This window comes from Phenylobacterium sp. (assembly GCF_036821595.1).
GTDB lineage: Bacteria > Pseudomonadota > Alphaproteobacteria > Caulobacterales > Caulobacteraceae > Phenylobacterium.
In genome coordinates this window covers 217,049-270,404 of record NZ_DAISJG010000001.1, presented here as the reverse complement: position 1 = coordinate 270,404, position 53,356 = coordinate 217,049, and the positions used below count along the sequence as shown (strand labels likewise).

At 71.2% G+C, this 53,356-nt stretch carries 58 protein-coding genes and 1 pseudogene (1 of these 59 only partly in view); 31 read left to right on the top strand and 28 right to left on the bottom strand.

Annotated elements, in window-relative coordinates:
• The first annotated feature begins 17 nt into the window (after positions 1–17).
• Positions 18–572: a GNAT family N-acetyltransferase gene (locus V7Z97_RS01405; RefSeq protein WP_334160903.1), complete on the top strand. Its 555-nt coding sequence runs from the start codon at positions 18–20 to the stop codon at positions 570–572.
• Here V7Z97_RS01405 and V7Z97_RS01400 read toward each other — a convergent pair.
• On the bottom strand, positions 569–1,291 hold the full coding sequence (locus V7Z97_RS01400; protein WP_334160902.1) for a LytTR family DNA-binding domain-containing protein: 723 nt from the start codon (positions 1,289–1,291) through the stop codon (positions 569–571). The two genes, V7Z97_RS01405 and V7Z97_RS01400, sit on opposite strands and share 4 nt — an antisense overlap.
• Positions 1,292–1,465: 174 nt before the next feature.
• On the opposite strand from V7Z97_RS01400, the gene V7Z97_RS01395 reads away from it, so the two are divergent.
• The 9 genes from V7Z97_RS01395 to V7Z97_RS01355 all read left to right on the top strand — a co-directional run bounded on the left by V7Z97_RS01395 (position 1,466) and on the right by V7Z97_RS01355 (position 11,220).
• The gene (locus V7Z97_RS01395; protein ID WP_334160901.1) at positions 1,466–2,026 is read left to right on the top strand and encodes a DUF2306 domain-containing protein; all 561 of its coding nucleotides are present in this window, start codon (positions 1,466–1,468) and stop codon (positions 2,024–2,026) included.
• 173 nt (positions 2,027–2,199) lie between these two features.
• Positions 2,200–3,399: an ADP-forming succinate--CoA ligase subunit beta gene (gene sucC / locus V7Z97_RS01390; protein WP_334160900.1), complete on the top strand. Its 1,200-nt coding sequence runs from the start codon at positions 2,200–2,202 to the stop codon at positions 3,397–3,399.
• 5 nt (positions 3,400–3,404) lie between these two features.
• A complete protein-coding gene (gene sucD, locus V7Z97_RS01385) occupies positions 3,405–4,283 on the top strand; it encodes a succinate--CoA ligase subunit alpha (RefSeq protein ID WP_334160899.1) in 879 nt (292 codons plus the stop codon).
• A gap of 82 nt (positions 4,284–4,365) precedes the next feature.
• Positions 4,366–7,317 carry a 2-oxoglutarate dehydrogenase E1 component gene (locus V7Z97_RS01380; protein ID WP_334160898.1) on the top strand — a complete coding sequence of 984 codons (2,952 nt, stop codon included), beginning with the start codon at positions 4,366–4,368 and terminating at the stop codon, positions 7,315–7,317.
• Positions 7,318–7,376: 59 nt separating this feature from the next.
• On the top strand, positions 7,377–8,657 hold the full coding sequence (odhB, locus tag V7Z97_RS01375; RefSeq protein WP_334160897.1) for a 2-oxoglutarate dehydrogenase complex dihydrolipoyllysine-residue succinyltransferase: 1,281 nt from the start codon (positions 7,377–7,379) through the stop codon (positions 8,655–8,657).
• 99 nt (positions 8,658–8,756) lie between these two features.
• Positions 8,757–10,154, top strand: a complete 1,398-nt coding sequence (lpdA, locus tag V7Z97_RS01370) for a dihydrolipoyl dehydrogenase (RefSeq protein ID WP_334160896.1) — start codon at positions 8,757–8,759, stop codon at positions 10,152–10,154.
• A gap of 2 nt (positions 10,155–10,156) precedes the next feature.
• A complete protein-coding gene (locus tag V7Z97_RS01365) occupies positions 10,157–10,594 on the top strand; it encodes a GNAT family N-acetyltransferase (protein WP_334160895.1) in 438 nt (145 codons plus the stop codon).
• A gap of 57 nt (positions 10,595–10,651) precedes the next feature.
• Entirely contained in the window at positions 10,652–10,891 is a 240-nt protein-coding gene (locus V7Z97_RS01360; protein WP_334160894.1) for a hypothetical protein, read from the top strand.
• Positions 10,888–11,220, top strand: a complete 333-nt coding sequence (locus V7Z97_RS01355; protein WP_334160893.1) for a hypothetical protein — start codon at positions 10,888–10,890, stop codon at positions 11,218–11,220. The genes V7Z97_RS01360 and V7Z97_RS01355 overlap by 4 nt, the downstream gene beginning before the upstream one ends.
• Here V7Z97_RS01355 and V7Z97_RS01350 read toward each other — a convergent pair.
• From V7Z97_RS01350 to fsa, 3 genes are read right to left on the bottom strand one after another with little or no spacing between them, the layout of a single operon-like run.
• Positions 11,186–12,100, bottom strand: coding sequence for a tyrosine recombinase XerC (locus V7Z97_RS01350; protein ID WP_334160892.1), 915 nt, complete (start codon positions 12,098–12,100; stop codon positions 11,186–11,188). The genes V7Z97_RS01355 and V7Z97_RS01350 overlap by 35 nt on opposite strands.
• Positions 12,101–12,113: 13 nt before the next feature.
• Complete coding sequence (locus V7Z97_RS01345; RefSeq protein ID WP_334160891.1) at positions 12,114–12,791, bottom strand: DUF484 family protein; 678 nt, start codon at positions 12,789–12,791, stop codon at positions 12,114–12,116.
• 14 nt (positions 12,792–12,805) lie between these two features.
• A complete protein-coding gene (gene fsa / locus V7Z97_RS01340) occupies positions 12,806–13,459 on the bottom strand; it encodes a fructose-6-phosphate aldolase (protein WP_334160890.1) in 654 nt (217 codons plus the stop codon).
• Between the two features lie 66 nt (positions 13,460–13,525).
• Here fsa and V7Z97_RS01335 point away from each other — a divergent pair, with 66 nt between their 5' ends.
• Complete coding sequence (locus V7Z97_RS01335; protein ID WP_334160889.1) at positions 13,526–15,685, top strand: primosomal protein N'; 2,160 nt, start codon at positions 13,526–13,528, stop codon at positions 15,683–15,685.
• A 4-nt stretch (positions 15,686–15,689) separates the two neighbouring features.
• Here V7Z97_RS01335 and V7Z97_RS01330 read toward each other — a convergent pair whose 3' ends face one another.
• Positions 15,690–17,366 carry an ice nucleation protein gene (locus V7Z97_RS01330; RefSeq protein WP_334160888.1) on the bottom strand — a complete coding sequence of 559 codons (1,677 nt, stop codon included), beginning with the start codon at positions 17,364–17,366 and terminating at the stop codon, positions 15,690–15,692.
• Between the two features lie 130 nt (positions 17,367–17,496).
• Positions 17,497–18,303: a TerC family protein gene (locus V7Z97_RS01325; protein ID WP_334160887.1), complete on the bottom strand. Its 807-nt coding sequence runs from the start codon at positions 18,301–18,303 to the stop codon at positions 17,497–17,499.
• A 499-nt stretch (positions 18,304–18,802) separates the two neighbouring features.
• On the opposite strand from V7Z97_RS01325, the gene V7Z97_RS01320 reads away from it, so the two are divergent.
• Positions 18,803–19,474, top strand: coding sequence for a CHAP domain-containing protein (locus V7Z97_RS01320; RefSeq protein WP_334160886.1), 672 nt, complete (start codon positions 18,803–18,805; stop codon positions 19,472–19,474).
• A gap of 16 nt (positions 19,475–19,490) precedes the next feature.
• On the opposite strand, the gene V7Z97_RS01315 is transcribed toward V7Z97_RS01320, so the two are convergent.
• Positions 19,491–20,258 carry a molybdopterin-binding protein gene (locus tag V7Z97_RS01315; protein WP_334160885.1) on the bottom strand — a complete coding sequence of 256 codons (768 nt, stop codon included), beginning with the start codon at positions 20,256–20,258 and terminating at the stop codon, positions 19,491–19,493.
• On the bottom strand, positions 20,255–21,055 hold the full coding sequence (locus V7Z97_RS01310) for a cytochrome b/b6 domain-containing protein (protein ID WP_334160883.1): 801 nt from the start codon (positions 21,053–21,055) through the stop codon (positions 20,255–20,257). Before V7Z97_RS01310 ends, V7Z97_RS01315 begins: the two co-directional genes overlap by 4 nt.
• Positions 21,056–21,220: 165 nt before the next feature.
• Between V7Z97_RS01310 and V7Z97_RS01305 the strand changes: the two genes are divergently transcribed.
• The gene (locus V7Z97_RS01305; protein ID WP_334160881.1) at positions 21,221–21,493 is read left to right on the top strand and encodes a hypothetical protein; all 273 of its coding nucleotides are present in this window, start codon (positions 21,221–21,223) and stop codon (positions 21,491–21,493) included.
• A gap of 57 nt (positions 21,494–21,550) precedes the next feature.
• Complete coding sequence (locus V7Z97_RS01300) at positions 21,551–22,471, top strand: thioesterase family protein (protein ID WP_334160880.1); 921 nt, start codon at positions 21,551–21,553, stop codon at positions 22,469–22,471.
• On the opposite strand, the gene V7Z97_RS01295 is transcribed toward V7Z97_RS01300, so the two are convergent.
• Entirely contained in the window at positions 22,468–23,352 is an 885-nt protein-coding gene (locus V7Z97_RS01295) for an alpha/beta fold hydrolase (protein WP_334160878.1), read from the bottom strand. The genes V7Z97_RS01300 and V7Z97_RS01295 overlap by 4 nt on opposite strands.
• 51 nt (positions 23,353–23,403) lie before the next feature.
• On the opposite strand from V7Z97_RS01295, the gene V7Z97_RS01290 reads away from it, so the two are divergent.
• Both V7Z97_RS01290 and V7Z97_RS01285 read left to right on the top strand, forming a co-directional pair.
• On the top strand, positions 23,404–23,835 hold the full coding sequence (locus tag V7Z97_RS01290) for a DUF488 domain-containing protein (RefSeq protein ID WP_334160877.1): 432 nt from the start codon (positions 23,404–23,406) through the stop codon (positions 23,833–23,835).
• A 56-nt stretch (positions 23,836–23,891) separates the two neighbouring features.
• Positions 23,892–24,767 (top strand): crotonase/enoyl-CoA hydratase family protein, encoded by an 876-nt coding sequence (locus V7Z97_RS01285; RefSeq protein WP_334160876.1) that lies wholly within the window; start codon positions 23,892–23,894, stop codon positions 24,765–24,767.
• Positions 24,768–24,769: 2 nt separating this feature from the next.
• On the opposite strand, the gene V7Z97_RS01280 is transcribed toward V7Z97_RS01285, so the two are convergent.
• The 4 genes from V7Z97_RS01280 to V7Z97_RS01265 all read right to left on the bottom strand — a co-directional run bounded on the left by V7Z97_RS01280 (position 24,770) and on the right by V7Z97_RS01265 (position 29,113).
• Positions 24,770–26,035: a pentapeptide repeat-containing protein gene (locus V7Z97_RS01280; RefSeq protein WP_334160875.1), complete on the bottom strand. Its 1,266-nt coding sequence runs from the start codon at positions 26,033–26,035 to the stop codon at positions 24,770–24,772.
• A gap of 57 nt (positions 26,036–26,092) precedes the next feature.
• Positions 26,093–27,058, bottom strand: a complete 966-nt coding sequence (locus tag V7Z97_RS01275; RefSeq protein WP_334160874.1) for a DMT family transporter — start codon at positions 27,056–27,058, stop codon at positions 26,093–26,095.
• The gene (locus tag V7Z97_RS01270; RefSeq protein ID WP_334160872.1) at positions 27,055–27,912 is read right to left on the bottom strand and encodes an SDR family NAD(P)-dependent oxidoreductase; all 858 of its coding nucleotides are present in this window, start codon (positions 27,910–27,912) and stop codon (positions 27,055–27,057) included. Before V7Z97_RS01270 ends, V7Z97_RS01275 begins: the two co-directional genes overlap by 4 nt.
• 199 nt (positions 27,913–28,111) lie before the next feature.
• Positions 28,112–29,113, bottom strand: coding sequence for an NADPH:quinone oxidoreductase family protein (locus tag V7Z97_RS01265; RefSeq protein WP_334160871.1), 1,002 nt, complete (start codon positions 29,111–29,113; stop codon positions 28,112–28,114).
• A gap of 137 nt (positions 29,114–29,250) precedes the next feature.
• Between V7Z97_RS01265 and rlmN the strand changes: the two genes are divergently transcribed.
• The 3 genes from rlmN (at position 29,251) to V7Z97_RS01250 (ending at position 31,750) form a co-directional block, all read left to right on the top strand.
• Positions 29,251–30,417: a 23S rRNA (adenine(2503)-C(2))-methyltransferase RlmN gene (gene rlmN, locus V7Z97_RS01260; protein ID WP_334160870.1), complete on the top strand. Its 1,167-nt coding sequence runs from the start codon at positions 29,251–29,253 to the stop codon at positions 30,415–30,417.
• A gap of 72 nt (positions 30,418–30,489) precedes the next feature.
• Entirely contained in the window at positions 30,490–30,918 is a 429-nt protein-coding gene (locus V7Z97_RS01255; RefSeq protein WP_334160869.1) for a DUF350 domain-containing protein, read from the top strand.
• 1 nt (position 30,919) lies between these two features.
• The gene (locus V7Z97_RS01250; RefSeq protein WP_334160867.1) at positions 30,920–31,750 is read left to right on the top strand and encodes a S1 family peptidase; all 831 of its coding nucleotides are present in this window, start codon (positions 30,920–30,922) and stop codon (positions 31,748–31,750) included.
• Here V7Z97_RS01250 and V7Z97_RS01245 read toward each other — a convergent pair.
• Genes V7Z97_RS01245 through V7Z97_RS01230 form a run of 4 tightly spaced genes read right to left on the bottom strand, consistent with a single transcriptional unit; the run spans position 31,747 to position 35,644 of the window.
• Positions 31,747–33,447 (bottom strand): AmpG family muropeptide MFS transporter, encoded by a 1,701-nt coding sequence (locus V7Z97_RS01245; RefSeq protein ID WP_334160866.1) that lies wholly within the window; start codon positions 33,445–33,447, stop codon positions 31,747–31,749. The two genes, V7Z97_RS01250 and V7Z97_RS01245, sit on opposite strands and share 4 nt — an antisense overlap.
• 32 nt (positions 33,448–33,479) lie before the next feature.
• Entirely contained in the window at positions 33,480–35,021 is a 1,542-nt protein-coding gene (locus V7Z97_RS01240; RefSeq protein ID WP_334160864.1) for a response regulator, read from the bottom strand.
• Positions 35,022–35,077: 56 nt separating this feature from the next.
• The gene (locus V7Z97_RS01235) at positions 35,078–35,461 is read right to left on the bottom strand and encodes a helix-turn-helix domain-containing protein (protein ID WP_334160863.1); all 384 of its coding nucleotides are present in this window, start codon (positions 35,459–35,461) and stop codon (positions 35,078–35,080) included.
• Positions 35,462–35,491: 30 nt separating this feature from the next.
• Positions 35,492–35,644, bottom strand: coding sequence for a hypothetical protein (locus V7Z97_RS01230; RefSeq protein ID WP_334160862.1), 153 nt, complete (start codon positions 35,642–35,644; stop codon positions 35,492–35,494).
• Between V7Z97_RS01230 and V7Z97_RS20560 the strand changes: the two are divergent.
• From V7Z97_RS20560 to V7Z97_RS01215, 4 genes and pseudogenes are all read left to right on the top strand, one after another.
• Positions 35,597–35,701, top strand: a pseudogene (locus V7Z97_RS20560) (LuxR C-terminal-related transcriptional regulator); the annotation flags it as partial. The gene V7Z97_RS01230 and the pseudogene V7Z97_RS20560 overlap by 48 nt on opposite strands.
• 172 nt (positions 35,702–35,873) lie before the next feature.
• A complete protein-coding gene (locus V7Z97_RS01225; RefSeq protein ID WP_334160861.1) occupies positions 35,874–36,209 on the top strand; it encodes a hypothetical protein in 336 nt (111 codons plus the stop codon).
• A 193-nt stretch (positions 36,210–36,402) separates the two neighbouring features.
• Positions 36,403–36,771, top strand: coding sequence for a hypothetical protein (locus tag V7Z97_RS01220; RefSeq protein WP_334160859.1), 369 nt, complete (start codon positions 36,403–36,405; stop codon positions 36,769–36,771).
• A 92-nt stretch (positions 36,772–36,863) separates the two neighbouring features.
• Complete coding sequence (locus V7Z97_RS01215) at positions 36,864–37,316, top strand: hypothetical protein (protein WP_334160856.1); 453 nt, start codon at positions 36,864–36,866, stop codon at positions 37,314–37,316.
• On the opposite strand, the gene V7Z97_RS01210 is transcribed toward V7Z97_RS01215, so the two are convergent.
• The 5 genes from V7Z97_RS01210 to rsmI all read right to left on the bottom strand — a co-directional run bounded on the left by V7Z97_RS01210 (position 37,262) and on the right by rsmI (position 42,021).
• Entirely contained in the window at positions 37,262–38,800 is a 1,539-nt protein-coding gene (locus V7Z97_RS01210; RefSeq protein WP_334160855.1) for a YifB family Mg chelatase-like AAA ATPase, read from the bottom strand. The genes V7Z97_RS01215 and V7Z97_RS01210 overlap by 55 nt on opposite strands.
• A gap of 138 nt (positions 38,801–38,938) precedes the next feature.
• On the bottom strand, positions 38,939–39,886 hold the full coding sequence (gshB, locus tag V7Z97_RS01205; protein WP_334160853.1) for a glutathione synthase: 948 nt from the start codon (positions 39,884–39,886) through the stop codon (positions 38,939–38,941).
• A gap of 53 nt (positions 39,887–39,939) precedes the next feature.
• A complete protein-coding gene (locus tag V7Z97_RS01200) occupies positions 39,940–40,755 on the bottom strand; it encodes a transglutaminase family protein (RefSeq protein WP_334160852.1) in 816 nt (271 codons plus the stop codon).
• 25 nt (positions 40,756–40,780) lie between these two features.
• Positions 40,781–41,155, bottom strand: coding sequence for a YraN family protein (locus V7Z97_RS01195; protein WP_334160851.1), 375 nt, complete (start codon positions 41,153–41,155; stop codon positions 40,781–40,783).
• Positions 41,152–42,021, bottom strand: a complete 870-nt coding sequence (gene rsmI / locus V7Z97_RS01190) for a 16S rRNA (cytidine(1402)-2'-O)-methyltransferase (RefSeq protein ID WP_334160850.1) — start codon at positions 42,019–42,021, stop codon at positions 41,152–41,154. Before rsmI ends, V7Z97_RS01195 begins: the two co-directional genes overlap by 4 nt.
• A gap of 79 nt (positions 42,022–42,100) precedes the next feature.
• Between rsmI and V7Z97_RS01185 the strand changes: the two genes are divergently transcribed.
• The gene (locus tag V7Z97_RS01185) at positions 42,101–43,327 is read left to right on the top strand and encodes a pyridoxal-dependent decarboxylase (protein ID WP_334160848.1); all 1,227 of its coding nucleotides are present in this window, start codon (positions 42,101–42,103) and stop codon (positions 43,325–43,327) included.
• Here V7Z97_RS01185 and hemW read toward each other — a convergent pair.
• Both hemW and rdgB read right to left on the bottom strand, forming a co-directional pair.
• The gene (gene hemW, locus V7Z97_RS01180) at positions 43,324–44,469 is read right to left on the bottom strand and encodes a radical SAM family heme chaperone HemW (protein ID WP_334160846.1); all 1,146 of its coding nucleotides are present in this window, start codon (positions 44,467–44,469) and stop codon (positions 43,324–43,326) included. The two genes, V7Z97_RS01185 and hemW, sit on opposite strands and share 4 nt — an antisense overlap.
• A complete protein-coding gene (gene rdgB / locus V7Z97_RS01175) occupies positions 44,466–45,065 on the bottom strand; it encodes an RdgB/HAM1 family non-canonical purine NTP pyrophosphatase (protein ID WP_334160845.1) in 600 nt (199 codons plus the stop codon). The genes hemW and rdgB overlap by 4 nt, the downstream gene beginning before the upstream one ends.
• 373 nt (positions 45,066–45,438) lie before the next feature.
• Between rdgB and V7Z97_RS01170 the strand changes: the two genes are divergently transcribed.
• Positions 45,439–45,966, top strand: coding sequence for a DUF2975 domain-containing protein (locus V7Z97_RS01170; RefSeq protein WP_325459237.1), 528 nt, complete (start codon positions 45,439–45,441; stop codon positions 45,964–45,966).
• A complete protein-coding gene (locus tag V7Z97_RS01165; RefSeq protein ID WP_334160843.1) occupies positions 45,966–46,205 on the top strand; it encodes a helix-turn-helix domain-containing protein in 240 nt (79 codons plus the stop codon). The genes V7Z97_RS01170 and V7Z97_RS01165 overlap by 1 nt, the downstream gene beginning before the upstream one ends.
• A gap of 288 nt (positions 46,206–46,493) precedes the next feature.
• Here V7Z97_RS01165 and rph read toward each other — a convergent pair whose 3' ends face one another.
• The gene (gene rph, locus V7Z97_RS01160) at positions 46,494–47,210 is read right to left on the bottom strand and encodes a ribonuclease PH (RefSeq protein ID WP_325459239.1); all 717 of its coding nucleotides are present in this window, start codon (positions 47,208–47,210) and stop codon (positions 46,494–46,496) included.
• Between the two features lie 80 nt (positions 47,211–47,290).
• On the opposite strand from rph, the gene hrcA reads away from it, so the two are divergent.
• From hrcA to dnaN, 3 genes are all read left to right on the top strand, one after another.
• Complete coding sequence (gene hrcA / locus V7Z97_RS01155; protein ID WP_334160841.1) at positions 47,291–48,391, top strand: heat-inducible transcriptional repressor HrcA; 1,101 nt, start codon at positions 47,291–47,293, stop codon at positions 48,389–48,391.
• 20 nt (positions 48,392–48,411) lie between these two features.
• A complete protein-coding gene (grpE, locus tag V7Z97_RS01150; protein WP_334160840.1) occupies positions 48,412–49,032 on the top strand; it encodes a nucleotide exchange factor GrpE in 621 nt (206 codons plus the stop codon).
• A gap of 169 nt (positions 49,033–49,201) precedes the next feature.
• On the top strand, positions 49,202–50,320 hold the full coding sequence (gene dnaN, locus V7Z97_RS01145) for a DNA polymerase III subunit beta (protein WP_334160838.1): 1,119 nt from the start codon (positions 49,202–49,204) through the stop codon (positions 50,318–50,320).
• A 23-nt stretch (positions 50,321–50,343) separates the two neighbouring features.
• Here dnaN and V7Z97_RS01140 read toward each other — a convergent pair whose 3' ends face one another.
• Both V7Z97_RS01140 and V7Z97_RS01135 read right to left on the bottom strand, forming a co-directional pair.
• Positions 50,344–50,835 carry a hypothetical protein gene (locus V7Z97_RS01140; RefSeq protein ID WP_334160836.1) on the bottom strand — a complete coding sequence of 164 codons (492 nt, stop codon included), beginning with the start codon at positions 50,833–50,835 and terminating at the stop codon, positions 50,344–50,346.
• Positions 50,836–50,909: 74 nt separating this feature from the next.
• Complete coding sequence (locus V7Z97_RS01135) at positions 50,910–51,212, bottom strand: zinc-finger domain-containing protein (protein WP_334160835.1); 303 nt, start codon at positions 51,210–51,212, stop codon at positions 50,910–50,912.
• 81 nt (positions 51,213–51,293) lie between these two features.
• Between V7Z97_RS01135 and V7Z97_RS01130 the strand changes: the two genes are divergently transcribed.
• The gene (locus tag V7Z97_RS01130; protein WP_334160834.1) at positions 51,294–52,247 is read left to right on the top strand and encodes an ABC transporter ATP-binding protein; all 954 of its coding nucleotides are present in this window, start codon (positions 51,294–51,296) and stop codon (positions 52,245–52,247) included.
• 11 nt (positions 52,248–52,258) lie between these two features.
• Here the strand turns inward: V7Z97_RS01130 and V7Z97_RS01125 are convergent, their stop codons facing one another.
• Positions 52,259–52,804 carry a GNAT family N-acetyltransferase gene (locus V7Z97_RS01125; RefSeq protein WP_334160833.1) on the bottom strand — a complete coding sequence of 182 codons (546 nt, stop codon included), beginning with the start codon at positions 52,802–52,804 and terminating at the stop codon, positions 52,259–52,261.
• A gap of 106 nt (positions 52,805–52,910) precedes the next feature.
• On the opposite strand from V7Z97_RS01125, the gene mutS reads away from it, so the two are divergent.
• Positions 52,911–53,356: the 5' portion of a DNA mismatch repair protein MutS gene (gene mutS / locus V7Z97_RS01120; RefSeq protein WP_334160832.1), read on the top strand. It continues 2,233 nt past the right edge of the window; 446 of the gene's 2,679 nt are visible here — the first part of the coding sequence; it begins with the start codon at positions 52,911–52,913; its stop codon lies beyond the right edge, outside the window.

The window sequence follows — 53,356 nt, the reverse complement described above, 5'->3', positions numbered from 1 at the left end:
GCCGCCACAATGAGGCCATGACCGTGACTTCGCCAACACCCGTGCTTGAGACAGATCGCCTCATCCTGCGTGCGCCGCAGGCGGAGGATTTCGAGTCCTGGGCGGCCTTCGCCGCGGACGAGGAGGCCGCCCGCCATCTGGGCGGCGTGCAGGACCGGGCGATCGCCTGGCGCGGCATCTGCACCGTGACCGGCGCCTGGACGATCCGCGGGTTCTCGATGTTCTCGGTGATCGAGAAGGCCACCGGCCGCTGGGTCGGCCGGCTGGGGCCCTGGCAGCCGGAGGGCTGGCCGGGGACGGAGGTGGGCTGGGGCCTCGCCCGCGACTGCTGGGGCAAGGGTTACGCCACCGAGGGCGCGACCGCGGCCATCGACTGGGCCTTCGACACCCTCGGCTGGGCAGAGGTGATCCACACCATCGAGCCTGCCAACGCGGCCTCGCAGAAGGTGGCGCGGCGCCTGGGCTCGACCATCCTGCGCCAGGCCCGCATGCCCGCGCCCTTCCAGGACAAGGTGCTCGACGTCTGGGGCCAGAGTCGGGAGCAGTGGCTGGCCAGGCGCAAGCCGGCCTAGATCCACCCCTTCTCGCGCAGTTGGCCGGCGTAGGTGCGGCTCACCGGGACCTCGGAGCCGCCCTTCAGCGTGAGCGTCGCGCGGCCGTCGCCGCGGCGGGCGTTCGTGATGGCGTCGCGGGCCACCCACCAGGAGCGGTGCACCTGCATGCCCTCGATCCCCTCCAGCTCGGCCACGGCGTCGGCCAGGCGCAGGAGGATCAGGTCCTGTCCCTTGGAGGTGTGGAGCCGCAGGTAGTGGTCCTCGGCCTCGACCGCCCAGACCTCGGCGCCGCGCAGCTTCAGCGGCAGCCGCTCGAGGAACTTCGGCGGCGCGGCCGCCGCGGGCGGGGGTTTGCCGGCGTCCCGCCGGATCCAGGCCACCAGCAGGCAGAAGAATAGGGAGGTCACCAGGGACACGACCAGGAAGGCCGGGATGGCGTCCGGGCCCGGCGCGTGCTCCGGCGGCGCCACCAGGCGCACCGCGCTCCAGACCACCAAGCCCATGGGGGCGAACATCGCCAGGCCGGCCACCAGGCCGACGCGCCAGTAGGCCGCACGCGCCCAGGCGCCCATCGCCGCGAGCCGGAAGGCCGCCACGCCCATCAGGGTGGCGATCCAGGAGATGGCGACCATGAACGGGATCCGCTGGGACAGCGGCATGTCGTCGGTTCCGAAGGCCCCGATGAAGCCCAGGAAGGCGCCCACGAGCACTCCGGAGACGAGGGTCGCGCGAACCACGCCCCACGCCCGCTCCGCCGTCCGCGAAGCGCCAACGGCGCCGCCCGGCGTTTCGCGAACCCCCGACGTCATCCGGCGCATCCGCGCTCGACCATGGCTCCGCCCGCCCCGACTGCTGCGGCCTGAAGGAAGCGCGGCCGATGGAAGGACGCGCCCACTGACCGGAGATAAAGGATGTCGCTTCAATCGCAAACGCAGCCCAGGACCCGCGGCCCGCTGCGCTCGGGGTTCGGTCCGCGGTTCGCCCTCAGCATGGCCGCCGCGACCCTGGTGGTCGTCCTGGCGCTCGGTCCGCTATGGGGGCCGATCGTCCGCGCCATCGGCCAGGCGCGGCCGCACGCGCCGGACCTGGCGCTGTTTGAGGCCCTGTCCCCGGCGATCAAGATCCACCTGTTCGCGGCGCTCGCCGCCCTCGTGCTGGGCGCCGTGCTGATGGCGATCCGGAAGGGCCGCCGCTTCCATCGGGTGGCCGGCTGGACCTGGGTCGCCCTGGTCGCGGTGACCGCCGGTTCGACCCTCTTCATCACCAGCCTGACGCCCGGCCGCTGGTCGCTGCTGCACCTGCTGACCGGCTGGGTGCTGATCATCCTGCCGCTGGCGGTGATCGCCGCCCGCCGCCATTCTGTCGCCCAGCATCGGCGCATGATGATGGGCCTGTTCTACGGCGGCTTCGCCATCAACCTGTTCTTCGCCCTGATCCCCGGCCGCACCCTGTGGACGATGTTCCTCGGCTAGGCTGTGGATAGAGCTGCTCTATGGCCGCGCCCTGAGCGGCTCGATGGCTGGCCTCACCTAGCGGAAAAGAGGGTGGTTTTGACGCCCTCACGCGGTTGTCATCGCGGAGGGGGGCGCCTATAACCGCGCCCACTCGCCGCCCCGGGCGAGGCGATTTCCAGCGCCACGGCCTCATGAACATCCACGAACACCAAGCCAAAGCCGTCCTCGCAGAGTTCGGCGTCGCGGTTCCGCGCGGCTATCCGGCCTTCTCCGTCGACGAGGCGGTCAAGGCGGCCGAACAGCTCGGCGGCCCCGTCTTCGTCGTGAAGTCCCAGATCCACGCCGGCGGGCGGGGCAAGGGCCGCTTCGAGGGGCTGGGCCCCGACGCCAAGGGCGGCGTCCGGGTGGTGAAGTCGGTGGACGAGGTGCGCGCCAACGCCGAGGAGATGCTCGGCCGGGTGCTGGTGACCCACCAGACCGGGCCGTCGGGCAAGCAGGTGAACCGCCTCTACATCGAGGAAGGCGCCGCCATCGCCAAGGAATTCTACCTGTCGCTGCTGGTCGACCGCGAGACGAGCTGGGTCTCGGTCGTGGCCTCCACCGAAGGCGGCATGGACATCGAGGAAGTGGCCCACGCCACCCCCGAGAAGATCACCACCTTCTCGGTCGATCCGGTCACCGGCGTGTGGCCGCACCACGGCCTGATGCTGGCCTCGGCGCTGGGCCTGAAGGGCGATCTCGCCAAGCAGGCCGGCAAGCTCCTGTCGCAGCTCTACGCGGCCTTCATGGCCAAGGACATGAGCATGCTGGAGGTCAACCCGCTGATCGTCACGGCCGACGACCAGCTGCGCGTCCTCGACGCCAAGGTGAGCTTCGATTCCAACGCCCTGTTCCGTCAGAAGGACGTGGTGGCGCTGCGCGACGAGAGCGAGGAGGACCCGAAGGAGATCGAGGCCTCCAAGTATGACCTCTCCTACATCGCCCTCGACGGCGAGATCGGCTGCATGGTCAACGGCGCGGGCCTGGCCATGGCCACCATGGACATCATCAAGCTCTACGGCGCCGAGCCGGCCAACTTCCTCGACGTGGGCGGCGGCGCCTCCAAGGAGAAGGTCACGGCGGCCTTCAAGATCATCACCGCGGACCCCAACGTGAAGGGCATCCTGGTGAACATCTTCGGCGGCATCATGCGCTGCGACATCATCGCCGAGGGCGTGGTCGCCGCGGTGAAGGAAGTGGGCCTGCAGGTGCCGCTCGTCGTGCGCCTCGAGGGCACCAACGTCGAGCTCGGCAAGAAGATCATCAACGAGAGCGGACTGAACGTCATCGCGGCCAACGACCTGTCGGACGGCGCGGAGAAGATCGTCAAGGCCGTGCGAGGGGCCGCGTAAGAGACATGTCCATCCTCATCGGCAAAGACACCCGCGTCATCTGCCAGGGCATCACCGGCGCCCAGGGCACCTTCCACACCGAGCAGGCCATCGCCTACGGGACCAAGATGGTCGGCGGCGTGACCCCCGGGAAGGGCGGCCAGAAGCACCTCGACCTGCCCGTGTTCGACACCGTCGGCGAGGCGGTCCGCGAGACCGGCGCAGAGGCGTCCGTGATCTACGTGCCGCCGCCGTTCGCCGCGGACTCCATCCTGGAGGCCATCGACGCCCAGGTGCCGCTGATCGTCTGCATCACCGAGGGCATCCCGGTGACCGACATGATCAAGGTGAAGCGGGCGCTGTCCGGCTCGAAATCCAGGCTGATCGGCCCCAACTGCCCGGGCGTGCTCACCCCCGGTGAGTGCAAAATCGGCATCATGCCGGGCAACATCTTCAAGAAGGGCTCGGTGGGTGTTGTGTCGCGGTCCGGCACGCTTACCTACGAGGCCGTGTTCCAGACCTCTCAGGTGGGCCTCGGCCAGACGACGGCCGTGGGCATCGGCGGCGACCCGGTGAAGGGCACCGAGTTCATCGACGTGCTCGACATGTTCCTGAAGGACCCGGAAACCGAGTCGATCATCATGATCGGCGAGATCGGCGGCTCGGCCGAGGAAGACGCGGCCGAGTTCATCAAGAATTCAGCAATCAAGAAGCCTATGGTCGGCTTCATCGCGGGCCGTACGGCGCCTCCGGGCCGCCGCATGGGTCACGCGGGCGCGATCATCTCCGGCGGCAAGGGCGGGGCCGAGGACAAGATCGCCGCGATGGAGGCCGCGGGCATCCGCGTGTCGCCGTCTCCGGCGAAGCTCGGCGAAACCCTTGTCGAGGTGCTCAAGGGCGCCTGAGACAACACTGTTTAAGCGTATGGGCGGTCCGCGCTCGGCTCCTTGATCAGAAGCTCCGCGGTCCATCCGGGAAGCGGACGAAATGGCGGACGACGCAGGTCTGATCAACGAGGTGCTCGCCGAGACCTCATTCCTCTACGGCGGCAATGCGGCCTTCGTGGAGGATCTCTACGCGAAGTGGGCGGCCGACCCCGGCTCGGTCGAGCCCTCGTGGCAGGCCTTCTTCGCCTCGCTCGCCGACCGCGCCGACGAGGTGAAGCGCGCCGCCCAGAAACCTGCCTGGACGAAGCCGGCCGCGCCCCAGACGCGCCCCGACTGGCTCTCCGCCATCGACGGCATGTGGCCCGCGGTCGAGGCCAAGCTCGGCTCCAAGGTCGCCGAGCGCAAGCCGGCGGCCAGCCAGGACGAGGTCCGCGCCGCCACCCTCGACAGCCTGCGCGCCATCATGATGATCCGGGCCTACCGGATGCGCGGCCACCTGAAGGCCAACCTCGATCCGCTCGGCATCGCCACCACGCCGGGCGACGCCTCCGAGCTCGATCCCGCCACCTACGGCTTCTCGGAAGCCGACTTCGACCGGCCGATCTTCCTCGACTTCGTGCTGGGCCTGGAGACGGCCACCCTTCGCGAGATCCTGGAGATCCTGCGGCGCACCTACTGCGGCAACGTCGGCGTGCAGTACATGCACATCTCCGATCCGAAGGAGAAGGCCTGGCTGCAGGAGCGCATCGAGGGCCGCGACAAGGAGATCGCCTTCACCCGCGAAGGCAAGATCGCCATCCTCAAGAAGCTGATCGAGGCCCAGGGGTTCGAGCAGTTCCTGCACCGCCGCTTCCCCGGCACCAAGCGCTTCGGCCTCGACGGCGGCGAGAGCATGGTCCCGGCGCTGGAGCAGATCATCAAGCGCGGCGGCGCCATGGGGGTGAAGGACATCGTGGTCGGCATGCCCCACCGCGGTCGCCTCAACGTGCTCGCCGCGGTGATGGGCAAGCCCTACCAGGTAATCTTCCACGAGTTCCAGGGCGGCTCGTCGGTGCCCTCGGACATCGAGGGCTCGGGCGACGTGAAGTACCACCTGGGCGCCTCGTCGGACCGCGAGTTCGACGGCAACTCGGTGCACCTGTCGCTGACCGCCAACCCGTCGCACCTGGAGATCGTCAACCCGGTGGTCATCGGCAAGGCCCGCGCCAAGCAGGCCTTCACCCTGCGCGAACAGCCCACCGCCGGCCGCGGCCACGTCCTGCCGCTGCTGCTGCACGGCGACGCCGCCTTCGCCGGCCAGGGCGTGGTGGCCGAGTGCTTCGCCCTGTCCGGCCTGAAGGGCTACGGCGTCGGCGGCACCATGCACTTCGTGGTGAACAACCAGATCGGCTTCACCACCAGCCCGAAGAACTCCCGCTCCTCGCCCTATCCGTCCGACGTGGCGCTGATGGTCGAGGCGCCGATCTTCCACGTGAACGGGGACGACCCCGAAGCCGTGACCTTCGCCGCGAAGGTGGCCACCGAGTACCGGCAGCTGTTCGGCAAGGACGTCGTCGTCGACATGTTCTGCTACCGCCGGTTCGGCCACAACGAGGGCGACGATCCGACGATGACGCAGCCCTTGATGTACGCGAAGATCAAGGACCACCCGTCGGTGCGCGACCTCTACGCCACGCGCCTCGTCGCCGAGGGCGTCGCCACCCAGGCCGAGGTGGATGGCTGGGTGAAGGAATTCAACGACTTCCTCGACCAGGAGTTCGAGGCCGGCAAGGGCTACAAGCCGAACAAGGCCGACTGGCTGGACGGCAAGTGGTCGGGCCTGACCCTGCCGGCCGGCGACGACCGGCACACGACCGGCGTCGCCAAGCAGAAGCTGCTCGACCTGGGCCGCAAGATCACCTCCATCCCCGAGCGGATCAGCGTCCACAAGACCGTGGAGCGGGTGATCCAGGGCCGCCGCGACGCCATCGAGAAGGGCGAGGGGATCGACTGGGCCACGGCCGAGCACCTGGCCTTCGCCACCCTGCTCGACCAGGGTTATCCGGTGCGCCTGTCCGGCCAGGACAGCGTGCGCGGGACCTTTACCCAGCGCCACTCGGGCGTCATCGACCAGAAGAGCGAGGAGATCTACTTCCCGCTCCGCAACCTGGGTCCCGGCCAGGCGCACTTCGAGGTGCTGGACTCGGCGCTGTCGGAAGAGGCGGTGCTCGGCTTCGAGTACGGCTTCTCCTTGACCGACCCGAACACCCTGACCATGTGGGAAGCCCAGTTCGGCGACTTCGTGAACGGCGCCCAGGTGGTCATCGACCAGTTCATCTCCTCGGGCGAGCGCAAGTGGCTGCGGATGAGCGGCCTCGTGATGCTCCTGCCGCACGGCTACGAGGGCCAGGGCCCGGAGCACTCCTCCGCCCGCCTCGAGCGCTTCCTGCAGCTCTGCGCCGAGGACAACCTGCAGGTCATCAATCCGACCACGCCGGCCAACTACTTCCACGCCCTGCGCCGCCAGGTGCTGCGGGAGTTCCGCAAGCCGCTGATCGTCATGACGCCCAAGAGCCTGCTGCGCCACAAGCGGGCGGTCTCGAACCTCTCCGACATGGCCGGCGGCTCCAGCTTCCACCGGGTGATGGTGGACGGCGCCGAGGCCGGCTGCGACGTGGGCGGCGTGACCCTGAAGCCGGACGCCGAGATCAGCCGCGTCATCCTCTGCTCGGGCAAGGTCTACTTCGACCTCCTGGAGCAGCGGGCCAAGACCGGCCGCGACGACATCTACCTGCTGCGCCTCGAGCAGTTCTATCCGTGGCCGCTGAAGTCGCTCTCGAACGAGCTGAAGCGGTTCAGGAACGCCGAACTGGTCTGGTGCCAGGAGGAGCCCAAGAACATGGGCGGCTGGCAGTTCGTCGATCCGTGGCTGGAGCTGACGCTGGAGCGCCTCAACATCAAGGCCAAGCGCGCCCGTTACGTGGGCCGCCCGGCCTCGGCGTCCACCGCCGCGGGCCTGATGAGCCGCCACCTGAAGGAACTCGAAGCCTTCCTCACCGAAGCCTTCGCCTAGACAGAACGATCCGATCCCACCTGTGTTTGTGTTGAGAGACTGAGGAGCGCACCCCCGAAATGGCCGACATCATGACTCCCGCCCTGGGCGAGTCCGTCACGGAAGCCACGGTGGCGCGCTGGACGAAGAAGGCCGGCGACGCCGTCCGCAAGGACGAGATCCTCGTCGAGCTGGAGACGGACAAGGTGAGCCTGGAAGTGGCCGCCCCCGCCGACGGCGTGCTGGAGTCGATCTCGGCCGAGGAAGGCGCCACCGTCGAGCCCGGCGCCGTGCTGGGCCGCATCGCCGAAGGCGCCTCGGCCGGCGCCGCCAAGCCGGCCGCGGCCCCGAAGGCCGCCGCCCCGTCGTCCACGCCCGCCCCGGTCCCGGCCGGCGAACTGCAGCCCGAGGCGACCCCCGGCAAGGCCCCGCCGGTCTCGGCCCCGGTGCCCGACACCAGCCCGTCGCCCAAGGCGAAGTCGGAGGCCGTGCTGGCCCCCTCCGCCCAGCGGATCGCCGCCGAGAACCAGCTCGACACCTCCGCCATCGCCGGCACCGGCAAGGACGGCCGCATCACCAAGGGCGACGCCCTCGCCGCCCTCGAGGCCCGCGCCAAGGCGCCGGCCGCCGCGCCCGCCCCGGCCGCGCCGCGCGCCGTGCACGAGCGCGAGGAGCGGGTCCGCATGACCCGCCTGCGCCAGACCATCGCGCGCCGGCTGAAGGAGGCCCAGAACGCCGCGGCCATGCTCACCACCTTCAATGAGGTGGACATGTCCGGCGTCATGGCCCTGCGCAACGAGTACAAGGACGTCTTCGAGAAGAAGCACGGCGTGAAGCTCGGCTTCATGAGCTTCTTCGTCCGGGCCGTGATCCACGGCCTGAAGCAGGTGCCCGAGGTCAACGCCGAGATCGACGGCCAGGACATCATCTACAAGAACCACTACGACATCTCGGTCGCCGTCGGCACCGAGCGCGGCCTCGTGACCCCGGTCGTCCGCGACGCCGACCTGATGAGCCTCGCCGAGATCGAGAAGGAGATCGGCGCGCTCGGCAAGAAGGCCCGCGACGGCCAGCTGGCGCTGGAGGACCTGCAGGGCGGCACCTTCACCATCTCCAACGGCGGGGTCTACGGCTCGCTGATGTCGACGCCGATCCTCAACGCCCCGCAGTCGGGCATCCTGGGCATGCACAAGATCCAGGAGCGGCCGATGGTGGTGAACGGCCAGATCGTGGTCCGGCCGATGATGTACCTGGCGCTGAGCTACGACCACCGCATCGTCGACGGCAAGGGCGCGGTGACCTTCCTGGTGCACGTCAAGGAAGCCATCGAGGACCCGCAGCGCCTGCTGCTCGACGTCTGATCCGCCGCAGGGGGCGAGGCCCGACGCGGCCCGCGAAGCCTCGCCCCGGCGACCGCAAACCTGTATCCGGGCCGCTGTAACTCCAGGCAGGCAGGATCCATGGCCCAGTACGACGTCGTCATCATCGGGGGCGGCCCCGGCGGCTACAATGCGGGGATCCGCGCCGGACAGCTGGGCCTGAAGGCCGCCTGCGTCGAGATGCGCGGTACGCTGGGCGGCACCTGCCTCAACGTCGGCTGCATGCCGTCCAAGGCCCTGCTGCACGCCTCCGAGCTCTACGACGCGGCCAACGGCGAGTTCGCCACGCTCGGCATCGAGGTGAAGCCGAAGCTCAACCTCGTGCAGATGATGAAGCAGAAGGCCGAGTCCGTGGCCGCGCTGACCAAGGGCATCGAGTTCCTGTTCAAGAAGAACAAGGTCGACTGGGTGAAGGGTCGCGGCCGCATCGCGGGCCCCGGCAAGGTCGAGGTCACGGCTGAGGACGGGTCGGTCCAGACGCTGGAGGCGAAGAACATCGTCATCGCCACCGGCTCGGAACCCACCCCGCTGCCCGGCGTCACCGTGGACAACGAGCGGATCGTCGATTCCACCGGCGCGCTCTCGCTGCCGGAAGTCCCCAAGAGCCTGGTGGTCATCGGCGCGGGCATTATCGGGCTCGAGCTGGGCTCGGTGTGGCGCCGCCTGGGCGCCAAGGTGACAGTGGTGGAGTTCCTTGACCGCATCACCCCCGGCATGGACGCCGAGACCGCCAAGACCTTCCAGCGGTCGCTCACCAAGCAGGGCATGGAGTTCCGCCTGGGGACCAAGGTCACCGGTGCGAGCGCCTCCAAGAAGGGCGTGACCCTGACCCTGGAGCCGGTCGCCGGCGGCGACGCTCAGACGCTCGAGGCCGACTATGTCCTCGTCGCCATCGGCCGCCGGCCGTTCACCGAAGGGCTCGGCCTGGAAACCGTGGGGATCGAGACCGACAAGCGCGGCTTCATCCCGACCGACCACTTCAAGACGTCGGCGCCCGGCGTGTGGGCGACCGGCGACGTGATCCTCGGGCCCATGCTGGCCCACAAAGCCGAGGAGGACGCGGTCGCCTGCATCGAGCTGATCGCCGGCAAGTACGGCCACGTGGACTACAACCTGGTCCCAAGCGTGGTCTACACGAGCCCCGAGGTGGCCTGGGTCGGCAAGACCGAGGAGCAGCTGAAGGAGGAGGGCCGCGCCTACAAGGCCGGCAAGTTCCCGTTCAGCGCCAACAGCCGCGCCAAGATCAACCACGAGACCGAGGGCTTCGTGAAGGTGCTGGCCGACGCCGCCACCGACGAGGTCCTGGGCGTCCACATGATCGGACCGCAGGTCTCCGAGATGGTCGGCGAGTACTGCGTGGCCATGGCCTTCCGCGCCGCCTCCGAGGACGTCGCCCGCACCTGCCACCCGCACCCCACCCGCTCCGAGGCCCTGCGCCAGGCGGCCATGGGCGTCGAAGGCTGGACGATGCAGGCCTGACCGTGGCGGTGGAGGTCCGCCGCGCCCGCCTCGACGAGCTGGCCGCCTGCGCGGACCTCTATGTGCGCGTGCTGCGCGAGACCTTCACCTGGCTGCCGCCCGAGCGGCACCGCCGCGAGGAGTTCCTCCGCGCCGCCCGCGAGGAGGAGGTCTATGTCGCGGTGGAGGACGGCCGCATCCTCGGTCTAGCGGGCTTCTACCGGCCGCAGAACTTCATCCACTCCCTCTATGTGGACGACCGCGGGCGCGGGATCGGCAAGGCGCTGGTCGACCACCTGGCGAGGGTCGCCGGCGGCCCCCTCTCCCTCAAGGTCCAGGAGCCCAACCGCCGCGCCCAGGCCTTCTACGCCCGCGAGGGCTTCGCCTGCGTCGAGCGCGGCCGCGACCCCGGCGCCGACGTGAGCTGGCTGCGTCTGACGCGGGACGGTACGCAAACTTAACTTGCCCACGCCGGTCTGAGGCGTAAGCCTTCCCCGCTCAGCGAAGGGAGGCCTGCCATGCTCGCGCTTCTTCTTGCCGCCCAGTTCTCTGCGCCGACAATGCAGGAACCGCCCGCCAGCCACTTCCGCGTCTACCGCGCGCTGCCGGCGCAGGCCTGCAAGGGGCACGCCCGCTACCAGACCTCGAGCCCCGAGCCCGCCCTGCTGCTGCGGCCGCAGGATCGCATCGGCCCGAAGACCCTGGCCGAGATGCCCATGGGGGAGAAATGCCTCGTGAAGCGGGAGGCGAAGCGATGATCCTGGCTGCTCTGAGCCTCGCCGCCTGGACGGCCGGCGCCCCTCCCGCCCAGTTCCCCGCCGTCCGCTTCGACCCCGGAGCCTGCGACGCGCTCCGCCGCCATGTGCTGGAACGGGCTGCGCCGCGCGGCGTCGGCGCGCCGCGTTACGACGGACGCACACCGCGCAGGCTCGGTGAGCTGCCGCCCGCGGCTGCGGAATACGCGGTGCAGCGCAAGGTGGATGGCTGTCCCCTGCCCGCGCCGGTGGGATACCGCCAGGATTACCTGCTGCCAGGCGCCGCCGATCCTGGCGTCACGCCCTCGGATGAGCGCTCGCGTAGGCGCTGAGCAGGGCGGCGGCGTCCACCTCCGTGTAGCGCTGGGTCGTGGACAGCGAGGCATGGCCCAGCAGTTCCTGGATCGAGCGCAGGTCCGCCCCCGCCCCCAGCAGGTGGGTCGCGAAGGAGTGGCGCAGGGCGTGCGGCGTGGCGCTGGCCGGCAGGCCCAGCCGGCTCCTCAGGGCCTGCACCGTGGCCTGGACGTGACGCGGAGACAGCGCCCCGCCGCGCTTGGCCCTGAACAGCGGGCCGTCGGGGGCCAGCGCGAACGGCGCTTCCGCCAGATAGGCGTCCACGGCCGCCCGCACCGCCGGCAGCACCGGCACGATCCGGGTCTTGGAGCCCTTGCCGGTGATCCGCAGGGCCTCGCCCAGCGGCGCGTCGGCGCGGGTCAGGGACAGCGCCTCGGAAATCCGCAGGCCGCAGCCATAGAGAAGGGTCAGCACCGCCTGGTCGCGGGCGACCTCCCAGTCCTCCCGGTCGGGGTCCAGCGCCGGCTCGGCGATCATGCCGCGCGCCTGGTCCTCGGTGACCGGCCGGGGCGCGCCGGGCTTCACCCGCGGTCCGCGCACGAGGGCGATGGCGGCGTTGGGGGCGTCCAGCCGGCGGTCCAGGAAGCGGTGGAAGGTGCGGACGGCGCTGAGCGCCTGCGACAGCGAGCGCGGCGACAGCGGGTTGTCGCCCTGCCTCAGGTGCGCCAGCCAGGCGCGCACCTCGCCAGCGGTGACCTCCGAGAGGCCCTTCACCGTCAGGCTCTCGCCCCGGTGCTTCTCCAGGAAGGCGATGTAGCGCCGGGCGGCGAAGCCGTAGGCCTCAAGGGTGCGCGGCGAGGCCCGGCGTTCGTGGGCCAGGTGCTCCAGCCACAGCGCCCGGGCCTCGGCGGCCGTCACGGCACAAGTCCCGTCAAAGGACCGGCCAGCGCTCGGCCGTCCGCTCCACCACGCGGGCGAGGAAGGCGACCAGCTCGGCGCCCATGTCGGGGGTGAAGCCCTCCGGGTCGGCCGAGGCGAAGGCGATCAGCCCCTGCCGCGCCGGCTCCCAGATCGCCAGCCTGACCATGGCCATGGACCGTACCAACTCGGCGCGTTCGCCGAACAGGCCGAGCGCCGTGGGCGAGAAGCCCATGGCGTGCAGCCGCTGGTGGCCGCCCAGGATCATGTCCACCTGGCCCTCGACCAGCACCCGCCAGCCGGCCGGCGTGCTCTCCGGCCCCTCCAGGGCCACGACGCCGGCCAGCAGGCCGAAGCGCAGCTGCGCCAGGTCGTCCACACGGCGGGCGAGGTCGGCGTGGTTGCGGCTCTCCAGGAGGTCGATCACCGCCCCGTGGGTCTGGCCCTGGGCGGCGTAGTTCTCCCGCGCCGTCGCCTCGAGCTGCTGGCGGATCGAGGCCTCGTGCTTGTGGGCGGCATGGACGCGGGCCAGGGCGGCGTGGCCGAACTCGACGACATTGTCCGCGGGCTTCAGGCCGAGCTCGGAGAGCAGGGCGGGGTCGTCCCGCACCAGCTCCGGGTGCTCCACGAGGAAGCGCCGGACCTCGGCCTCCAGCGTGATGTCGTCCGCCCTGGCCTCGGCCCCGTCCATGTCGTCCTCGGTGATTACAGGATGGACTGGCCCGTGTTCGCCCAGTCCTTGAGGAATTGATCAAGCCCCTTCTCGGTTAACGGGTGCTTGAAGAGCGCCTGGAAGACGTCGGGCGGGATGGTGGCGCAATCGGCGCCGGCCATGGCGGCCTGGGTCACGTGGCCGGGGCTGCGGATCGAGGCGGCGAGGATCTCGGTGTCGAAGCCGTAGTTGTCGTAGATGGTCCGGATCTCGGTGATCAGGTCCATGCCGTCGGCGCCGTGGTCGTCCAGCCGGCCGATGAAGGGGCTGATGTAGCTCGCGCCGGCCTTGGCCGCGAGCAGGGCCTGGGCGGCGGAGAAGCAGAGGGTGACGTTGGTCAGGATGCCCTCGCGGGCGAACTCGCGGGTGGCGATCAGGCCGTCGCGGGTCAGCGGCACCTTCACCACCACATTGGGCGCGATGGTGGAGAGCTTGCGGCCCTCGTCCAGCATGCCGGCGGTGTCGGCCGCGGCGACCTCGGCGCTGACCGGTCCCTCGACGACGTCGCAGATTTCGGCGATCACCTCCAGCATCTTGCGCCCCGATTTGGCGATCAGGGAGGGGTTGGTGGTGACGCCGTCGACCAGGCCGGTGGCGGCCAGGTCCTTCAGCACGGCCACGTCTGTGGTGTCGAGGAAGAGCTGCATCGATAAGACCCTGCGTTTGAGGGAGACGCTTGTAGCCGCCTTGCGGGAAAGCGCAAAAGGCTCCCGATGAGCCGCATCGCCTCCGTCCTCCTGCCCATGCCCCTGCCCGAGGCCTTCGACTATGCGGAGCCGGACGGCATGGAGCTCGCGGTGGGCGACCAGGTGGCGGCGCCGCTCGGGCCCCGCCTGCTGCGCGGCGTGGTCGTGGGTTTGCGCGAGGGCGCCGGCGGCAACCGTCCGCTGAAGCCGGTGGCCGAGCGGCTGGACGAGCCGCCCCTGCCGCCCGGGACGATCGCCTTCGTGGAATGGGCGGCGCGCTACGCCGTCGACGCGCCCGGCGGACCGCTGGCCATCGCCCTGCGCGGGGCCCGCTGCCCGAAGCCCCGGCCGGTGAAGGTCGTGGAGCTCACGGGGACGCGAACGGCGAAAACCACGCCCGCGCGCCTGAAGGTGATCGAGGCGGCGAGGACTCCCATGAGCCCGGCCGACCTTGCCCGCGCCGCCGGCGTGTCCTCCGGGGTGGTGAAGGGACTGGTGGAGGAGGGCGTCCTCGCCGTTCGCCTTGTCGAGCAGGTCGCCCGCTTCGACGAGCCCGACCTCTCCCGCAGGGGCTCGGAGCTCAATCCCAGCCAGGCCGCCGCCGCCGAGGCGCTGAAGGCCATGCTCTCCGAAGGCGGCTACAAGGCGGCCCTGCTCGACGGGGTCACCGGCTCGGGCAAGACCGAGGTCTATCTGGAGGCCGCCGCCGCGGCCCTGGCGTCGGACCCGGCGGCCCAGGTGCTGATCCTGCTGCCGGAGATCGCGCTGACCCAGGCGGTGATCGGCCGCGTCGCCGCCCGCTTCGGGGCGCAGCCGGGGGAGTGGCACTCCGACGTCGCCCCGCCGGCCCGCCGGCGCGTCTGGGAGGCCGTGGCCAATGGCCGTTGCCGCATCGTGGTCGGGGCCCGATCGGCGCTGTTCCTGCCGTTCCCGAACCTGCGGCTCATCGTCGTGGACGAGGAGCACGACAGCTCGTTCAAGCAGGAGGAGGGGTTCATCTACCACGCCCGGGACCTGGCGGTGGTGCGCGGCAAGATCGAGGACGCCGCCGTGGTCCTGGCCTCGGCGACCCCGTCGCTGGAGAGCCTGCGCAACGCCGAGACCGGACGCTATCGCTGGCTGCGCCTTTCCGCCCGCCACGGGACCGCGCGCCTGCCCGACATCGAGCTTGTCGACCTGCGCCAGACCCCGCCGGAGCCCGGCCGCTGGCTCTCCCCGCCGCTGGTCGCCGCCATGCGCGAGACCCATGCCCGCGGCGAGCAGATCCTGCTGTTCCTGAACCGCCGGGGTTATGCGCCGCTGGTGCTCTGCCGGGCCTGCGGCGAGCGGATGACCGCGCCGGACACCGACTCCTGGCTGGTGGAGCACCGCTACTCCGGTCGGCTCGTCTGCCACCTGACCGGCTTCTCCATGCCCAAGCCCCAGGCCTGCCCGCACTGCGGCGCCAAGGACAGCCTGGTCTCCATCGGGCCGGGCGTGGAGCGGGTGGAGGAGGAGGCCCGCGCGCTGTTCCCGGAGGCGCGGGTCGCGGTGTTCTCGTCGGACACCGTCTTCGACGCGCGGGAGGCCCGGCGGCTCGTCGAGAGCATGGCGGCCGGCGAGATCGACATCCTGGTGGCGACGCAGGCCGCCGCCAAGGGCCACAACTTCCCCAAGCTCACCCTTGTGGGGGTGGTGGACGCCGACCTCGGGCTGCGCGGCGGCGACCTGCGCGCCGCCGAGCGCACCTACCAGCTGCTGGCCCAGGCCACCGGCCGGGCCGGGCGCCGCGACCGGCCGGGCAAGGCGCTGCTGCAGACCTACGCTCCCGACCACGCCGTCATGCAGGCCCTGGCCGCCCAGGACCGCGACGCCTTCGTCGCCGCCGAGATGGAGGAGCGCGCGTTCGCCAAGCTGCCGCCGTTCGGGCGGCTGGCGGCGGTGATCGCCTCCGGGACCGATCCCGGCCAGCTCGACGCCTTCGTCCGGGCCATGGCCGAGGCGGCGCCCAACGCCGAGGGGGTGGAGGTCTACGGGCCCGCCGACGCGCCGCTCGGCCTGGTCCGCGGCCGCCGGCGCAAGCGGTTCCTGGTCCGCGCCGACCGCAACGTCGACCTGTCGGCCTACATGGCCACCTGGCGCGCCCGAGTCCGCCCACCGGCCTCCGTCCGCGTCGCCATCGACATCGACCCCTACAGCTTCCTTTAGCCGCCTAGGTCGGCAGGTTCGCCACCTGCATAGCGGTGAGCGCGTTGAGCTGCGAGGCGCTCATGTAGCCCACCTGGGTCGTGGACAGCGACCGGATCTGGGTCACCGTCAGCGCCGGGATCTGCAGGGTGGTGAGCGCCGCGATCTGGGTGGAGGCCAGGGCGCCGACCACGGTCGTGGAGAGCGAGCCGATCTGGCCGGTGCTGAACGCCGCGATCTGCAGGGCGCTGAACTTGGCGAAGTCGGCCGCCGACATGCCGCTCAGCACCGGCGCCGTCAGGCCCTTCACCTGGGCGGCGGAGAGGCCGCCGATCTGGGTGGCGGAGAGCTGGTAGAACTTGGTCGCTGAGATCGCCCCCACCTGCGGCGAGGTCAGGGCGGCCATCTGGGTCGACGACAGCGAGGTCAGGGCGGTCGCGGAGAAGGCGCCGATCTGGTCGGCGGACAGGGCGGCAAGCTGGGTGGGCGTGAATTCGCCGGCGTCCGTCGCGTTCAGGCTCCACGCCTGGTAGGCCGACAGTCCCTTGATCTGGGCGGTCCCGAACGACCGGATCATGGTGGCGTCCAGCGACGAGAAGTTGGTGGTCGAGAGCGCGCCGATCTGGGTGGCGGTCAGCGCTCGCACCTGGGTCTCCGCGAGACGTTCGAAATCGGTGGGCGTGAGCGCGCTGATCTGCCAGGCGGCCAGGCCCTGGATCTTGGTCGTCGAGAGCGCCTGGATCTGGGTGTCGGAGAGGCTGAACAGGTTCTCCACCGACAGTCCGGCGAGCTGGGCGGCGGAGAGGCCGGCGACCTGGGTCTCGCTCAGCTTGCCGAAGTCGGTGACCGACAGCCCGCCCAGTTGGGTCGCGGTGAGCCCCGCCACCTGGGTGGTGGTCAGGCCCTGGATCTGGGTGGTGGAAAGCGACCCCAGGTGGGTCGCCGCCAGCGCGCCGAGTTGGGTGGAGGAGAGCGCGCCGATCTGGGTCTCGGTCAGCTCGCCGAAATCGGTGGCCGTGAGCGTCCGCAGGACGGTGGCGGTGAGGCCGGCGAGCTGGGTGGTGGTGAGCCCCGCCACCTGGGTTTCGCTGAGGGCGGAGAAGGCGGTGGCCGACAGGGCGCCGAGCTGGGTCGAGGCGAGCGCCGCGGCCTGGGTGGCGCTCAGCGCCGCGGCGGCTCCGGCCGACAGGCTGGCCATCTGGGTGGTGGTGAAACCGGCGATCTGGGTGGCGGCGAACTCGCCCATGTCGGTGGTCGAGAGCTGGGAGAGCTGCACCGCCGACAGGCCTCGCAGCTGGGTGGTGGTCAGGGAGGCCACCTGGGTGGCGTTGAGGTGCGAGAACTTCACGCCCGACAGGCCGCCGAGCTGGGTGGCGCTCAGCACATCCAGCCGGGTCTCATCCAGGGCGGCGAGGTGGGTGGTGCTGAACGCGCTGAGCTGGGCCCCGGACAGCGCCATGAGCTGGTCGGTGTCGAACACGACCGCCGGCGCGAAGTGCTGGATCTGGGTGGTGGAGAGGCCCTTCACCCCCGTGCTCGAGAGCGCGTTCACCTGGGTGGTGGTCAGGGCCTCGATGCCGGAGGTGCTGATCGCGCCCACCTGGGTGGAGCGCAGCGAGCCCAGCTGGGTCTCGCTCAGGCTGCGCAGCCGGGTCTCGGAGAGTCCTGAGATCTGAGCGGCCGAGAGGTAGTTGATCGGCATGCTGGCCCTTGGCGTAAGGCCCCGGGCGCCGCGGCGTCGGCGCCCGAGGTGATTCGCACGGCAAGCTTAAGATAAGGCGGAAGGACGGGCTTAATGAAACCGGCCCTTCCGCCTGCGTCCCGGCGCCTCGCTAGTGCGGCGTATCGCTCCCGCCGCTCCCGGCCCTCCGGTTCGAGGCCCGGCGCGCAGCCATGTTGAGGGCTTCGACCAGGCCCGAGAAGGCCATGGCCGCGTAGATGTAGCCCTTGGGCACGTGCACCCCGAACCCGTCGGCGATCAGCACCGCCCCGATCATCAGCAGGAAGCCGAGGGCGAGCATCACCACGGTCGGGTTGTTATTGATGAAGTTGGCCAGCGGGTCGGCCGCGAACAGCATCACCGTCACCGCCACCACCACGGCGGTCACCATGATCGGCAGGTGCTCGGTCATGCCGACCGCCGTCAGGATGGAATCGACCGAGAACACCAGATCCAGGAGCAGGATCTGCACGATGGCCGAGGCGAAGTTGCGCGCCACGGGGCCCGTGGTGTCCAGCACCCCATGGCCGTCGCCGGGCGCGGTCTTCTCGTGGATCTCGGTCGTGGCCTTCCAGACCAGGAACAGGCCGCCCGCGATCAGGATCAGGTCGCGCCAGGAGAACTGCAGCTCGAAGGACGGCTCGCCGTGCGCGTTCAGCGGCCCCTGCCACGGCAGCGAGAGCACCGGCTGGGTCAGGGTGACGATGAAGGCGAGCGTCGAGAGCAGGCCCAGCCGCATGATCAGGGCGAGCGAGATGCCGATCCGGCGCGCCTTGCTGCGCTGGTGCTCGGGCAGCTTGTTGGAGAGGATCGAGATGAAGATCAGGTTGTCGATCCCGAGGACCACTTCCATGACGATCAGGGTGATCAGCGCCGCCCATGCGGCGGGGTCGCTCAAGAGGGCCGGAATGCTGTCCATCGGGGGTTCGTCTCTCTCCGTCGCTTGTGGCCCGGCCATATCTACTGGACCGCGCGCGCCTGCCTAGCCCGTAGCGTCGCAGGAGTTTTATCCACAGACGATTGCCTGCCTCTCATTTTCGTGAACGAGGCGAGTCCGGCGCTCCAGCACTTGGCCGCAGCCCCTCCCGGGACGCCGAGGACTTGTTTCAGATCATTGCAGCGGTGTGAGCGCAAATCCCCAGAGGACCGCGAACAGACTTCGCGGATGCTGATTGCAGCATAGATGAGCTTATGAACGACAGCGAAGCGGTGGATCATGGCATAGTTGCCTTAACGCCGGCCGATGCGTTAACAGATTTTTCTTCTAAGCTCTTGACGTCGGAGGATATTGTCATCCGGCCCCGCGCCCGAGGCTGCGATGACGCGCGGCGGCCCGTGGCCGCAGGCGCGTAAACCCTCTTTTCACTGGAGGCAGGCTAGGGTTATCCCTTTCGCTGTTGCGTGGGGAGTGCCCAAGTATGCGTAAACGGATGAGGACCCTTCTGGGTTCCCTGGCCGTCGCCGCCTTCGTCGGCGTGGCCCCCGTCAGCGCCGCCGCCGACACCTACTGGCAATGCGTGCCCTTCGCGCGCCTGCTCTCCGGCATCCAGATCTTCGGCGACGCGCGCACCTGGTGGCAGCAGGCGATCGGCAAGTACGAGACCGGCTTCCAGCCGAAGGCCGGCGCCGTGCTCTGCTTCAAGCCCACCGACCGCATGCGTCTGGGCCACGTGGCTGTGGTGAGCCAGGTGCTCACCGACCGGGTCGTGCAGATCACCCACGCCAACTGGTCTCCGATCGGCGGCTCGCGCGGCAAGGTCGAGAAGGACGTCACCATCATCGACGTCTCGCCGCAGGGCGACTGGAGCCAGGTCAAGGTCTGGTACGACCCGAGCCGCGACCTCGGCGGCTCCACCTACCCGACGCACGGCTTCATCTATCCGGACGCCAACGCCCAGAAGCTCGCGGCTTCCCACTGGAGCAACGCCGGCGCCACCGCCCTGGCCATGGCCCAGTCCGCCGCCAGTCAGATGTCGGCCGCCGTGCGCCCGGGCGCAGGTCCGCTCGCCATGCTGGGCCAGGCCGCGGAATCCTCCGACCGCATCGGCGCCCTGCTCGCCGGCGCGCTCGGCCAGGGCGGCGACAACTAGGCCGGACAAGGCCAGGTCAGATCCCGGCGTACCACTCGTAGCCGCGGTCTTCCCAGAACCCGCCCCTGCCGCCCCCCAGGTGGGCGAAGTCGGCCACGGCCTCCAGCCGGTGGACGTACTTGGCGTGCTTGTAGCCGAGCTGGCGCTCCACCCGCAGCCGCACCGGCGCCCCGTGGGCCACCGGCAGGACCTGGTCGTTCATCTCGTAGGCGAGCAGGGTCTGCGAGTGGTAGGCGTCGATCAGGTCGATGCTCTCGTAGTACATGCCGTCCGGCCCGATCCCGAGCTGGTCGGCGCAGTGGAAGACGATGTAGCGGGCCTCGGGCTTCAGCCCCGCCCGATCCAGCAGCGGCCCGAGCCTGGCCCCCGTCCACTTGCCGATCGACGACCAGCCCTCCACGCAGTCGTGGCGGGTGATCTGGGTCCGGGCCGGCAGGGCGCGCAGGTCCGTCAGGCTCAGCGACAGCGGCCGCTCCACCAGTCCGTCCACGGCGATTCGCCAGTCGGCGAAGCCCGACGCCAGGTGCCGGGCGTACTCGGGCCCGCCCGGATGGCGCGTGCCGTTGGCCCGGAAGTCCGGTGAGATGTCGGCCGGCGAGAACTCCCGGGCCAGCGCCTTGCGGTCGGTGACCAGCCGCTGCGTCCGCCGGGTCAGGACCTCGGCGCCCTGCAGCATGGCGGTGAAGCGCGGATCGGCGTTCAGCCGGTCGCAGGCGCCCAGCATCAGGGCCCCCAGCGAGGCCCCGGCGCCCCGCAGCCAGCCGCGGCGGTTGGCGTCGCTCATGGACGGGCCTCCTCGGTCTCGATGGCGTAGCGGCCGGTGATCATGGATCGCATGTTGTTCCAGAAGCCTGACAGCACCACGAGCGCCACGTGCACGAGCACGAAGAGCACGATCAGCCCGGCGCAAATGAAGTGGACCGATCGCGCCGACTGCCGGCCGCCGAACAGGTCGATGAGCCACGGCGCGGCGGCGTTGAACCCCGGCGACATCGAGAGTCCCGTGAGCAGCATCAGCGGCAGCACCGCCAGGATCATCGCCAGGTAGGCGACCTTCTGCAGGAAATTGTACGTCCGGGCCGCCTCCCCCTTCGGGAAGCGCAGCCTCAGGTGGTCGATGACGTCGCGCCGGATGCTGCGGGGCCTGAGCTGCGCCCTTGTCGGCAGGAGGTCCCGCCGCAGGTGGCCGCCCGCCAGCGCGAAGCCCAGGTAGACGAGCCCGTTGATCACGAACAGCCAGGCGAAGAAGAAGTGCCAGCGGCGGCCGCTCGCCAGATCGCGGTAGCTGGGCACGGTGGCCCAGGCGGGGAAGCCGCGGGGCTCGCGCTTTCCGACCTGGCCCGAGTAGCCGAACAGGCCGGTGGTCTCGAACCGGGCGCCGCCCAGGGTCGTGACGCCCACCGGCCGGTCGTTCCGCTCCTGCATGGACATCGACATCCAGGGCTCCGCGAAGGTGGACGTCTGGCCCCAGTAGAGCGCCGGGTGGGCGTTGAAGATCTGCAGTCCGCTCATCAGGAGCAGGCTGACGGCCAGCACATTGACCCAGTGGGTCACCCGCGTGACGCCCGAGTGGCGCCGCACGAGAACCTTCTTTGGTCGGGCCTTCCCGCCCATGGCCGCTCCTTCCCCCGATGCGGCGGCGATCCTGCCACAGCCGGGATACGGGATCGACTGCGCGCCGGATGCGCCGGCGGGAACGCCCCAGGGTCCGCAGGCGCTTCTCTTTCGGGACGACAGGAGCGAGCCATGGCGGAAGAACGCGACGACAAGATCAACACCGAGGGCCGCAAGGCGAACGCCGCCCGGCCGCTGAACGCGGCGGACGATAACGCCGGCGCCGAACGTTATCCCCCTGCCCGCCGCGACGACGCCGTGGAGGGCTCCGGCGAGGCGCGGAGCTTCGATCCCGCCGCCGACGCGCCGACGCCCCGCCAGGGCGCCGGCGACACCGGCCCGCCTGCCGCCGCCAACGAGGGCCGCCTCGGGCCGGGCGCCGATCCGGCCGAGGGCAAGCGCTAGCCCCCACCGCCGAGCGCCCCTAAGCTCCCCGGCCATTCGGTTGCGGGAGGCGTGGGGTTGAGCGGCGAGGGCGTGGAAGTCTGGCGGGGAAGCGTCGCCAGCTGGGAATGCGACGCCATGGGCCACCTGAACGTCGGCTTCTACGTGGCCAAGAGCATGGAGGGGCTGATCGGCCTGGCCGCCGAGCTCGGCATGCCGCAGGCGTTCGCGCCCGACGCGCCCGCCACCCTGATCGTCCGCGAGCAGCACATCCGCTTCGTGCGCGAGGCCCATCCGGGCGCGCCGCTGCACATGACCGGCGGAGTGGTGGAGATGGGCGAGGACGAGGCGCGCCTGCTCCTCCTCCTGCGCCACCGCACCGGCGAGCTCGCGGCCAGCTTCCAGACCGTGGTGGCCCACGCCACCGCCGGCGAGGGTCGCGTCTTCCCCTGGCCCGAGCGGGTGCGGCGCCGCGCCGAGGCGCTCACGGTCGAGGTCCCGGCCCAGGCCGCGCCGAAAAGCATCGGCCTCGACCCGATCGAGAGCCAGGCCAGCCTGGAGCGCGCGGAGGCGCTGGGGCTGAAGCGCACGGCGCTGGGGGCCGTCCGCGCCGCCGACTGCGACGCCTTCGGCCGGATGCGCACCGAGCTGATGATGGCCCGCATCTCCGACGGCATCCCCCACTTCTTCGACGGCCAGCGACCGGGCGCGGCGGACGGCGGCGCGCGGGTCGGCGGGGCGGCGCTCGAGTACCGGCTGGTCCATCTGGACTGGCCCCGGGCCGGCGACCGGGTGGAGCTGCGCTCCGGACCGGCCGGCGGCGACGCCCGCTTCCGCCGGCTCATCCACTGGCTGCTGGACCCGGCGACCGGCCAGCCCTGGGGCGTGGCCGAGGCTATCGCCGTCTCCTTCGACCTGGAGACGCGCAAGATCATCACCCTGTCCGACGAGGCGCTGGCCCAGGCGAACGCCGGCGCCGTGCCCGGCCTGACGCTCTAGCCCGCGGCCTCGCGCAGCACCTGCCGCACCAGCTCCGGCCGCTCCATGGGCAGGAAGTGGCTCGTGCCCGCGACGGTCTCCACCGTGATTCGTCCCGTGGCCAGGAGTTCCGGCAGGTGGTCGTCCAGCCTGGCGGTGGAGCCCTGCTCGGCGCGCAGGATGCGGATCGGACAGCGGGTGGCGCGGAAGGCGCCCCACGGATCGTAGTTATGGGAGCGGAAGTTCGACGCCTCCCATTCCGGTCTGCAGGTGAGCGTCACGCCGCCCGCGCCGTCGGCCCGGAAGCCAGCCTCCACGTAGTCGGCGAGCTGGACGTCGCTCCAGGATCGGAACGCCCCGCGGCCGCGGTAGGCCTCGACCGCCGCGCGCTTGTCCGGGAAGCCGGCGCGGCGGCGCAGCGCCCCCTGCACCAGAGGAGACTCTGCCACGGCGGGATCGTCCTCCGAGCGGTGGCCCGGCGTGTGGATCAGCACCGGATCAAACAGCGCCAGAGCCTTGACCCGCGCGGGCTCGGCGGCCGCGGCCAGCAGGCTGGCGGTGCCGCCCATGGAATGGCCGCCCAGCACCACCGGGCCCTCGGTCGCCGCAGTCAGCAGTGCCCGCAGGTCGTCACAGAACTCGCTCCACCCGTCGCGGCCTTCGATCACCGCCGGCAGGGTGCTCGCGCCGTGGCCGCGCAGGTCGATGGCCAGGATCCGCAGGCGCTCGCCCAGGGGCCCGAGGATCGAGCGGTAGGTGCGGGCGTTGAAACCGTTGGCATGGGAGAAGACGATGTCCACCGGCCGGTCCGGCGGCCCGAAGTCGAGGACGGCCATCGCCCCGCCGCGCCCGGGCAGCTCCACCGTCCGCGCGCGCGGTTCGTACTCGACCTCGGTGTCCATCAACGCCCTCCGACCGTCCCCATATAACCGCCGATCACCTCAGGAGAAGACATGAAGCTGGCCACCATCGGCTACGAGAGCGAGACCCAGGGCGCCGTGATCGAGCGGCTGAAGCGGGCCGGGGTGGAGGTGCTGATCGACGTCCGCGCCGTGGCCGCATCCCGCCGGGCGGGCTTCTCCAAGACCCTGCTGGCGGCGAGCCTGAAGGACGCCGGCATCGACTATGTCCACCTGCGCCAGCTCGGCACGCCCAAGCCCGGCCGCGACGCCGCCCGCAAGGGCCACATCGCCGAGATGCGGGCTATCTTCGAAGGCCACCTGGCCGAGCCCGGCGCCCAGCTCGAGCTCGCCAAGGCCACTGAGATCGCCCGGGAGAGGAAGGCGGCCCTCCTCTGCTACGAGGCCGACCACCGGGGCTGCCACCGGGCCATCGTCGCCGACCGCATTTGCGAGACCCTGGACTGCGAGATCGAGAACCTCTGAGCTTGGCGTCCCTCGCGTAAGGGGACGATGATGATGGCCTTCGGGAGGAAACCGCCATGAACGCCCCAGCCCAGTTTGACTGCACGACCCAGGCCTGGACCTGTTTCGACGTCAGCATCGAGGACCACGTCGCCCACATCCGGCTGAAGCGGCCCGAGGCGATGAACACCATGGTCCGGGCGTTCTGGAACGAGCTGCCGGCCATTGTCCGCGACATCAACGACAATGCGCGCGCCCGCTGCATCGTCATCTCGTCCACGGGCAAGCACTTCTGCGCCGGCATGGACCTGGCGGTGTTCGGCGGCGGCGGCTCCACCTCGTCGGCGGCGTCCGAGGACCGGTACGTCAACGCCGAGGCCATGCGCTTCCACGTCAAGCTTCTGCAGGACAGCTTCTCCTGCCTGGACGAGGCCCGCATGCCGGTAATCGCGGCGATCCAGGGCGGCTGCGTCGGCGGGGCGGTGGACATGACCAGCGCCTGCGACATCCGCTACTGCACCACCGACGCCTTCTTCGTGATCCAGGAGATCAACATCGGCATGACCGCCGACGTGGGCACCTTCCCGCGGCTCTGCAAGCTGATCCCAGAGGGCTGGGTGCGCGAACTCGCCTACACTGGCCGGCGGCTGCCGGCGCTGCGGGCGCGCGAGATCGGCCTGGTCAACGAGGTGTTCGACACCCACGAGGAGGTGGTCGCCCACGCGCTCGCCACCGCCCGCGAGATCGCCTCGAAGGTGCCGCTCGCCGTCACCGGCTCCAAGGTGATGATCAACTACGCCCGCGACCACTCGATCAGGGACGCCCTCGACTACATCGCCGTCTGGCAGACCTCGATGTTCTCCGGTCCGCACATGGCCGAGGCGTTCAAGGCCAAGGCCGAAAAGCGCGAGGCGGACTTCCCGGACCTCGCGCCCCTGCGCCACGAGATGTGAGCCTAGCGGGCGGTCTCCGCCGGCAAGGCGAGCCAGCTCAGCTTCTCCCGGTCGGTCGCATCGAACTCCGCGGCCGTGAGGTCGCAGCCCGCCATGCGCGCCTGGCTGACGTCGGCGTCGAGGAACCGGGCGCGCGGCGCCGACGCGCCCCGGAAGTCGGTGTTGCGCAGCGAGGCGCGGGTGAAGTCGGTGCGCACATAGCGCCCCTCGGCGATCATCAGCGGCCCCATCCGGGCGCCGCGCAGGTCGGCCCGGGCGAGCTGGGCGTCGGTGAACTTCGCCCCGCGCAGGTCGGCGTCGCGCAGGTTCGCCCCGCGCAGGTCGCAGCCGGAGAGGTCGGCGCCCTGCAGCTCCACGCCCTGCAGGTCGAGGCCGAACAGGATGGAGCGCGGCGCCACCAGGGCGGTGAGCTTGCGGTTGCGCAGGTTGCGGAGCGGGCGGAAGTCCACCTCCGGCAGGCTGACCACCCGGCCGCGGGCCCCGTCGGACTCGCAGTAGGCCTCGTGCTCGGCGAGGATCTCCTCCAGTGGCCGGTCGTCCACATAGGCGAGCGGCGCCGGCGCGCGGAGCACGTCGGTGAGGTCGGCGTCGTCGAGGCGGGCGTGCTCCAGGTTCACCCCGGCCAGCACGGCCCGCTTCATGGAGGCGCCGGTCAGGTCGGCGCCGCCCAGGTCCGCGCCCGAGAGGTCGGCCCCGTCGAGCACCGCCCGGTGCAGGCGCGCGCCCGAGAGCACGGCGCCGGCGAGGCTGGCGTCGGTGAAGTCCACGGCCATGGCGATCGCCCCGGCCATCTGGGCGCCGGCGAGGTTGGCGCCGGTGAGGACGGCATAGTTCAGCTCGCCCGGCCGGTGCTCGTGGCGCAGCACCCGGAAGCCGTCGAGCTTGTCCTGCAGCGCGATGCGGCCCTCGCGCAGGTCGCAGCCGGCGAGGTCCGCGCTGGCCAGGTTCGCCCCGCGCAGGCAGGCGCCGCGAAGGTCGGCGCGCCTGAGGTTCGCGCGCCGCAGGTCGGCCTCGCGCAGGTCGGCCCCGAACAGGATCGCCCGCGACAGGTTGGTGCGGGACAGGAGCGCGCCCTCGAGCTTGGCTCCGGCGAGGTCGGCCTCGCGCAGGTCGAGGCCCTCCAGCGAGCAGTTGGACAGGTCGGCGTAGGTCAGCGACAGCCGGCGACCGCCCGCGCGCCCGGCCAGGTAGCGCTGGTGCGCCTCCACGGCCTCGCGCAGCGCATTGGCGTCGAGCGCCACATGATGGGGGACAGCCTGGGTGGACATGGCGACCTTGCTTGCCCGCGCACCCTGCGCCGCGCCGCTTAAGGAACGGTTGCGGCGTTAAGCTTTCCCGCCGCCCAGGTCGCGCCCGGGAACATCCCGGATCGCGTCCGAGGCCCGCCTCGCGAGCTGCTGCTCGCGCCAGGTGATGAACAGGGTGGAGCCGACCACGACGGCCGCGCCCGAGAGCGTCCAGACGCTCGGAACCTCCTGGAACAGGAAGAAGCCGGCGGCGACCGTGAACACCAGCCGCGAATAGTCGATCGGCGCCATGGCCGCGGCGTCGCCGATCTGCATGCCCTTGATGTAGCAGCCCTGGGTGATGGTGCCGAAGACGCCCATCACCGCCAGCAGGGCGAGGTCGACGGGCGTCGGCCATTTCCAGTCGATGATCGCGCCCGGGATCGACAGCACGAGGCCGAGCGTCACCGCCCAGACCAGCAGGACCGTCGGCGAGTGGTCGCGGGTCATCACCTTCATGCCGGTGATGGTCAGGGCGAACAGGAAGGACGAGGCCAGCATGGCCAGCGCCGGCAGGCCTATGGCGAGCTCGCCGCCCGCGCCCGGCCGGACCATCAGCAGCACGCCCAGGAACCCCACCACCGCCGCGCCGATCCGCAAGGGCCCCACCTTCTCGCGGACCACGAAGGCGGCGAGGGGGACGAGCCAGAGCGTGCGGGTGAACGACAGGGCGTTGGCGTCGGCCAGGGGCATCTTCTGGAAGGCGTAGAAGGAAAGGATCAGCCCCACCGTCCCGGCCGCCGAGCGGAAGAACAGTATGCCCGGCCGGGTGGTGCGGTAGGCCGCCCGCCCCTGCTTCAGGATCAGGGGCAGGAGGACCAGGAACCCGGCGAGCTGGCGATAGAAGGTCTGCAGCGCCGCCGAATAGTCCCCGCCGAGGTACTTGATGAGCGTCATCATCACCGTGAAGCCCGCGGCGGAGGCGAGCATCCACAGGGCGCCGTGGACGTTGGGCGCCAGCCCCCGGCGCGGCTTGGCGGGGGCCAGGCCCGGTTCGTCGGTCATTCGCCCGCGGGCTGCGGCGCGAACTCGCCGAAGAGCTCGAGGAACGGCGACTGGGCGGCCACGTCCCAGGCATGGCGTCCGCCGACGGTGATGCCGCCGTCCACCACCAGGTGCGCGCCCGAGACGAAGGCCGAGGCTTCTGAGGCCAGGTAGAGCGCGGCCTGGGCGATGTCCTCGGGCATCCCGGCCTTGGGCACCGGCTGCACCTTGGGCGCGAACTCCACGACACGGGCGGCCATCTGGTCGGCCACCTCGCGCGGCAGCCCGAGCGAGGCGCCGAAGATCGAGGTGGCGATCAGGCCGGGGCAGATGGCGTTGACCCGGATCCTCTGCGGCGAGAGCTGGGCGGCGGCCACCCTGCTCATGTGGATCACCGCCGCCTTGGCCGAGGAATAGGCGATCGGCCCCCAGCCCGCCTGCAGGCCGGCGATGGAGGCGGTGTTGATGATCGAGCCGCCACCGCGCTCCAGCATCAGCGGCACGGCGTGCTTCATGCCGAGGGCGGGGCCGCGCACCAGGACGTCGTAGATCCAGGTCCAGCGCTCCGCCTCGATCTCGGGGATGGTGCGCATGGCGTCGGAGATGCCGGCGTTGTTGAACAGGACGTCGAGCCCGCCGAACTCGGACTTCGCCAGCCCCAGGGCCGCGGCGATCTCGCTCTCCACGGTGACGTCGCAGCGGGCGTAGCGCAGGCGGCCCGGGAACCGCTGCTCGAGCATCCGCCCCTTCTCGTCCTGGATGTCGGCGGCGACGACGCTGGCGCCCTCCGCCAGGAACAGCTCCACCGTGCCAAGGCCGATCCCCGACACGCCGCCGGTGATGACGGCGACCTTGCCCTCCAGACGTCCAGCCATGCGACCCTCTCCCCGTGTTCTTTGGTTATCGGCGATAAGTAGCGCAAACCCTCTCCCCTTGGGAGTGGGAAGGGTGAGGGCGGCGGAGGACGTCGGCGTGGCGCTCTGGAGGGGTCGGCGCGACCCGGCCCCTCGGCGGCTCCGGGCCCAGAGTCCGAGCCGCCCTCACCCCGACCCTTTCCCCATGGGAGAGGGAGAACTAGTCGATGGTCACCACGACCTTGCCCATGGCCTTGCGGCTGGCCAGGTGGCGGATGGCGTCGGCGGCGCGCTCGAGGGGGAAGCGCTCGGAGACGTACGGCTTGATCTTGCCGTCCTCGTACAGCTTGAGCAGCTCCTGGACGCTCTGCTGGTGGCGCTGCGGGTTCTTGCCCACCCAGGCGCCCCAGAAGACGCCGACGATGTCGCAGCCCTTCAGCAGGGCGAGGTTCAGCGGGATTTTCGGGATGTCGCCGGCGGCGAAGCCCACCACCAGGTACTTGCCCTCCCAGGCGATGGAGCGCAGCGCGGGCTCGGCGTAGTCGCCGCCGATGGCGTCGTAGATCACGTCGGCGCCGTTCGGCTGGGTGGCGTCCTTGAACAGCGCCGCCAGCTCCTTCTGGCCGTCGCGGTCGAAGGGCCCGCGGCCGTAGACCACGCCGCCGTCGGCGCCGTGCCTCTTGCAGAGCTCGACCTTCTCCTCGGAGGAGGCGGCGGCGATCACGCGTGCGCCCATCACCTTGCCGAGCTCGACGGCGGCCAGGCCGACGCCGCCGGCCGCGCCCAGCACCAGCAGGGTCTGGCCGGGCTGCAGGTCCGCGCGGTCCTTCAGCGCGTGGTAGCTGGTGCCATAGGTCATGATGAAGGCCGCCGCGTCGTCGAACGGCATGGAATCGGGGATCTTCACCAGCCGCGCGGCCTCCAGCGCCAGCTCCTCGGCCATGCCGCCCCAGCCGGTGTTGCCCAGCACCCGGTCGCCCGGCTTCACATGGGTCACGCCCTCGCCCACCGCCTTCACGATCCCGGCGATCTCGCCGCCCGGCGCGAACGGGCGCTGCGGCTTGAACTGGTACTTGTCCTCGATGATCAGGACGTCGGGGAAGTTCACGCCCACCGCCCTCACCTCGACCACCGCGAAGCCGGGCTTGGCCTCGGGGGAGGGCACATCCTCCAGGACCAGGGTGTCGGGCCCGCCGACTTCCTTGCTGAGCAGCGCTTTCATGGGACGTCCCTCCGGTCCGGTCTGATTGAGCCGGGGACGCTATCCCAGTCGAACGGATGTTTGAAGTGTCGCTCGGGAGCGATTTGGTAAGCGGACGCCGCTCACCTATATTCCGCGGCCTCCAGAAGGACTTTGCCTTGGGCGTGACCCTCGATCTTTCGCGCGCGCCGGCCCGGCCGCTCGCGCCGACAAACCTCACCGGCCTGTCGCGGGCCGAGCTCGCCCAGGCCCTGGTCGAGGCCGAAGTCGTGCGCCCTGAGAAGGCCAAGATGCGCGCCAGCCAGCTCTGGCGCTGGATGCACCACTACGGCGTCACCGACTTCGCCCAGATGACCGACGTGGCCAAGGAGACCCGCGCCGCGCTGGCCGCGACGTTCTCGCTGGCCCGTCCCGAAGTCGTCGAGCGCCAGGTGTCCAAGGACGGCACCCGCAAGTGGCTGATCCGCATGGCTCCGGGCATCGAGGTCGAGACCGTCTACATCCCCGACGTCGGCCGGGCCGGGGCGCTGTGCGTGTCCAGCCAGGTGGGCTGCACTCTGAACTGCACCTTCTGCCACACCGGCACCCAGGCCCTGGTGCGCAACCTGACCGCGGCCGAGATCGTCGCCCAGGTGCAGGTGGCCCGAGACGACCTGGGGGAATGGCCGTCGCCCAAGGAAGACCGCCGACTTTCCAATATCGTCTTCATGGGCATGGGCGAGCCGCTCTACAATCTCGACCACGTGGCCCAGGCGATCGACATCATCGCCGACAACGAGGGCATCGCCATCTCGCGCCGGCGGATCACCGTCTCCACCTCGGGCGTCGTCCCGCAGCTCGAGGCGCTGGGCACCCGGACCCAGGCCATGCTGGCGATCTCCCTGCACGCCACCAACGACGCGCTGCGCGAGAAGCTGGTGCCTCTCAACAGGAAGTACCCGCTCCAGGAGCTGATGGCCGGTATCCGCGCCTACCCGGGCCTGTCCAACGCCCGGCGGGTGACCTTCGAGTACGTGATGCTGAAGGGCGTCAACGACAGCCCGGCCGAGGCCAAGGCCCTGGTCCAGCTGCTGCGCGGCATCCCGGCGAAGATCAACCTGATCCCGTTCAACCCCTGGCCTGGGACCGAGTACGAGTGCTCGGACTGGAAGACCATCGAGGCCTTCGCCGCGATCCTGAACCGCGCCGGCTACGCCTCGCCGATCCGCACGCCCCGGGGCCGGGACATCCTGGCCGCCTGCGGCCAGCTGAAGAGCGAAAGCGAGAAGCTGCGGGCCAGCGCCCGCCGGAAGATCGCCGCCGCCGACGCGGGCGAGGCGGCGTAACAGCGTCCGCTCCCCTAACCCCGGGCAGCCGTGCTATGGGGGCGGCCAGTACTCGAGGGGCCGGCGTCACACATGCCTACACCGATCCAGTCGCCTGAGATCCAGGCGTTCGCGCAGGGCTTCCCGATCACCCTGCTGCACGCCGGCGTAACGGTCCTGATCCTGCTGGCCGCCGCGACCCTCTATGTCCTGCTGACCCCGCACCGGGAGATCACCCTGATCCGCGAGGGCAACACCGCCGCGGCGGTGTCGCTGGGCGGGGTGCTGGTGGGCCTGGCCATCCCGCTGGGCGTGTCGCTGAACGCCTCGACCAACCTGATCGAGATCGGTCTTTGGGGCGTCGCCACGGTTGTCGTCCAGTTGCTGATCTTCCGCCTGGTGGACATCGTCCTGCGCGGCCTGCCCCGGCGCATCCAGGAGGGCGAGATGTCCGCCGCCGCCATGCTGGTCGGCGCCAAGCTCGCCACGGCCATCATCATCGGAGCCGCGGTCTCGGGCTGACATGCATTTCCCAAGGCTTCCAGACTGGCTGATCTACGCCTGCGTGGTGGTGGCGCTGCTGATCGCCGCCGTGGGCCGGCAGGAGCGCGCCGACGCGCCCGAGCCGCCTCCGCCGGCGCCGGAGGTGGAGGGCGAGGCCCTCGGCCCCGCCTCGCCGTTCGACCCCTCGGTGGTGGTGGACGTGCCCGACGAGACCGGCCCGGCCACAGGCACCGCCTTCTCCATCGCCGAATCGGGCGTCTGGCTCACCGCCCGCCACGTGGTCGACGGCTGCGGGACCACGGCCATCGTGGTCGGCGACGGCCGCGGCGTGGCCGCCCGCGTCAGCATCGATCCGCGCGGCGAGGCCGCGATCCTGACCACCGACGGCGGCGCGCCGTCGCTGCCGCTGGCGCTGGCCACCGAGCTGCACCGCGGCGAGCGGGCCTATCATCCGGGCTATCCGCAGGGTGAGCCGGGCGAGGCGACGTCCAAGCTGATTGGCCGCGAAACCCTGGTGGTGCGCGGTCGCGGCGCCCGCTCCGAGCCGGTGCTGGTCTGGGCCGAGACCGGCCGCACCGAGGGCCTGCGCGGCACGCTCGGCGGCCTGTCCGGCGCGCCGGCCCTGGACGGGCAGGGCCGGGTGATCGGGGTGACCATCGCCGAAAGCCCCCGCCGCGGCCGGATCTACACCACCGCGCCGGAAACCGTGGAGGCGACGCTCGCCAGCACGCGCCGCCGGTACGCCGGCTCCCCCGCCGCGACGTCGATCACGCCTGACAACTACTTCCGGGTCGCCGACAACCTGCGCCGGGACCTGCGCGTGGCGCAGGTCGTCTGCCTGAGCGCCTAGGGCGGGTCCGCGGCGGGCTTCGGCTGCCGGGCGGCGACGATGAAGGCCAGCACGATCGCCACGACGCCGATCGCGGTGGAGTAGAGGAAGAACACCACATAGCCCGAGCCGAGGGCCGCCGGCGTCACCGCCGACTTGGCCGCGCCTTCGGCATAGGCTTCCGGCGGCAGGGCGGCGAACAGCCCCTTCAGCGGGGCGAAGACGCCGCCCGCGTCGGCGCCGGCCGCCGAGCTTTCCACGATCCGCCCCGACTGCGACGCGATCAGCTTGCCGGGCAGCGCGTAGAGCGACGAGAACAGGGCGTACTGGGTCGCGGTGAACCCCGCCGAGGTCAGGCTGGACATGTAGGCGATCAGGCAGGTGCCGGAGAAGCCGGACGCCACGTTGTCGACGCCGATGGCGATGAACAGGGCCGGAAGGTCCGCCCCCTGCAGGGCCAGCCAGGCGAACACCAGGTTTGACGCCGGGCCCGCGAAGGCGCCCACCACCAGCGAGCGCATCAGGCCGAGCTGGGCCACCGCCCAGCCGCCGAGGCCGACCCCGAAGACGGTCATGATCACGCCGAACACCTTCCGCACCTCGGCGATCTCGGTCTTCGAGTAGCCGAGGTCGGCGTAGAACGGGTTCATGATGTTCAGCACGAAGTCCGACAGCCGGTAGACGCAGATCAGCGCCAGGATCAGGGCGGCTACGCCGCGGTAGCGGACGAAGAAGTCGCGCAGCGGATCCCCCAGCGCCGCGGCGAGGTAGACGCCGGGCCGGGTGCGCAGACCGGGGATCGGGCAGGCGGCGAGCACAATGATCCCGAGACCCAGGGCGACCGCGACGAGTTGGGCGTAGACGCCCTCCGGCTTCATCGCCCAGAGCGCCGTCAACGCCTCGCCCGCCCCGGCCATGCCGAGGCCGCCGAGCGCGCCGGCCAGCACCGAGGCGTTGGCGGCGAGGCCCGAGCCCAGCACGAGCGCGCCGACGGCGAACAGCGCCAGCCTCGCCAGCCATTCGGGGAGCTCGAGCGCGGGCCGGGAGGGCGTCCCTTCCGCATGGATCGGCCGGACGATGTGGTCCTTCTCCTTCGGCGCGGCGAGGGCGCCGCCGACACCCACCGCCATGAGCGCGGCCATGACGGCGTAGGAGATGTTCCAGTTGAACTGTTCGGCCAGGATCAGCGGCGCGGCGCCGGCGGTGATCATGGCGATCCGGTAGCCCCACTGGTAGGCGGCGGCCATGGCGCCCTGCTTCTCCACCGAGGCGGCCTCGATGCGCCAGGCGTCGATGACGATGTCCTGGGTGGCCGCGGTGAAGCCGACGAACACCGCGAACGCCGCCATCAGGCCGAGGCTGGCCGCCGGGTTGGTCCCGGAGATCAGCCAGAGGCCGAGCATCACCAGCAGCTGGGTGGCGATCATCCAGGAGCGGCGGTGGCCGAGCCAGCGGGTGAGCAGCGGCACCCGCGTGCGGTCGACCAGCGGCGCCCAGAGGAACTTCATGGAATAGGCCAGCGTCGCCAGGGCGAAGACCGAGATCACGCTGAGCGACAGGCCGGCCTCGCGCAGCCACAGCGACAGGGTGTCGAAGATCAGCAGGTTGGGCAGGCCGGAGGCGAAGCCCAGGGCCAGCATCACCAGGGCGCGGCGCTCGAAGAACACCCGGACGCCGGCCAGCGCTCCTTTGCGGGGCTCAGTGGCTTCGGCGCTCATTCAGGTCTCCGCTCAGAACGCCCCCGCGCCCGTCACGCCCGGACCTTGGCGCGCGCCGCGAATTCCGTCCAGCCGCCGCGGGTCCAGCGCGTCAACGCGGCGCGCAGGGCGTCCGGCGACAGCGGCTTCACCAGGAAATCGTCCATGCCTGCGGCGAGGCAGGCCTGGCGGTCGTCGTCGAAGGCGTTGGCGGTGAGCGCCACGATCGGAGTGCGCAGGCCGTCGGCGCGCAGGCGCCGCGCCGTCTCCTCGCCGGAGAGGCCGGGCATGCGCATGTCCATCAGGATCAGGTCGTAGGCGGTGACCTTCACCGCCGAGATCGCCTCGGACCCGTCGATGGCGTGGTCCACCTCGCAGCCCTCGCGGGCGAGCAGGGCCTTGGCGAGGAGGGCGTTGATCGGGTTGTCCTCCACCAGGAGGATCCGGGCGCCCGGGGCCGCGGCCTCGGCGATGCGCTCGTCCTCGGGGGCGGCGGCGGATTCGGTCCCGACGCCGGCGGCGATCAGCACCCGCTCGGCCAGGGAGGCCCGGCGCAGCGGCTTGATCAGGTAGCCCGCGAAGCCGGCCTTCCGGTAGCGGTCCATGCGGTCGCGCTCTTCGGGGGCGAGCAGGATGATGGAGGGTCGGCGCTCGACCTTCTTCAGGATCGCGCCCTCGGCGGCCAGGGCGTGGTCCAGCAGCAGGACGTCGCCCGGCCTGGTGCGCTGCGCCAGGCCCGCCACGTCCGGCGCGCTGACGGCGCGGCCGCCGCAGGCCTGCACCTGCCGCCGCGCGGCGTCGCGCACCACGGGATTGGGCGAGGCGATCCCGACGGTGCGCCCGGCGAGGGGCGCGCCGGCGCCGGCCGCCGGGACGCTCGGGAAGGCGGCCTCGAACCAGAACAGCGCGCCGCCGCCACGGGAATTGTCGACACCGACGTCGCCGTTCATGGCCTGGGCGAGCCTGCGGGCGATGGCGAGGCCAAGGCCCGCGCCGCCGACGTCGGCATGGCCGACCTCGGTCTGGGTGAAGGCTTCGAAGATGCGGTCGCGGTCGTGCGCGGAGACGCCCGGCCCGGTGTCTTCGACGGTGAAGCGGACCCGGCCGCCGTCGACCGGGGCGGCGCTCAGGAGGACACCGCCCTGGGGCGTGAACTTCACGGCGTTTCCGGCGAAGTTGAGAAGGACCTGGCGCACCCGGCTCTCGTCGGCGCGGATGCGTCCGGCCTCGGCCGGAGCCGCCCAGGCGATCTCCAGGCCCTTCTCGCGGGCCCGCGGCGAAAGCAGTTCGCAGACGCCCTGCAGCAGGGCCTCCACGTCCACGGGCGAGGGGTGCAGGTCGACGGCGCCTTCGCCCAGCTTGGCGAAGTCCAGCACGTCGTTGACGAGGTTGAGCAGGTGCTCGCCGCTCTCGCGGAGGGCGGCCGAGTAGGCGCGCTGCTCGGCGGTGAGCTGGGTGCCCTCCAGCAGCCGCGCCATGCCCAGCACGCCGTTGAGCGGCGTGCGGAACTCGTGACTCAGCGAAGCGAGCTGCTCGGCGCTGATGTGCGTCCGCTTGGGACGCCGGGTCGACAGGGGGCGGGGCGGTCGGCGCATCGGGCGCCCGTTATCGCGCCAACCTTTTAACGTGAGGTCAAACGCCGCAGCCCCGGTCAGCGGTCGGACGCCATTTCCCGGGCGAGCGCGACCAGGGCGGCGCGGGCGCGGCCGTCGGGAATGCCGTCGAAGGCCTGCAGCAGCTCCAGCGCCCCCGGCTTGGCCAGGGCGCGGAACACCTCGTCGTCGTCCTCGCGGACCCCACCCTCCTCGCCGACCAGCCAGGCGACGGTGGTGCCGAGCGCCTGGGCAGTGCCGATCAGGGTCGAGGCGGCCACCCGATTGGCGCCGCGCTCGTACTTCTGGACCTGCTGGAACGAGACGCCCAGCGCCTGGGCGAGGTCGGATTGCGACAGGCCGAGCTGCCGGCGCCGCGCACGGATCCGGGCCCCGATCGCCAGCTCCAGCCCGGCCGTGCGGCCGGCGTCCTTGGGTTGCATTGCAACGCCTCCCATGGCGGGAGAATAACCTTAACGGCAAAAGGCTTTCGCCTTAAAGTAGACGCCGCCCTGAAGCCGTCGTTTACTCGTTTTCCCATGCCGCCACGCGCCGACATCGCCCAGGATCCCGTCGAGCTGCTTACGCAGCGCGAGCGCGAATGCCTGCGCCTGGTCGACCAGCATCTGAGCTCCAAGCAGATCGCCCGCGAACTCGGCATGTCGAAGACCTCCGTCGACACCTATTGCGACCGGGCCCGCCGCAAGCTCGGCGTACCAGACCGCTACGAGGCCGCCCGCCTCCTGCGCGGCCACGACGTTAACCCTGTCCTGATCGCGTCAGGACACGACACGATCAGGACAGACGACCGCCCCGAAGCTTGGCTCGATGAGCCGGCAACGAGGGAGGCGGCCTATGGGCGACTGGCAGAACTTCGACAACCGCGCGGTGATCGGCCGGGCGCTGAGACTGCGCCGGGAGATCGACGACTTCGAAGCCCGCTGGCCGACGCCGGCCACGCGGGACGAGGGGATCCCGGGCTTCACCTGGGACCAGCTGGAACGACAGCTCGTCGACCTGGCGGCGACGTCGCAACAGGCTTCGATGGCCCGGCACCTGGTCTCCGCGACCCGCAAGCTGGCGCCTTTCAAGCCTTCCGAGATGGTCCTGCGGGAAATCCTCTGCATGACCTGGGTTCTCCTCGACGAGAACTTCAAGCCCGAGCCCGAGGGATCGGCCGAAATGATCTGAGCCCCGTCGCCCGTCTCGGGGCGATCGTCGGCGTCGCGATCATCACCGCCCTGGCCTTCGGGGCGATGCTGGCCGGTCTCCACGCGCTCCAGGATCTGGCGACGAATTTCGTCCGGGCCTGAACGGACCCGAAACCATAACCCTGTTATCGATTTCGCCCGCGCCCAGAGAAGGCGCGCGCAGGAGACATCTCATGCTCAAGCAACGTCGTATGGTGGCGGAACAAATCGCCGGCGCGCTGTTCGAGGCCGAAGCGGCCATCGACGCGGCGATCGCCAAGACCGCCACGCTCACGGGCGTCATGCCGACCCTCCGGCGTGAAGCCGGCGCCTCGGCCCTGATCGGCCAGGACGCGGTCGAACGGGCCAGCCAGGCCATCATGGCCCTGGCCGAGGCCCGCCGGGCGATCGTCGAGACCCACAAGGAGCTCAGCATCGCCCAGGGCCAGATCGGCCTCGGCGCGGTGGCGCTCGGCGACACGGGTCAGGAGAAGCCGGATCCCACCGCCGGCATGCTGACGGCCAGCAGCCGCCGGCGCCTGCGGGCGGTGAGCGCGGCCTGACGCCTAGGGCGGACTTCCGTCCGCCCGCCAGCTCTGTCAGTTTCGAAGGGCCCAGCCTCGCCCGGCTGGGCCCTAGTCTGTTGGGAGATGGCGTGCAGCTGCCGCTCTGGATCTGGACGGCCTATGTGGTCGGCGTCTGCGGCTTCGCCCTGGCGGTCGGCGGCCGCTCGGAGAAGGTCGGCGCAGCGGCGATCCTCGGCGGCTGGATCGCCAGCGTCGCGGCCTCATCGTTCGGCGGCTGGGGGCGGACGTCCGGCGTGGAGATCGTCGACGTCGCCGTGCTTGCCATCCTTGTCGGCCTGGCGCTCCGGAGCCACCGCTGGTGGCCGATCTTCGCCGCCGGTTTCCACCTCCTGGCCGTGGCCACCCACTGGGCGCATCAGCTCGATCCCACGGTCGGCGGCTGGGCCTATCTCACCGCCGGCATCATCTGGGGTTACATGCTGGTCGCCAGCCTCGGCTGGGGAACATGGACTGCCTGGCGCGAACGTCAGCTCATCGAGAGGGCGGACCCCACCGGCGCGCCGGGCGCCACCCGCCGGTAGATCAGCGCCTCGGCCACATGGACGCGGCGGACCGCGTCGGAGCCTTCCAGGTCGGCGATGGTGCGCGCCAATCGGAGCGTGCGGGTCCAGCCGCGGGCGGTGAGGCCGCCGGTCTCCGCGGCGCGGGCGAGCAGGGCCCGGGCGGGGGCGTCGAGCGCGGCGATCTTCTCCAGCCAGTCGCCCTCGGCCAGGGCGTTCAGCACCGGTGTCTCGGCGCCGTCCGCCCGGCTGGCCTGCAGCTCGCGGGCCCGCATCACCCGCGCCGAGGCCTCAGCCGTGCCCTCGGCCGGGGACGGCAGGGCGAGGTCGGCCGGCGTCACCGGCGGCACCTCCACCTGCAGGTCGATGCGGTCCATCAGCGGCCCGGAGATCTTGGCCTGATAGTCCGACTGACAGCGCGGGGCGCGTCCGCAGGCGCCGCGGCCCGCCCCGCCGTGGCCGCAGCGGCAGGGGTTCATCGCCGCCACCAGCTGCACCCGGGCCGGGTAGCGGACATGGGCGTTGGCGCGGGCGACGACCACCTCGCCCGTCTCCAGCGGCTGACGCAGCGAATCCAGCGCCTGGGCGCCGAACTCCGGCAGCTCGTCAAGGAACAGGACGCCGTTGTGGGCGAGGGAGACCTCGCCCGGCTTGGCCTTCAGGCCCCCGCCGGTCAAAGCCGCCATGCTGGCCGAATGGTGGGGGGCTCGGAAGGGCCGGGCGCGGGTAAGCTGGCCCCGGGCGATCAGGCCGGCCACCGAATGCACCATCGACGTCTCGAGCAGCTCTTCCGAGGTGAGCGGCGGCAGCAGGCCGGGCAGGCGCTGTGCCATCATCGACTTGCCCGAGCCGGGCGGCCCCACGAACAGGAGGTTGTGACCGCCGGCCGCGGCGATCTCCAGGGCCCGCTTGGCGTTCTCCTGGCCCTTGACGTCGCGCAGGTCGGGGACGCGCTCGCCGTCGAGCATCGGTCCGGGCTTCGGCGCCGAGAGCACCTGGGTCCCCCGAAAGTGGTTGACCAGGGCGATCAGCGAGGGCGCGGCGAGGATGCGGGTCTCGCCCGCCCAGGCGGCCTCCGCGCCGCAGGCCTCCGGACAGATCAGCCCCAGGCCCATGCCCCCGGCCGCCACGGCCGCTGGCAGGGCGCCGGCCACGGCGGTGATCCGTCCGTCCAGCGACAGCTCGCCCACCGCCGCCCAGTCGGCCAGCGCGTCGGGCGGGATCACCCCCATGCCGGCCATGATGGCGAGCGCGATCGGCAGGTCGTAGTGGGATCCTTCCTTGGGCAGGTCGGCGGGAGCCAGGTTGGCGATGATCCGGCGGGCCGGCAGGGCGAGGCCGAGGCCGGCGAAGGCGGCGCGCACGCGCTCCCGGCTCTCCGAGATCGCCTTGTCGCCCATGCCCACCAGGAAGAACTTGGGCTCGCCGCCCGTGAACTGGACCTGCACGTCGACGCGCACTGCCTCGACGCCCCGGAACGCCACCGTCACCACCCGCGCGGCCATGACCCCAGCCCTTGTGCCTGGACAGAGTTTATCCACAAGGCCTCGCACATAGCGAAGCCTGGATCAAGAACAAATGTGGAACATAAGGGGAAAGCGTGACCGCGACGTGACAAACGGCGACGGAGTTATCCCCGCAAGCTAGGCCGCGGCGCGGAGGGATTCAATCCGCGCCCAGAGCACCTCGGCGGCGTCGACGCCCGTGAACCGCTTCAGCGCCACAGCGCCGGTGGGCGAGGTGACGTTGATCTCGGTGAGCCACTCGCCGATCACGTCGATGCCGACGAACAGCAGGCCGCGCGCCTTCAGCTCCGGGCCGATCGTGGCGCAGATCTCGCGGTCGCGGGCGGAGAGCTCGACCGCCTCGGCCTTTCCGCCCACGGCGAGGTTCGAACGGATCTGGCCCTTGGCCGGCACGCGGTTGATCGCCCCCACCGGCTCGCCGTCCACCAGCAGGATGCGCTTGTCGCCCTTGACCACGCCCGGCAGGAATTTCTGGACGATCACCGGCTCGCGATCGATCTGGGCGTGCAGCTCCAGCATGGCGTCGATGTTGGGATCGTCCGCCAGGTGACGGGTGACGCCCGAGCCGCCCCGGCCGTTCAGCGGCTTCATGACGATGTCGCCGTGCCGGGCGCGGAAGTCGTAGATGGCCTCGCGGTCGGCGGTGATCAGGGTCGGCGGCTGGAGGCCTGGGAACCTGGTGACGAACAGTTTCTCCGGCGCGTTCCTCACCTCCACCGGATTGTTCACCACCAGGGTCTTCGGGTGCACGACCTCCAGGAAGAAGGTCGTGTCGATGTAGTGCATGTCGAAGGGCGGGTCCTGGCGCAGCAGGACCACGTCGAACTCGCTGAGCTCCGCCTTGCGGAAGTCCGACAGGGTGGCGTGGCCGCCGCTCACCCGCTGCACCGTCACGTCGCGGCCCCGGGCGAACACCCGCCCGTCCTCCATGGCGAGGGTGTCGGTGGTGTAGACGAACAGGGAGTGCCCGCGGGCCTGGGCGTTCTCCATCATCAGGAAGGTGGTGTCGCCCTCGATGTTGATCCCCTCGATGGGATCCATCTGCACCGCAACCTTCAGCGACATGCGCCTCTCCCGACAGCTCAGGTCAGGGACATAGGCGGTGCGGCGGACGGGCGCTAGTTCAGCCTGAGGCGGACCCGCTCGCGCTGGGCCCGGGCGGCGAGCGCCGCGCCGCCGTCGAGGGTGGTGGCGCGGGCGAGCGCCTCCAGGGCGCCGGCGAGCGCGCCCTGGCCCTCGCGCGCCGCGGCCACGTCCAGCCAGGGGCGGTGATCGCCGGGGTCCAGCAGCGCCCGGCGCAGGGCGGCGCGCTCGGCGCGGGGGAAGTCCCGCACGGCCGAGGCGCGGGCGTAGATGGTGTTCTGCAGCCGGACCAGCACGGCCCGGTCGCTCACCGGCGCCATCAGCCGGTCCAGCCGGTCGGCGACGTTCGGGGTCAGGCCCGCGTGCAGGGCGCGGCGGGTGAGCTCAGACGGCAGGACCACGCGGCCTTCCGAGAACGGATCGAGCGCCAGCGGCCCCTCCTCAGTCTCGATCCGAAGCAGGAAGTGGCCGGGGAAGTCGACGCCCTGGACGGTCAGGCCGCAGCGGCGCGCGGCGTGCAGGTAGAAGACGCCCAGCGCCACGGCCAGCCCCTTGCGCCGCTCGGCCACGGCGATGATGTCGGCGTTGCCGGGATCCTCGTAGGTGAACAGGTCACCGCCCAGCCGCAGGTCCCCGGCCATGGATTCGGCCAGCGCCTCCTCGGCGCTCTCGCCCTTCAGGCGCTGCGACAGCCGCTCCACGGCGGCGGCGCCCATGTCGCGGGCGACCTGCGGATCGCGGCTCGGGTCCTCGTGAATGGCGCAGGCGATCGCCGCCTCGAGGAGGGGGAAATCGCCGTCCGTCGCGGCCCCGGCGTCCAGCAGGAAATCCTCGGCGTCCTCTCGCGTCATCGAAAACCCGTACGCGGCGCCCCCGTCAGGCGCCCTTCCATGCGTCCGGAATATGCACAGGAAGCCGCTTCGGTGCGAGCGCCACCAGGTCGAGACGAACCGTCGCATCCGCCAGCGCCGGACGCCGCGCGGCCAGCAGGGCGCCGGCCCTGCGCAGACGGTCGCGCTGGTCGAAGGTCACGGTCTCGAGGGCGTGGGCCAGGAGGGTGCGGCGCTTCACCTCCACGACCACCAGGGTCCGCCCGCGGATCGCCAGGAGGTCGATCTCGGCGATCGGCGTCTTCAGGCGGAAGCCGAGGATGCGGTAGCCCTTCAGCATCAGCCACACCGCCGCGATCACCTCGCCTCGCCGGCCGGAGAGCCTGGCCGCGGCGCCGCGGGCCGAGCGGGCCTGGCTCACTTGCCGGCCCTCATCTCCATGGCCCGCCGGTAGAGGTCGCGGCGCGACAGCCCCAGCGCCCGGGCCACCTCTGAGGCGGCGTCGGCGGGCTTCAGCCGGGTGAGCGCGTCGGCCAGCGCCGTATCGGCATCGGCGGCGCTCGCCTCCGCCTCCCGGCCGGGGCCCACCAGGACGACGATCTCGCCCTTGGGGGCCTCGAAGCGCGGATCGGCGGCGAGCTCCGAGAGCCGCCCCCGGACCACCGTCTCGTAGAGCTTGGTCAGCTCCCGGCAGACCACCGCCTCGCGGTCGCCGAGCACCGCGGCCATGTCGGCCAGGCTGGCCGCCAGCCGCGAGCCGCCCTCGAAGAACACGAGGGTGGCGCGCTGGCCCGCCAGCTCCTCCAGGAAGGTGCGCCGCGCGGCGCTCTTCGGGGGCGGGAAGCCGGCGAACAGGAAGCGGTCGGTGGGCAGTCCGGCGACGGACAGTCCGGCCAGCAGGGCCGAGGCGCCGGGGATCGGATACACCGGGAAGCCCGCCTCGGCGGCCGCCTTCACCAGCCGATAGCCGGGATCGGAGACCAGCGGCGTGCCGGCGTCCGAGACCAGCGCAACGCGCTTCCCCTCGGCCAGGGCGGCCATGGCCCTGGGCCGAGTCCGCTCCGCGCCATGTTCGTCGTAGCGCTCAAGCTTCGCGGACAGCCCATAGGCCGAGAGCAGCTTGCCGGCCACCCGGGTGTCCTCGGCCAGCACCAGGTCCGCGGCGTGCAGCACGTCGAGCGCGCGAAGGGTGATGTCCCGAAGGTTGCCGATCGGCGTGGCCACCACATAGAGGCCCGGCGCCAGCGGCGCATCGTCGAGGGCGGGCGGACGGAAGGCTCGGGCCATGGCGGAGGGTTCGCCGCTCGCGCCCGGAAAGGCAAGGGCGCTAAGATCGCCGCAGGACAACGACGAGGGGAGGAAGCCCATGCGGCGCGCGCTGCCGAAGGCCGGTCGGGACTGGCCGGCCGTGAAGGCCGAGATGCTGGGCTATGCCGCGGGCGACGTGCGCTGGCGGGAGGGCAAGACCGCCGTCTACGTGTTCAACGCCGGCGCCGACGTGGAGCAGGTGCAGAAGGAGGCCTACGTCCTCTTCATGAGCGAGAACGGCCTGGGTCCCGCCGCCTTCCCGAGCCTGAAGCGGATGGAGGAAGAGGTCGTGGGCTTTGGCCTGGAGCTGTTCCACGCGCCCGAGGACGCCCGGGGGACGATCACCTCCGGCGGCACCGACTCCATCACCATGGCCGTGAAGGCCGCCCGCGACTTCGCCCGCAAGCGTAAAGGGGTCGCGGGCCCGCTGAACATCGTCCTGCCGCGCTCGGCCCACCCCGCCTTCGACAAGGCCTGCGCGCTCATGGAGATCGAGGTCCGGCGGACGCCGCTCAGGGACTACCTCGCCGACCCCGCCGCCATGGCGGCGGCGGCCGACGCCGCCACGGTGATGATCGTGGGCTCGGCGCCCAACTTCCCCTACGGCCTGATCGACCCGATCGGAGCGCTCTCGGAGCTGGCCGTGGCGCGGGACCTGTGGCTGCACGTGGACGCCTGCGTCGGCGGCTACATGGCGCCGTTCGTGCGCATGGACGGGGCGGACATCCCGCCCTTCGACTTCGAGCTGCCGGGCGTGCGCTCCATCTCGGCGGACCTGCACAAGTACGGCTACTGCGCCAAGGGCGCCTCCACGGTCTTCTTCCGCTCGGGCGAGCTGCACGAACTGATGGTGTTCGACGTCCGCGACTGGCCTGGCGGGCGGATGGTGACGCCGACGCTGGCCGGCACCCGTCCCGGCGGCGCCATCGCCGCGGCCTGGGCGGTGATGAACTTCCTCGGCGAGGCGGGCTACCGTCGAAAGCACGCCCTGGTGACCGAGGCGCGGGAGCGGATCGCAGCCGGCGTCGAGGCGCTGGGGTTCACCGTGCTGGGCCGGCCGCAGCTCGGCATCCTGGCCTTCACCCGCGCCGATGTGGACTGTGTGGCCCTGTGGGCCAAGCTGCGCGAGCGTGGCTGGTTCACCGGCGTCACCACCGAGCCCAAGAGCCTCCACCTGATGCTCTCGCCGATCCACGCCGAGGTCGCCGACGCCTATGTCGCGGACCTGAAAAGGGCGCTGGAGGGCTCGCCGGCCGGGGCCGGCGTCGAGGCGCGCTATTCCTAGGTGAGCAGGGCGCGGGTGACGGCGTCGAGCACCAGCCGGCCGGCCGGCGTAGCGCGCAGACGTTGCGGATCGTCGGCGAGCAGGCCGAGTTCCACGAGCTCGCCGACCTTGGGCGCCGGCAGGTCGAGGGCGGCGATCTCGTCGCGGTCGACGCCCTCGGCGATGCGCAGGCCAGACAGCACCCGCTCCTCGGCGGCGTCCAGGGCGCTCAGCGTCTCGCGGCTGTCGAAGCCGAAGCCGGTCTCCGCCACGCGGGCGATGTAGTCGGCGGGCCTCGCGGCGGCGACCGTCGCCTCCCGGCCGGCCGGCCCGCGAATCCGGCCATGCGCCCCGGGACCCGCGCCCACATAGTCGTGGCCGCGCCAGTAGACGAGGTTGTGCCGCGAGCGTGCCGCCTCGCCGCGGGCGTGGTTGGAGACCTCGTAGGCCTCGAACCCCAGGGCCTCCAGGGTCGTCTGGGTGAGGTCGAAAAGCCGGGCGCCCGTCTCGGCGTCCACCGGCGCGATCCGACCCCGCCGGACGGCGCGGTCGAAGGCCGTGCCGGTCTCGATGGTGAGCTGGTAGGGCGAGACGTGCTCGGGGCCGAGGTCGACGGCGCGCGTGAGTTCAGCCGCCCAGGCCTCCGGCGTCTGGCCCGGGCGGGCGTAGATGAGGTCGACCGACAGCCGCGGGAAGGCCCTGGCCGCCGTCTGCGCCGCACGGATCGCCTGGGCGGCGTCGTGGTTGCGGCCGAGGAAGGCCAGCGCCTCGTCGTGCAGCGACTGCAGGCCCAGCGACAGGCGGTTCACCCCGGCGTCGGCGAAGGCGGCGAAGCGCGAAGCCTCGGCGTCGGTCGGATTGGCCTCCAGCGAGACCTCCAGGTCAGGCGCGGGGCTCCAGAGCCGGGTCGCCGCGGCGACGATCTCCGCCGCCCAGGCCGGATCCATCAGCGAGGGCGTACCGCCGCCGAAGAAGACCGAGGTGAGCGTCCGCGGGCCGGTCAGCGCCCGCTGCGCCTCGAGGTCGGCGACGATGGCCCGGGCGAGCGCGGCCTGCTCGTCGGTGCGCCCCCGGTCCTTGAACACGTTGAAGTCGCAGTAGGGGCAGATGCGCGCGCAGTAAGGCCAGTGGACGTAGACGCCCAGCGGCGCGAGGTCGCTCACAAGAGCGCCGCCTTCAGCTTGGCGAAGGCCCGGGCGCGGTGGCTCATGCCGTCCTTCTCCGCCGGCGCCATCTCGCCGAACGTCCGGTCGTGGCCCTGCGGCATGAAGATCGGGTCGTAACCGAAGCCGCGGTCGCCGCGCGGCGGGAAGACCAGGGTCCCGTCCACCCGACCCTCCACGACCACGGCCGGTCCGTTCGGCCAGGCGACCGCGAGCGCGCAGGTGAACCAGGCGGAGGCGTCCTCCGCGCCGGCCTCCTCCAGCCTCTCCTCGACCTTGCGCATGGCCAGCGTGAAGTCCTTGCCCGGCCCGGCCCAGCGGGCGGAGTAGATCCCCGGCTGACCCTCCAGCGCCGTCACCGACAGACCGGAGTCGTCGGCCAGCGCCACGAAGCCGCTCGCGTCGGCCGCGGCGCGGGCCTTCAGGAGCGCATTGCCGACGAAGGTCGTCTCGGTCTCGTCCGGCTCCGGCAGGCCAAGCTCGCCGGCGGTCAACAGCTCGAAGCGGTTGTCGAGGATCTCGGCCAGTTCGCGAGCCTTGCCGGGGTTGTGGGTGGCCACCACCAGTCTCGCGCCGGGCTCCAGCTTCAGGGCCATGCGTGTGTGCTCCAAGAGAGTTCGGCCGCGGACCATAGCGCCGGCCAGGCCTGTTGCATTGCAAAAGTTTAATATCGTTACTCGATATTCATTTGATCGAGAAACGATGCGGCCATATCGTTATTCAGATCGGGACGGACAACCCGCCCCACCCACCGCTGCACTGCAGCACAAACTGGAGATATGAGATGTCGGCTTCGATGATGTTCCTGGACCGTGTCGCCCTGACCTTCTTCGTGGCGCTCGCGGCCACCCCTCTGCTGGCGGTCGCCGCCGGCGTCGCGATCTAATAGGCTCCGCCCAGATGGGGTTCGCCCGACCCGCTCCGGCCCGGCACAAGGGCCGGACGGGCTTCGGCGGAGGAGGGGTGAAGATGCGCGCGCTTGGTCCTGGATCGGTTTCCAGCTTCCTGAAGATCATCCTCGACGTGGTGTTCGTCGCGCTCTGGATCACCCTGGGCGCCGTGACCCTGGCCCTGCTGGCCGCCCTGCTGTTCAGCTTCAATCCCAGCCTGCTGCTCTCCTCGATCCGCTCGCCCGACGCGGCCGAGCTCGTGGCCCGCGGCCCGCTGTTCGCCGGCATGCTGTTCGCCTTCGGCCTCTCCGTGGCCGGCGTGCTGGTCATCGTCCATTCCCTGCGCCGGATCTTCGTGACCCTCACGGCCGGCGATCCCTTCCACCCCGACAACGTCGGGCGCCTTCGCCTGATCGGCGTGATGCTGGCCGCCCTGGAGCTTGGCCGCTACGCCGTCTGGGGCATCTCCTCCTGGGCGCCGCTGGTCGACCGGGTGGAGCCCAACTTCAGCCTGACCGCCTGGTTTTCCGTCCTGGTGGTCTTCGTGCTGGCCGAGGTGTTCCGCGAGGGCGCGCGCCTGCGCCGTGAAGCCGAGCTGACGATCTGATGCCCATCCGCGTGCACCTGGACCGCGTGCTCCTCGAGCGGCGCATGTCCCTGACCGAGCTCGCCGACCGCGTCGGCGTGACCATCGCCAATCTGTCGATCCTCAAGACCGGCAAGGCCCGCGCCGTGCGCTTCTCGACGCTGGCGGCGCTCTGCCGGGAGCTGGACTGCCAGCCAGGCGACCTGCTGCTTTACGAGGCCGGTCCTGACGACGCCCCGCCCGACGAGGACGAGGGATAGCCCGCGAGTATGTTGCAGCGCACACGGAAGGCTGCGCCATAGTGACGCCAGCGGCGCGCTCGGCGACAGAATTCCTTGAACGGTGAAATCAGCGCTCTTATATGCACTGCAGCAATGCACCTCCCCGCATTGCAGCAGAGGAGTGTCGACCCATGTGGGCGAAGATCGAACGCTTCCTGGACGCCATGTTCGCGCCGCTGGCGCGCGAACTCGGCCGGCTCCCGCCGCAGGCGGTGCGCGGCCTGTTCGGCGGCTTCTAAGGACGAAACGGGATGTGCGGGCGGCTTTCTAGCCGCCCGTCGCCTGCCTCTGCATCACCACCAGCTCGCCGATCCCCTTGCGGGCGAGGCTGAACAGCGCCTCGAACTCGGCCTCCGAGAAGCCGCGCTTCTCGCCGGTGGCCTGGATCTCCACGATGTCGCCGTTGCCGGTCAGCACGAAGTTGGCGTCGGCCTCCGCCGTGGAGTCCTCCTCGTAGTCGAGGTCGAGCACCGGCGTGCCGGAGAACACCCCGCAGCTGATCGCCGCCACCTGGTCGAGGATGGGGTCCGTCGTGATCAGCCCCTCGTCCAGCAGGTAGCGGGTCGCCATCCGGAGCGCGACCCAGGCGCCGGTGATCGCCGCCGTGCGCGTGCCCCCGTCGGCCTGGACCACGTCGCAGTCGAGGGTGATCTGGCGCTCGCCCAGCGCCTTCATGTCCACCACCGCGCGCATGGAGCGGCCGATCAGGCGCTGGATCTCCTGGGTCCGGCCCGACTGCTTGCCCTGGGCCGCCTCGCGCCGGCCGCGGGTGTGGGTGGCGCGGGGCAGCATGCCGTACTCCGCCGTCACCCAGCCCTGGCCGCGCCCGCGCAGGAAAGGCGGCACGCCCTCCTCCAGGCTGGCGGTCACCAGCACCTTGGTGTGGCCGAAGCTCGCGAGGCAGGAACCCTCGGCATAGCGGTTCACGCCCGTTTCCAGCGTCACGGGACGAAGCAGGTCGGGGGCGCGCTCGGACGGACGCATGGTCGGGGAACTCCTTGGAGCCGTCCGGCGTCTTGCGCGGACGGAGGCCGCGCTTATCCTAGATCAGATAGGTCCAGTCCATGGGCGCAGTCAGAGCACAGCCGCAAGCCGACGTGACCAGTCCCTTCCTCGCCCGCGGGCCCTCGCTGGCCGAACTCGACGAGCGCGCGCGGGACATCTTCCGTCGCATCGTGGAAAGCTACCTCGAGACCGGCGAGCCCGTCGGCTCCCGCACCCTGTCGAAGAGCGGCATCACCCTTTCCCCGGCCTCGATCCGCAACACCATGCAGGACCTGACCCAGCTCGGCCTGCTGGGCGCGCCGCACGTCAGCGCCGGCCGGCTGCCGACCCACGCGGGCCTGCGGCTGTTCGTGGACGGCCTGCTGGAGGTGGGCGACGTTGGCGAGGAGGAGCGCCGCTCCATCGAGGCCCGGCTGCGCGCCCACGGCCGCAACTTCGAGGACGCGCTGAACGAGGCCTCGGCCATCCTCTCCGGCCTGGCCGGCGGGGCGGGCGTGGTGGTCACCCCGATCCGCGACGCGGGCGTCAAGCACGTGGAGTTCGTCTCGCTCGGCGTCGAGCGGACGCTGGCGATCATGGTCTTCGAGGACGGCACGGTGGAGAACCGGCTGATCCGCCTGCCGGCCGGGGTAACGCCCTCGGCGCTCACCGAGGCCGCCAACTTCCTGAACGCCCGCCTGCGCGGCCGCACGCTCATGGAGGCCAAGGCCGACCTGCGCCAGGACCTCGAGCGCGCCCGCCGCGAACTGGACGAGACCGCCGCGCGGCTGGTGGAGGACGGGCTGGCCGCCTGGGGCGGGGGCGACGACGACGAGCGGGCCCTGATCGTCCGCGGCCGGGCCAACCTGCTGGAGACGCGCGAGGCGGCCGAGGACCTGGAGCGCGTCCGCTCGCTGTTCGAGGACCTGGAGCACAAGGAGCAGCTCATCCAGCTCCTCGACGGGGTGCGGGACGGCCAGGGCGTGCGCATCTTCATCGGCGCGGAGACGCGGCTGTTCTCGCTTTCGGGTTCCGCCGTGATCGCCGCGCCCTATATGACGGGATCGCAGCGGGTGCTGGGCGCGATCGGCGTGATCGGGCCGGCCCGGCTGAACTATGCCCGGGTCATTCCGTTGGTGGACTACACCGCCCGCGTGCTTGGCCAGGTGATGAACGCGTAAGAGAGAGCAGTCAGACAGACATGTCCGAAGACAAGACGCCCGCCGAAGAAGCGGAAGCGCTCGCGGCCGATGCGGCGGTGGACCAGATCGAAGCCCTGAAGGCCGAGGCCGCCGCCCTCAAGGAGCAGGTGCTCCGCTACGCCGCCGACATGGAGAACACCCGCCGGCGCGCCGAGCGCGAGGCCAACGACGCCCGCGCCTACGCGATCCAGAAGTTCGCCAAGGACCTGCTGGCCGCCGCCGACTACCTGGCCATGGCCACCAACCATGCGCCGGCCGACCACGCCGACAGCGTGGTGAAGAACTTCGTCGTCGGCGTGCAGATGACCGAGAAGGAGCTGCAGGCCGCCTTTGAGCGCAACGGGCTGAAGAAGATCGACCCGAACAAGGGCGACCGCTTCGACCCGCACAAGCACCAGGCCATGGCCGAGCAGCCGGCGGAGGCCGGCGTCGCGCCGGGCGCCATCCTGCAGGTGATGCAGCCGGGCTACGAGCTTCTCGGCCGTCTCGTGCGCCCGGCCACCGTGGTGGTCGCCGCCAAGGGCGCGGCCGCGGGGCCGACCGGCGACGGCGGCGCCAATCCCTACGCGGCCAACGACGAGGGCCAGGGCGGCGGCGGGTCGGTGGATACGCGGGCCTGATCCCTCCCCATCAAGGGAGGGAGGATTTCGCGGCGCCCTCCAAAAGACCCGCTCGGACCCGTGCCGGCCCTCTTCCCCGGCCCACGAAAATGACTAATGTCGCAGGTCCCTTCCTGTCGGGGGCGCCGGGCGAGATTCGCCCGGGCGCAATGAGGTCCGGGACTAAGGCATGAAGCTGACGATCGAGCGGGCGGCGCTCCTGAAGGCGCTGGGGCACGTGCAGAGCGCCGTGGAACGGCGCAACACCATCCCCATCCTGTCGAACGTGCTGCTGTCGGCCGAGCGGGACCGGCTGACCTTCTCGGCCACCGACCTCGACATGGAGATCATCGACGAGGCCATGGCCCAGGTGGACCAGCCCGGCCAGATCACCGCGCCCGCCCACACCCTCTACGAGATCGTCCGCAAGCTGCCCGAGGGCGCCGACGTCTCGCTGTCGTTCACCGGCGAGGATCCCCGCCTGACGGTGGCTGCCGGCCGCTCGCGCTTCAATCTGCCGGTCCTGCCGGCCGGCGACTTCCCGGTGATGTCGTCGGAAGGCCTCGCCGGCCAGGTCACCGTCGACGTCACCGACCTGATCCGCCTGATCGACAAGACCCGCTTCGCCATCTCGGCGGAGGAAACCCGCTACTACCTGAACGGCCTCTACCTCCACACCGTCTCCGAGGGCGGCGCGCTCAAGCTGCGCGCGGTGGCCACCGACGGCTCGCGCCTGGCGCTGGCCGAGATGCCGGCGCCCGAAGGCGCGGCGGGGCTCCCCGGCGTCATCGTCCCGCGCAAGACGGTCGGCGAGGCGCGCCGGCTGCTCGACGACGCCGGCGAGAACGTGGAGCTGCAGATCAGCCCGCAGAAGGTCCGCTTCGAGCTGAACGGCGCGGCCCTGACCTCGAAGGTCATCGACGGCAACTTCCCCGACTACGGGCGGGTCATCCCCAAGGACAACAACCGCACGGTCATGGTCGACGCCAAGCTGTTCGCGCAGGCCGTCGACCGCGTGGCGACCATCTCCGCCGAGAAGAGCCGCTCCGTGCGCATGGCCATCGAGCCGGGCCGGGTGGTGCTGACCGTCCGCAACATGGAAGCCGGCCAGGCGGTCGAGGAGCTGGAGATCGAGTACGACGGCGAGCCGTTCGAGCTCTCGTTCAACGCCCGCTACCTGCTGGACATCACCGACCAGATCTCCGGCGAGGCGGCCGAGCTGCGCTTCGGGGGCCCCAACGACCCGGCCCTGGTCCTCGACCCGGCCGACCCGGACGTCCAGTACATCCTGATGCCGCTTCGGGTCTGACGCCGCCCCGGGGTCGACATCGATCAGGGCGCCTTGCGGTAGGTGAAGTCGAAGCTCGGCCCCCAGGTCCGGCCCTCGTCGCGGCTCTCCTCGCCGAGCTGGCGGACCGAGCCGTCCGCGCCCTTGGTGTAGGTCATCCGCACGGTCCGCGGCCGCCCGTCGGGCCAGTCGCCGGTCAGCACCATGGCCTGGCCGGTCCAGCCGCCGCGGAACTCCACCCACTCGCCGTCCTTGCCGGCCCAGGCCTGGCGCCATCCGCGGTCGGCGGGGACATAGGCGCTGAGGCTGCCGCCCCCGGCGCCGTTCCGGGGCCGCCAGGTCTCGCGGATCGCGCAGCCGTCGTAGAGCCGCTCGATCAGGCTCTCGGCGACCACGCGGTCCTGGCCGGTGGGCGTCACCCGCCAGCGCCCGACCCAGAAATCGAACTGCCCGCGCTCGGGCGTGGCGCAGGCGCCCTGCGCGAACGCGGCGGCCGGCGAGGCGAGCAGCGCGCCGGCGAGGAGGATCCTGATCATGAGGCGGAGGCTAGGCCGCGGCCCAGCCGGTCGCCATCACCCTGCGGCGAGCGCGCCTGCGCCCGCGACCGGCGTCAGTGGCCGTGCGAGCCCTCGTAGACGCCGGGGGCCAGGCGCTCGTCCTCCGGGCCTTCGGAGCCCTGGGCCAGGACGAAGCGGCGGTCGCAGTAGGGGCACTCCACGAAGGTGGCCTCGCCCATCTCCAGATAGACGCGCGGATGGCCGAGCGCGCCGCCGACGCCGTCACAGGCCACGCGGCCCGAGCGCACGGTGATCACCTCGGGCGCGGGCAGGTCGGGCGTCAGCGCCGGGCGGGCCGGCGCGGGCTCGGGACGGGACTGGGCCTCGGCGCCCTTGTTGCGGACTCGGCGAGCCATAGCGGGACCTCTCATTGCCGCGACCGCGGCGCGCGCCTAGGTATCGGACCACGGCTTTCGCCGTCAATCGAATGGACGGGCATGGACCTCCCCAAGTACGCGATCGAGGCAAAGGGCCTCATCAAGACCTACGCGGCGACCAAGACCACGCCGGAGATGAGGGCGCTGAAGGGGATCGACCTGGCGATCCCGCGCGGCTCGATCTTCGGCCTGCTGGGGCCGAACGGGGCGGGGAAGTCCACCTTCATCAACATCCTGGCCGGCCTGACGAAGAAGACCTCCGGCACGGTCAGCATCTGGGGCCGCGACATCGACGAGCGGCCGAGGGACGCCCGCGCGGCGATCGGCGTCGTCCCTCAGGAGATCGCCGCCGACCCCTTCTTCACCCCGCGCGAGGCGCTGGAGGTGGCCGCCGGCATGTACGCCGTTCCGCCGAAGGAGCGCCGCACCACCGAGCTGCTCACCGCGCTCGGCCTCGCCGACAAGGAGAAGGCCTACGTCCGCCAGCTCTCCGGCGGGATGAAGCGCCGGCTGATGGTCGCCAAGGCCATGGTCCACAACCCGCCGGTGCTGATCCTCGACGAGCCCACCGCCGGCGTCGACGTGGAGCTCCGCCGGCAGCTCTGGAACTATGTGGTCGAGCTGAACCGCAAGGGGGTGACCATCGTGCTCACCACCCACTACCTCGAGGAAGCCGAGGAGCTCTGCGACGAGATCGCCATCATCAACCGCGGCCAGGTGGTGGCCTGTGAGCCGACCCCGCGGCTGCTGGCGCGCATGGACACGCGCAAGGTGCTGGTTACGCCGGTCGAGCCGCTGACCGACGCGCCGGCGCTCCCCGGCTTCGAGACCCATCCCACCAAGGCGGGCGGTTTCTCGGTGAGCTACCGCACCGGCCAGTCCAGCGTGGAGCAGGTGCTGGCCGCCGTCCGCGCCGCGGGCCTGCACATCAAGGACATCTCCACCGAGGACCCCGACCTGGAGGACGTGTTCGTCAGCCTCACCTACGCCGCTGAACAGGCGGCGGAGATTTAGGAAGAGGCCTGCTACCCCGTCACATCGCGGATATCCGGCCACCGGTACGCCACTTCCCAGAGCAGCGTCCCGCCCGGGCCGGGCTCCCGCCGCGCCGGCTCAGCGACGCCGCCCAGGTGCTCGTAGAAGCCGCGGGCGTGGAAGTTCTCCCGCAGCACCGAGATCAGCAGCGAGCGGGCACCCTGTTCGCGCAGCGCCCGCGCCGTCCGGGTAAGCAGCTCGCGGCCGACGCCGCGGCCCTGGGACGGGCGCAGCACATAGAGCACGGCGATTTCCGCCTCCCCCTCGATCCCGCGCCGCGACGGCCCGCCCGAGGCGTAGCCCACCAGGCCGAAGCGGTCGGCGGCGGCCAGCGTCAGCGGCCCGTCCGGCCGGGTCAGGTCGCGGCGGAACCGGCGGGCGAACCCCGGCTCGCTCATCCGCGCCAGGAAGGCGTCGGGCAGCAGGCCCCTGTAGGTCTCGCGCCAGCTCGCGACATGGACGTGGGCCAGCGCCTCCGCGTCGGCCGGGCCGGGCGGGAAGATCAGGGCGGCGGACGCTCCACGGGCCTGCGTCATCCATCCACAGCTTGGGACCAAGGGGCGCACGGTCAAGGGCTCCCGATTAGTGATTCGTTAAGCTAGCGTCCCCCGTTCCATGAACGCACCCGCGCCAATCGCCCAGATGCCGGCAACGCCCGATCCCGCCGCCGGCGCCTCGCCGGTCATGGCGCAGTTCTTCGAGGCCAAGGCCCGCCAGCCGGACGCCCTCGTGTTCTTCCGCATGGGCGACTTCTACGAGCTGTTCTTCGAGGACGCCCAGAAGGCGGCCGCCGCCCTGGGCATCACGTTGACGGCCCGCGGCCAGCACGCCGGCGCCCCCATCCCCATGGCCGGGGTCCCGGCCCACGCCATGGAGGCCTATCTCGCCAAGCTGGTCCGCGCCGGATTCAAGGTGGCGCTCTGCGAGCAGATGGAGGATCCCGCCGAGGCGAAGAAGCGGGGCTCCAAGTCGGTGGTGCGCCGCGACGTCGTCCGCGTGGTCACACCCGGCACCCTGACCGAGGACGGCCTGCTGGACGCCCGTGGGGCCAACCGCCTGGCCGCGGTGGCGGTGCGGGCAGGCTCCGC

Coding starts and splice junctions, on each gene's coding strand:
- V7Z97_RS01360 (WP_334160894.1), top strand. CDS start 10,652: ATGCTCGCGCTTCTTCTTGCCGCCCAGTTCTCTGCGCCGACAATGCAG.
- V7Z97_RS01235 (WP_334160863.1), bottom strand. CDS start 35,461: ATGCAACCCAAGGACGCCGGCCGCACGGCCGGGCTGGAGCTGGCGATC.
- V7Z97_RS01380 (WP_334160898.1), top strand. CDS start 4,366: ATGGCGGACGACGCAGGTCTGATCAACGAGGTGCTCGCCGAGACCTCA.
- V7Z97_RS01305 (WP_334160881.1), top strand. CDS start 21,221: ATGGCGGAAGAACGCGACGACAAGATCAACACCGAGGGCCGCAAGGCG.
- sucC (WP_334160900.1), top strand. CDS start 2,200: ATGAACATCCACGAACACCAAGCCAAAGCCGTCCTCGCAGAGTTCGGC.
- V7Z97_RS01165 (WP_334160843.1), top strand. CDS start 45,966: ATGCCCATCCGCGTGCACCTGGACCGCGTGCTCCTCGAGCGGCGCATG.
- V7Z97_RS01405 (WP_334160903.1), top strand. CDS start 18: ATGACCGTGACTTCGCCAACACCCGTGCTTGAGACAGATCGCCTCATC.
- hrcA (WP_334160841.1), top strand. CDS start 47,291: ATGGGCGCAGTCAGAGCACAGCCGCAAGCCGACGTGACCAGTCCCTTC.
- V7Z97_RS01275 (WP_334160874.1), bottom strand. CDS start 27,058: ATGACCGACGAACCGGGCCTGGCCCCCGCCAAGCCGCGCCGGGGGCTG.
- V7Z97_RS01125 (WP_334160833.1), bottom strand. CDS start 52,804: ATGACGCAGGCCCGTGGAGCGTCCGCCGCCCTGATCTTCCCGCCCGGC.
- V7Z97_RS01210 (WP_334160855.1), bottom strand. CDS start 38,800: ATGGCCGCGCGGGTGGTGACGGTGGCGTTCCGGGGCGTCGAGGCAGTG.
- V7Z97_RS01200 (WP_334160852.1), bottom strand. CDS start 40,755: ATGACGCGAGAGGACGCCGAGGATTTCCTGCTGGACGCCGGGGCCGCG.
- V7Z97_RS01255 (WP_334160869.1), top strand. CDS start 30,490: ATGCCTACACCGATCCAGTCGCCTGAGATCCAGGCGTTCGCGCAGGGC.
- V7Z97_RS01185 (WP_334160848.1), top strand. CDS start 42,101: ATGCGGCGCGCGCTGCCGAAGGCCGGTCGGGACTGGCCGGCCGTGAAG.
- V7Z97_RS01320 (WP_334160886.1), top strand. CDS start 18,803: ATGCGTAAACGGATGAGGACCCTTCTGGGTTCCCTGGCCGTCGCCGCC.
- V7Z97_RS01230 (WP_334160862.1), bottom strand. CDS start 35,644: ATGCTGGTCGACCAGGCGCAGGCATTCGCGCTCGCGCTGCGTAAGCAG.
- V7Z97_RS01315 (WP_334160885.1), bottom strand. CDS start 20,258: ATGAGCGACGCCAACCGCCGCGGCTGGCTGCGGGGCGCCGGGGCCTCG.
- fsa (WP_334160890.1), bottom strand. CDS start 13,459: ATGCAGCTCTTCCTCGACACCACAGACGTGGCCGTGCTGAAGGACCTG.
- grpE (WP_334160840.1), top strand. CDS start 48,412: ATGTCCGAAGACAAGACGCCCGCCGAAGAAGCGGAAGCGCTCGCGGCC.
- V7Z97_RS01395 (WP_334160901.1), top strand. CDS start 1,466: ATGTCGCTTCAATCGCAAACGCAGCCCAGGACCCGCGGCCCGCTGCGC.
- V7Z97_RS01225 (WP_334160861.1), top strand. CDS start 35,874: ATGGGCGACTGGCAGAACTTCGACAACCGCGCGGTGATCGGCCGGGCG.
- V7Z97_RS01220 (WP_334160859.1), top strand. CDS start 36,403: ATGCTCAAGCAACGTCGTATGGTGGCGGAACAAATCGCCGGCGCGCTG.
- sucD (WP_334160899.1), top strand. CDS start 3,405: ATGTCCATCCTCATCGGCAAAGACACCCGCGTCATCTGCCAGGGCATC.
- V7Z97_RS01280 (WP_334160875.1), bottom strand. CDS start 26,035: ATGTCCACCCAGGCTGTCCCCCATCATGTGGCGCTCGACGCCAATGCG.
- rph (WP_325459239.1), bottom strand. CDS start 47,210: ATGCGTCCGTCCGAGCGCGCCCCCGACCTGCTTCGTCCCGTGACGCTG.
- gshB (WP_334160853.1), bottom strand. CDS start 39,886: ATGTCGCTGAAGGTTGCGGTGCAGATGGATCCCATCGAGGGGATCAAC.
- V7Z97_RS01355 (WP_334160893.1), top strand. CDS start 10,888: ATGATCCTGGCTGCTCTGAGCCTCGCCGCCTGGACGGCCGGCGCCCCT.
- lpdA (WP_334160896.1), top strand. CDS start 8,757: ATGGCCCAGTACGACGTCGTCATCATCGGGGGCGGCCCCGGCGGCTAC.
- V7Z97_RS01285 (WP_334160876.1), top strand. CDS start 23,892: ATGAACGCCCCAGCCCAGTTTGACTGCACGACCCAGGCCTGGACCTGT.
- V7Z97_RS01270 (WP_334160872.1), bottom strand. CDS start 27,912: ATGGCTGGACGTCTGGAGGGCAAGGTCGCCGTCATCACCGGCGGCGTG.
- dnaN (WP_334160838.1), top strand. CDS start 49,202: ATGAAGCTGACGATCGAGCGGGCGGCGCTCCTGAAGGCGCTGGGGCAC.
- odhB (WP_334160897.1), top strand. CDS start 7,377: ATGGCCGACATCATGACTCCCGCCCTGGGCGAGTCCGTCACGGAAGCC.
- V7Z97_RS01290 (WP_334160877.1), top strand. CDS start 23,404: ATGAAGCTGGCCACCATCGGCTACGAGAGCGAGACCCAGGGCGCCGTG.
- V7Z97_RS01170 (WP_325459237.1), top strand. CDS start 45,439: ATGCGCGCGCTTGGTCCTGGATCGGTTTCCAGCTTCCTGAAGATCATC.
- V7Z97_RS01130 (WP_334160834.1), top strand. CDS start 51,294: ATGGACCTCCCCAAGTACGCGATCGAGGCAAAGGGCCTCATCAAGACC.
- V7Z97_RS01330 (WP_334160888.1), bottom strand. CDS start 17,366: ATGCCGATCAACTACCTCTCGGCCGCTCAGATCTCAGGACTCTCCGAG.
- V7Z97_RS01295 (WP_334160878.1), bottom strand. CDS start 23,352: ATGGACACCGAGGTCGAGTACGAACCGCGCGCGCGGACGGTGGAGCTG.
- V7Z97_RS01245 (WP_334160866.1), bottom strand. CDS start 33,447: ATGAGCGCCGAAGCCACTGAGCCCCGCAAAGGAGCGCTGGCCGGCGTC.
- V7Z97_RS01250 (WP_334160867.1), top strand. CDS start 30,920: ATGCATTTCCCAAGGCTTCCAGACTGGCTGATCTACGCCTGCGTGGTG.
- V7Z97_RS01240 (WP_334160864.1), bottom strand. CDS start 35,021: ATGCGCCGACCGCCCCGCCCCCTGTCGACCCGGCGTCCCAAGCGGACG.
- V7Z97_RS01140 (WP_334160836.1), bottom strand. CDS start 50,835: ATGATCAGGATCCTCCTCGCCGGCGCGCTGCTCGCCTCGCCGGCCGCC.
- V7Z97_RS01335 (WP_334160889.1), top strand. CDS start 13,526: ATGAGCCGCATCGCCTCCGTCCTCCTGCCCATGCCCCTGCCCGAGGCC.
- V7Z97_RS01325 (WP_334160887.1), bottom strand. CDS start 18,303: ATGGACAGCATTCCGGCCCTCTTGAGCGACCCCGCCGCATGGGCGGCG.
- V7Z97_RS01265 (WP_334160871.1), bottom strand. CDS start 29,113: ATGAAAGCGCTGCTCAGCAAGGAAGTCGGCGGGCCCGACACCCTGGTC.
- rsmI (WP_334160850.1), bottom strand. CDS start 42,021: ATGGCCCGAGCCTTCCGTCCGCCCGCCCTCGACGATGCGCCGCTGGCG.
- V7Z97_RS01345 (WP_334160891.1), bottom strand. CDS start 12,791: ATGGACGGGGCCGAGGCCAGGGCGGACGACATCACGCTGGAGGCCGAG.
- V7Z97_RS01135 (WP_334160835.1), bottom strand. CDS start 51,212: ATGGCTCGCCGAGTCCGCAACAAGGGCGCCGAGGCCCAGTCCCGTCCC.
- rdgB (WP_334160845.1), bottom strand. CDS start 45,065: ATGGCCCTGAAGCTGGAGCCCGGCGCGAGACTGGTGGTGGCCACCCAC.